Genomic DNA, 57,671 nt, shown 5'->3' on the forward strand with positions numbered 1-57,671 from the left:
ACCATTTCGGCCGGCAAACTAAGACCTAGCCCATATCGATGCCGCCGGTCAGCGCCTGTATCTCGGCAAACAGGGCCTTGACCGATCCGGGATCGGAAATGTCGGCGGCGATCGCCTTCGTCTTGCCGCCGATCGTGGCGGCCGCCGCCTTGGCGCCGTCTGCGTTGATGTCGCTGACGATGACGGTCGCGCCGTCGGCTGCCAGCCGCGCCGCGATCGCCTTGCCGATGCCTTGCGCGGCGCCCGTCACCAGGGCCGTCTTTCCCGCAAGCCGTTCAGTCATGAAATGTCTCCCTCAATCTGCAATCTGATTTGTGCTCAGGCGTCGGCGTCGATCACGGCCAGCGCCGCGTCGATGCCCTTGCCGACCGCAAGCTTCTGGCCGGCCGCGTTCATGGCGCCGCCCAGCGCCGTCAACGCCGCGATTGCATAGATCGGCTGCGCGGTCGGGCCCATATGGCCGATGCGCGTCAGCTTCCTCAGCGTTTCGCCGCGACCTGACGAAAACACCACGCCGTAGCGAGCGCGCGCGGCCTGGCGAAGCGCCTTCTCGTCGACGCCATCCGGTATCCGGACAGCGGTCGTGGTCGGCGACGCAATCTTGTCGTTGATCGCCCAGATCGACAGGCCCATGGCGGCGACGCCCGCGCGCATGGCCCTTGCCGTCAGCGTGTGGCGCGCCCACACGGCCTCCGGCCCCTCGTTGAGATAGAGGTCGAGCGCCACATCGAGCCCGTTGATTTGGGAGACCGATGGCGTGAACGGGAACGGCTTCTCGCGCGACCAGGCATTCTCCCAGTCGACGATGCTCAACATCGACGCGCGTGGTGCCAGGGGATTGGCCTTCATCTTGACCCAGGCGCGCTCGCTGATGCCCATCATCGTCAGGCCGGGAGGTGCTCCCAGGCATTTGTTCGGGCCGGTGACATAGATGTCGGCCTTGCAGTCCTCCGGATGCGTCTTCATGCCACCGAAGGACGAGACGGCGTCGACGATGAGATAACCACCATGCGCCGAAACCAGCGCGCCGATGGCGTCGATCGGATTGATGGTGCCCGATGGCGTGTCGTGATGGCAGACGGCAACGATCGTGATTTCCGGATGCGCCTTCAGCATGTCGGCGACCGCCTGCGGGTCGATCGCCTCGTTGTAGGGCACCTCGATCTCAAGCAGATGCGGCGAGTAGCGTTTTGCCCAATAGCCGAACCCCTTGCCGTAGACACCCGAGGCAAGGTTGAGCACGACGTCGTCGGGCGTGATCAGCGACGCTGCCGCCGCTTCCAGGCCCAGCACCGGCTCGCCATGCAGGATGACGGGCTTGTTCGACAGCCGCATCGCCTCTTGCGCCTTGTCGACCACCTTCTCGTAGAAGAGCTGGAATGCCGGGTCGTAATCGTAGAGCACCGTGCGGCTGAGGCCGCGCAGCACTTCCGCGTAGGCGTTCACCGGCCCCGTGGTCAGGGTGATGACCGGATCGGCGTGTTCGAGATAGCGCATGGTCTTGTCTCCGATTGACGGCGGTCAGCCGTAGAACTGCGTGCCGGTTTTGTAGATCTTGAAGTTGTCCATGTCGTGCGAATACATCAGCTCGGCGCCGTGATCCTCGGCCGGCTTCTTGACCTTGCGCATCGAATTGACGCCGGCGACCGGTCGATGTGGAAAGCCGCCTGGCACAGCGTCTCGAGGCATTTCTAGGTATAGGCGGCGTCGATGGTGAACATGATCGGCTTGCGCTGGGAAACTCGACCAGCAGGCTGTAATGGCCGATCGAATGGCCGGGCGTCGAGATCAGCTTGACGCCCTTAGCGAGTTCGACGTCGCCTTCGATCCCCTCGAAGGTGGCGCGCGTGTGCCCTCCAGCAGTTGCGCGGTCGCGCCACGCGCCTCCGCAGCTCCGCCGAGAAGCTCAGGTCGGAATAGCCGAGATGCTCGAAAGGCTGCGGATTGCAGGCCTGCGGCACCTCCGTGCGATGGCAGATCTTCTTGGCATGCGGAAAATACTTGTGGCCGCCGCAATGGTCGAAATGGAAATGCGAGTTGACGACGACGTCGATGTCCTTCGGCTCGAGCCCGAGCAGCGCCAGTGCGCCGGGGATGGCCCGGTGCTTTTCCTGGATTCCGGTCGAGGGCGCGGCGCACGAATTCACCATGCTCGTCGGACGCGAGGGCGGATTATGCGGTATAGACGGCGATCGAACTGCGCTCCACCAGACGGGCCGTCAAGATACGGTGCTCGAAAGGTATCATGGTCTCGGTCAGCCTCTTCAAGAGGAGTTCCGCGGCTGCCGCTCCAATCAGATGCGCCGGCTGCGCTATGGCGGTGATGCCTTGGGCCACGAACTGCATCCAGTCGAGATCGTCGAAGCAAAGCAACGATACGTCTCCCGGAATCGCAAGTTTCAGTGCGGAAGTCGCCTCCAAAACCCCAGTCGACATGACACCATCGGCGGTAAACAGGGCAGACGGGGCATTGCGCATCGTCAATAGGTCGAGCGCCTCCTTGCGGGCTGCCTCGCTCGAATAAACCGCCACGCGGCGGATCAATCGCAGATCCGGCTTGATGCCTGCGGCACGATGGGCTTCCAAATAACCCAATAGCCTTTGCCAGCTTGGATGATGATAGCGAACATCAGAGCTGGAGAGATCGGTGTTTGCCACAAAGGAGCCGACATCATCGCGCTGGCCGGGCCCGAGTTCCGCCAGTATGGCGATGCGGCCGTGGCCGGCCGCGAGCATCGTCGCGATGCCGCTGCGCGTTGCAGAAACGTTGTCGACCACGACTGAATCGGTTTCCAGACCCGCCGCGATGCGATCGAACTGCACGACGGGACAGCGGGCCGCGACGGCCTCCCGCAGATGATCCGGCTCGTCCACAAAGGTCGATGAGACGATTAGTCCGTCGACCTGCTTTTCCAACAGGAGCTGAACCGCCTCTCGTTCGAGTTCGGGATTTTCGTCACTGTTCGTAACGATGACACCGAAGCCGCCGCTACGCGCGACATCCCCTATTCCGCGCAGCACGCTGGCATAGAATGGGCTTTCGATGTCGCCGACCACAACCCCGATGGTCTGCGTCTTGCCGGTGATTAAACCTTTGGCCAGGCGGTTGGGGCGATAGCCCAGCGCGGCGGCGGCGGCGCGCACTTTCTCCTGAACTTCGGGGCTGCTGTAGCCGTAATCACCAAGTACGCGCCCTGCCGTGGCGGAACTCACCCCGGCCCGGCGAGCGACCTCGATGATGGTTGGGTTTTTTGATGATCTTGAAGTCACTCACCAAGCCTTGCCGCCCATGGGTGCATCGTGAAGAGACGAGCTAGCGGCAGCAGACCCTGTCCCGCAAGGTTGAAAACCACCTCACCCGAAGTTGCGCACATCATTGCAATCACAACACCTCAGACAGAAAGCGCCGAAGGCGTGGGCTCTGCGGATTGTCGAAAAGATCCTGCGGCCGCCCTGCTTCGACGATCCGGCCCTCATCCATGAACACAACCTGGTTCGCGACCTTGCGAGCGAAATTCATCTCGTGCGTGACCACGACCATGGTCATTCCCCTTTGCCCAAGGTCTGCCATCAAATTCAGAACGCCTTTCACCAGTTCCGGATCAAGGGCGCTGGTGACCTCATCGAAAAGCATGACTTCAGGTTCGAGCGCCAACGCCCGCGCAATAGCCACCCGCTGCTGTTGTCCGCCCGAAAGATTGGCCGGCCGGTGATCCTTGCGTTCCAGCAGCCCGACCTCCTGGAGTCGTTCCTGGGCCAAGCGGTCGGCCTTTTCGCGCGACACGCCTTTGACCTTGCGCAGTGCCAAAGTGATATTGGCGAGCGCGCTGCGGTCGGGAAACAGATTGAACTGCTGGAAAACCATGCCGACGCGCCGGCGAAGCTGGTCAGGCGTCGACCTATGAATGCTTTCGCCATCGAGCAGAATGTCGCCCGCGCGACATTCGACGAGCCGGTTCAGGCATCGCAGCAACGTTGATTTGCCCGACCCGGATGGCCCGATGAGGCAGGTGACAGTCCCTGGCTCTACTTTCAGACTGACGTCATGCAGGACCTGAAGGTTGCCATAGGCCATATCTATGTTTTTGACTTCAATGCCGCCGCCCTTGAAACGCGTCGTCGCCGCCGCGGACGACTTCGCAACGTCCGGCCTGCCCGCTTCGGCAAGCTCGGCGACTTCCTTGAGCCCGCTCTGCACAGCGACGATGCGCTTGCCGACGCGCATGCGCGCATCGATATAGTTGACAAGGTGGGTCAAAGGCACCGTGATCACCAGGTAGAATATGCCCGCCAGCAACAGCGGGGAGAGGTTGCCGGTTAGGACGGCCTGATCTTGCCCCACCCGGAACAGTTCGCGTTCCGAAGCGAGAAGCCCGAGGAAGTAGACAAGGCTGGAATCCTTGACGTTGCCGATGAACTGGTTGACCAGTGCCGGCAGCACGCGGCGGATGCCTTGCGGAATAACCACCAGCCTCATGCCTTGGCCATACGTCATGCCAAGAGTACGCGTGGCGTCGAGTTGCCCGCGTTCGACGCTCTGAATCCCTGAGCGAAAGATTTCTCCGATATAGGCCCCGGCAATCAGGCTGAGCGCCAGAATGCCCAAAGGATAAGGTGACGGACCGAACAAGTCGCGGCCCAGCCGGGCAAACCCTTGGCCAATGATCAGGATCGTAACGATGGCGGGCAGCCCGCGAAAGATGTCGGTATAAAATCGTGCAATGAGCTTCAGCGGCCAGCTTTCGGAGATCCCCATCACGGCGAGCACCATTCCGATCAGCGTGCCGAACAGGGTCGACGCGATCGCCAGGATCAAGGTGTTTTTCAGACCCACCATGATCATGTTGGGCAGGACGTCCACCATCGCCTGGAAGTCCAGGAAGCTGCGCGTGAATGTATCGAGCCAGCTCATATTCAATCCCACCAGAAATGCGGCCGGGCACATCGCTCACGAGCCCGGCCGAAAAGCATCGATGAAAGACGCCCTGCGGACTACTTCTTGGGCAGATACTGGTCCGGCATCGGGGTGCCTGGGAACCACTTTTCGTGCAGCCGTTTCCAGGTGCCGTCGTCCATGGCCGCATGCAGCGCCTTATTCAGCGCCTCGCGAAAGGTGTCATTGCCCTTTTTTACGACGAAGCCCGCCGGCGCATCGAAGGATGGCACGTTCATCGTTATCTTGAGGTTTTTATAGCGCTCGACATACTGCTTGGCCGACTCGTAGTCGGTGAAATGGCCATCGATCGTTCCGTTGTTGAGTGCAGCTACCGCGGTGTTGTTGTCGGGAAATTTGACGATGTCACCCTTCAGGTTCTTCTCGGCATAGATTTCCTGCAGTGTACCCTGGATCACGCCGATGCGCTTTCCGGCGGTGCTCTCATTGCTGGTCAGTGCCGGATCGGCCGAGATGATCGACAGGTAGCCAGCGAGGTAGCCGTCGCTGAAATCCACGGTCTTCTTGCGCTCCGCGGTCGTGCCGATGGCGGCAACGGCCACGTCGAAACGGCCGTTGGCAACGGAGGGCAGCAGCGCCGAGAATTCCTGGCCGGTGAAAACGACCTGCTCGTCCTTGAAACCGAGCCGGTGGGCCACGTCACGGAACAGTTCCGCGTCGAACCCCGTGAAATTGCCATTGGCGTCGGTGAAGACATAAGGTTTTGCATCGCCCATCGTCCCGACACTGATCGCCGAAGGATCAATGAGGTTGTAGGGATTGTCGGCCGCCTTTGACTGCGTTGACGCGACCAAAGTTCCAAATCCGGTCACCAGCGCAATGGTCGCGGCCAGACCACATTTGATCAGCCGACGCCTGCTCGAATTCGTTTGCATGTCTTCTCCTCTCATTGATAGCCGTACTCGGCCTGCGATCCCACTTGAGCTCTCATCCACGGACCGACGCTCTCAGGCGACGCCTGGTTTCATGATGAGAACGTTCTCACGTTAGCATCGGAAATTCTTTACGTCAATTGTCATGGAGAACCCGGCAACTACACCGTTCCGTCTTGTAGGCGCTGCGCTCGGAGCAGGATTTCGGACGTGACCACGCCTATATCGATCGCCGCCGCATGGCCGACCGCCCCGTAGTACTGGCATGTAGCCGCCGCTGCCTCGGCGGCTTGGCCGAGAATGTCCCGAGGTGCCTCTTGCTTAAGAAGGCCGAATAGCGTTCGGGCGATGAAGGTGTCGCCCGCGCCCAGCGTGTCGACCGGTTCGACCAGTCGCGCCGGGACGCGGCAGGAGACGGAGTGGCTGCGAAGCAGCGCACCGGCCCGACCACGCGTGACAAGGACCCATTTGGAACCACATGCAAGCAATTCGGATGCAATTGCGTCCGATTCCTTGTCATCGAGACCGTCACCCGACACCGAGGCCAGATAGCAGTAGCGTCCGATCGAATGGCGATGCTCCGGTTCCCGACGTGTCGAAAAATCATAAGAAACCAGCGATTTATTGGCAATCTCCGGTATCCATGCATCGAGCCCGCTAGACTGACCGATGTGGGTGGCCTGAAAGCCCGAGAGAAAATCGAGATCTTCTCGGTTCGGCGTGAACATCGACACGCCGAGATCGAAGGTCAGGAAAATCCGATCGGCATTGTGGTGACCTATGAGGCAGTAGGCGGTGGGCCCGTCGAGGCGGCGCAGCCGACTGACGTCGACGCGCTCCGATGACAGCGCGGTGTGGATCAGGTCCCCGGCGCGGTCTCCGCCGATCGCTCCGACATATGCCGTCTGCCCGCCGAAGCGGCTGATATTGACCGACACATTGAGGCAGTTGCCGCCAGGATACATCTCGCCCCGGGCAATATAGCAATCGACAACGTTATCGCCCATCGCGGCAATCTTGACCATGGCGGAACTTTCGGTTTATGAATATGAGAACGTTCACACAATGACTGCTGTTTGTCAATTGTGCGCCGGCCTCAAGCTTTCCGAACGAGACGAGGATGCTCATGATTTCCGCACTGCCCGCCGATGTAGAACGCGCCCTGGCCGCCACGGCGGGCAGGCGGTTTTCGCATCTATTTCTCGTGGCGTGCGGCGGCTCGCTCTCCATCATGATGGCAGGAAAATACTTCGTCGACCGTCACAGCGGCACGATGGCCTGCGACATCTACAATGCGGATGAGTTCGTCTGCCGTGATCCACGGCGCTTGGGACCCGATACGCTCGTTGTCCTTTGCTCGCAGACCGGAACCACTAGGGAAACGGTGCGTGCTGCCAATCATGCGCGGGATCGAGGCGCCACGACGATCGGCATGACACTCGACCAAACATCGCCGCTTGCTGGGGCGGTCGACCACCCGGTCGCCTACCAGGCTTCCTACACGACCGGCAAAACAATCGATTCAGCCTACAGCAACTACGGAGTGCTCTACATGGTGCTCGCTGGCCTGATCGACGATCGAGAGAATGCCGGACTGACCGCCGACCTGCTGATCAGCCTCGGCCATCTCCAGCCGGCGATCGATCGTGCGCACCGGATCTATGCCGACCGGTTTCAGGCCTTTGCACCCCGTTTCGCGCCGCGCAAGGCAATCTATACTCTCGCCAGCGGTGCCAGCTATGGCGCGGCCTATTCGTACGCAATCTGCGTCCTGATGGAGATGCAGTGGTACGATTCGCAGGCCATACATGCCAACGAGTTCTTCCACGGGCCTTTCGAGGTGGTGGACGAGGATGCAGGCTTCATTGTGATGTTGGGGCTGGACGAGACGCGGCGCCTCACCGAGCGCGCGCGCGACTTTCTTTTCCAATATGGCAGCCGTGAGAACATCCTGCTTGTGGACGCAACGGAACTCGACCTCATGGGCATGGCAGATCGGATCAAGCCCTATCTCGTGCCCCTGGTCTTCTTCGACACTCTATGGCGGTTTGCCTACAAGCTGGCCGATCTGCGCGACCGGCCGATGCTTGAGGGCCGGCGCTACATGAAGAAGCTGAAGGATTACTAGACCTACCGTTCTTCGCCCAATGTCGGCATTCCCATTCCTCTTCCGCGTAGAAGGAACTCTCCATGACCGCATCCTCAAAGCCGCGCCAGGTGATCGTCGTCGGCGCAGGCATCTTTGGTGTCTCCTCCGCTCTGCATCTTGCTCGTCTTGGCCTCGACGTGACGATCGTGAACGATGGTGCGCCGGCCAATGGGGCCTCGGGCCGTTCACTTTCCTGGCTGAACTCGGCGCGGCGCGCCGACACCGCCTATCATCGCTTGAGGCTCGCTGGCATCGACCGCTATCGCACGCTGGCTGCCACAAAGCCGGAAACGGCATCGTGGCTCCGCTTCGACGGCGGCCTGACTTGGGATGCGGACGAGAACACAAACCAGATCGTCTCGATCTGCCAACTGGAGCAGGATATCGGCTATGACGCCCTGTTGCTCAGCCCGGCGGAAGTTGCCGCCGTGACGCCCGGTGTGAATACCGGTGCGATCAGTCCACAGGGCGCGATCTTCAATCCTGGCGAGGGATGGGTCGACTTGCCCGCTCTGATCGATCGGCTGCTCAAGGAATTCCGCGCCAAGGGCGGCAAGCTTGTCGAGGATGCCGGACGCGTGCGGATTGATATTATGGGGGGCCGCGCTCGCGGCGTCGTCACCGCTGGTGGCGAGCCGCTAAAGGCAGATTCAGTGCTGCTTGCCGTTGGACCAGCCACTCCAGCCGCGCTCGCCGAGATTGGCGTTCATGTCCCCGACGCCACGCCGATTTCGCTGCTCCTGAAAACCCAACCGATCAAGACCGACCTTCGTGCCGTTCTGAACACGCCGCGGGTGGCGGTGCGGCCAACGCCCGATGGTGCGCTTGTTTTGGATTCGGCATGGTCGGAGGAAGAGGTCGTCGCCAACTCGGACGGCACCTACACCGTGCACGACAGGACCGTCCAGGGACTGCTCGACGAAGCCAGTGCAGTGCTCGACGGCAATCCGCGTCTCCAGCTCGCCGCCTACGCCGTCGGCCCGAAGCCTATCCCCGGCGACGGCGAGCCGGTGCTTGGAGAACTCGAGACCGTCCCTGGTCTCCACGTTGCCTTCAGCCACAGCGGCGCCACGCTCGGACTGATTGTCGGCGAGTTGCTCGCCCGCGAGATCGTCTCGGGCAATCCACACCCAATGCTCGCAACCTTCCGCGCCAGCCGTTTCAGCTAAACAGGTGACAAGGGAGCCGCAGCTCCGATGCGGCCGACAGCAGCGACCGATAAAGGAAATGATGCGAGCGGCGTAAACCTTTTTGTCTGACGGGAGTTGTTCGTTCTCCAGATCAGGAGACAGCCATGCGGATGAAATCGGAAATCGCCGGCGAGGCGGCCAAGCAGCGCCACATCCAGCGCAGCATCGATGCAAAGGACAAATCGAGACCCAAAGCCAAACAGCAAGGCGCCATGCAGGCAGGCGCGCGAAATTACCCCGAACCGCCCTTCCCCGAGCAGCACCAGCCAAAGCCTGGGCATGAGTGGGCGATCGAGCCCGCTCCGCTTTACGACGCGCCCTACTACCTCGGATCGAAAAAACTCGACGGCAAAGTCGCCTTGATCACAGGTGGCGATTCCGGCATCGGCCGTTCCGTAGCGGTTTTGTTTGCCCGAGAAGGCGCCGACATTGCGATCGTCTACCTGGCGGAGGACAAGGACGCCCAAGAGACAAAGGAGGCTGTCGAGAAGGAGGGCGCAAGCTGCATCCTGGTGAAGGCCGATGTCAGCAAGCGCGAACATTGCCAGAGGGCGGTGGCGGAGACGGTTGAAAAATTCGGGCGGATCGACGTGTTGGTCAATAATGCGGCTTTCCAGATTCACTCCCAGGATTTCAGCGAACTGACCGAAGAGCATTTCGACACCACGCTGAAGACCAATCTCTACGGCTATTTTCATATGGCTCAGGAGGCCGTGCCGCACATGAAACCCGGCTCGGCCATCATCAACACCGGCTCGGTCACGGGTATCGAGGGCTCGAAGGCGCTGGTCGACTATTCCATGACCAAGGGCGGCATCCATGCCTTTACGCGAGCGCTCTCCGGCAGCCTGATCGGCAAGGGTATACGAGTGAACGCCGTGGCGCCGGGTCCGGTATGGACGCCGCTCAATCCAGCGGACAAGGAAGCAGATGATGTGGCGAAGTTTGGCGCCGACACGCCGATGAAACGACCGGCGCAACCGGAAGAACTCGCGCCCGCCTATGTGTTCCTCGCCTCGCCGCACTGCTCGAGCTACATCACCGGCGAGATATTGCCGGTCGTCGGCGGATATTGACAGAGCGGCTGGTGTGGCGAAGACCAGATGATCCTCACCCGAGCGGTGAAGAAAGCGCGGGCGGAAATGCACGGGCGCATCGATCTCAGCTCTACGCCGTCGGACATGAGTGCTTGCCATTCCAGCCTGTCTTCAAGTCTTTCTTGCCTGCCTCCAATTCGCCCCGATCTTGACAGGGCTGTGCTGCCGTCCGATGCCGTCATCCGTTTTTAACATTCGCCGACTCTTGCCGAAAAAACGAAAGCTCGATGATCCAGGGCAATGCTACCGTAGGCGGTGTGGTACCGATGTTCCTGGCGGACGATGGGTCGACGAAGGAAATCGCCGGCTATGTGTCGGGACTCCTGTTCTACCTCCGAACCAGGCGCGGGTAAGACGGCGTGGCGCATCATCCCTTGGTTTCGATCGTGGTGGCTGCGCGCCAATGGCTTTCACGCGATCATGTCCGAGCAACTGGAATAGTTCATCGCCAACCGTCACCCTTTCGTTGGCCGTCCGGTGCTGATCACGTTCGATGACGGCTTCCAGAACTTTGCCGACCATGCCTGGCCGATCTTGCGCGGGAACGACCTGACCGCGGAAGTGTTCCTGGTGACGGATTTGGTGGGGGAAGTGCCAAGTGGGATGCCGACTGCGGTCCACCGACGCCGCTCATGGACGCCGGGACGGTGCGGCGCCTCGCCGGCGAAGGTGCGTTCTTCGGAGGCCATATGGCGACGCATCGCGCCATCGACGGTCTGTCGAGCTCCGACCTGGCCGCCGAACTTTTGCGCTCACGCATGTTCGTCGAGCGATGGACCGGCCGGCCAACGACGACGTTCGCGGCGCCTTTCTCTGTCACCGACCGGCGGCTTGGCCGGCTGGCCAGGGCGTGCGGCTATCGAACCGGCTTCGGCGGCAGGCACGGGCCGGCGGACCTCGATTGCGATCCAATCGACCTTCCCCGCATCGAGATTCGCGGCGACCGCTCGCTCGATGACTTTGTCGCCATTCTGGAGGCCGCACTCGAATGAGCCGTACAGTCCGGCTTGTCGAGGCCAACGTCTGAATTGCTTCAGCTTTGTTCAGGTCCCGCCGTTTACCGCGTTCACAAGTCTATTGGGCGACTTGGGACACCGCTGACATCAGCTCCCGCGGGCTTGGCGCCCCGAACATGTATCGCCCACCCTCTGGAACCTCCGTGAAGCTCCAGCGAACGATGCCCTGCCGGTCCAGCAGGAACTGACCGATCAGTTGTCCGTGTCCCGTTGCCATCATCTGCTCGTCGGCTTCGGTCACTTCGTAATGGTCCTTCTTGTCGAGGAATGAGCTGGCTGCAAAAGGATCCATTGGACCGGGCATCTCGCCTGGCATATCGACCCGCATAGCCATCGCCGTTGCCATCGAAACCTTGTAGGGCCAGCTCGTTTCGTCTTGGGTGAATTCGAGATTGGGCAGTCCAAAGGCACGATGTGAAGCGCGCTCAGGGTCGGAGGCCGCGAGCAGGTTCGGCATCGGGTGGTAGCGGAAATAGAGACGTGCCCGCTCGATGGGCGTGTTGACCACCGTCAGGCTCCCGACGCCCTTTTCACGCAGCTCCGGATCGAGCCGCGCCTGGGCGGCGATATGGCGCCGGCAAAACGCACAATGCAGACCTCGAAACAGGCCGACCAGCACGGGTTTTTGTCCGCGAAAGTCGTCCAGCGCGATCTTGCCTTCCTGGGTAATGGCGTCGAGTACAACATTCGGCGCACGGTCGCCCGGTTGAAGCGGCACCAAGTCACTCTGCGCGGACATTTGCAACCTCCAACCCCGGCTAGTCGAGAAAAGGCAGCACCACAAGCGCTTCCGGGTCGAGCCCGTGCTGGGCGCATATACCCTGCGCCAGGGAAAAGTAGCGTTCGGCCTCGATCAGATTGTCGAGGTCGAGATTAAGCGTTGCGAGGCCATCATAGCACGGAAACAGCAGTTGGGGGTCGCCCGTTTCGCGGGCTACGTCCAGTGCTTCGTGGAACAACCCAACCGCCAGCTCCGGGCGGCTGTTGCACTGGTGGATCTGCCCAAGCACGATCAACGGCACCGGCAGGTGCTCACGCTGGTCGAGCGCCCGGTCGATCTCGATGGCCTTCTCGGCAGCGGGCACGCCCTCCGTCGGACAGCGATCCGTGAAAGTACAACAAGCGACCGCCAGATTGGCGAGGAGGCGCGCCTGGAAACCCAAATCACCAATACGACGCGCCACTTCAAGACCGCGCCGACAGACCTCCATCGCCTGTGCCGGATCGATGGTCGTATAAAGCACGCCGAGATTGGTATAGCCGCGGCAGGCCGCGCCCGGCAGGCCGGCGGCTTCGGCCAATTCAATGCTACGCTCAACCTGACGCACGGCTTCATGGTTTCGCCCAAGGCGAGCCAACGCAACAGCCTTGGTATTGAGTGCCTCGGCGGTCACAAGAGTGGCATCGCGCCCTGCCTCGGAGACATGCTCCGTTGTCAGATCGCGTACGCAATCCAGCGCCGCGTCTGCCCATTTTGCCGCGAGAGCGTTATCTCCGCCACGGAACGCCTGTCGGCCACGTTCTTGCCAGAGATGCGCCTGCTCGACCGGGGCATCCGCCCCATCGAGGAGCGCTGCCGCTTCAGCATAGCGGGATTCTGCGTTGTCCCGCTTGCCGACGTCCCAGAGCAGCCGACCGATCTTACGCAAAACTCGTGCCGAAGCGATATGGTTGGCCGACTCGCGATATGCCTGCAACACCGTCTCGTAGTGGTGGTGCGCGATCTCGCGGCGGCCTAGCGGGCCGCTCAAATCGGCAATGCACTCTGCAATAGCCAGTTTGAGCGGTGCCTGCCCGGTCGTGCCCAGCGCAGTCAGCGCTCGCTCGTAGAAACGAAGGGCGTCGTCGTTGGCATATATCATGCGGGCGCGATCGCCCGCTGCCTGCAGGTAGTGCGCGCCCTTCTCCCGCTCGGCGCTCTGTGCGAAATGATGACCGAGCACGGTCAAATCCTCGAGCCGTTCCGGCTTGTCGCCGCAAAGTTGCTCCAAGGCAGCACCGACTCGCCCGTGGATGTCGGTCCGGCGTTGCAGGAGCAGATTCTGGTAAATCACGTCCTGCAGCAACGTTTGCGTAAAGCGGTAGCTTTGCGACGAGACCGAGCCTGATCCGGCAACTTCCTCAATGATTTCCGCATCGCAAAGCAGTTCGCAGCCGGTTTCCAGCTTGCCGGGGTCGGCGGTCACGGATCTCAGAAGTGTGGCATCGAAGCGCGGGCCGATTACCGCGGCTTCCTGGGCCAACCGGCGCACCTCTTGAGGCAGCCGGTCGACGCGAGCAAGCAACATTGCCTGGATAGTGGCGGGAATGTCGGTTGCGACTTCGCCTGCCACAGTCCGCCATTGCTGACCATCGCGCATCAGTACACCGCGATCGACAAGGCCGCGAACGATCTCCTCTACGAAAAGGGGGTTGCCGCCCGCGCGATCGAGGATCTGGTCGAGAAGCCCGCCTGCGGAGTTTACCCAGCTCTCGCCGAAAAGCGCCGCCAGCAGGGTGCGTCCGTCATTGTTGTTGAGCGGCGAAAGCCTGAGCGCTGTGTGACTGACCCGACTTGAGTCGAGCTGGCCGTGGTCCGATGCCGGACGATGCGTGACCAGCAACATCAAGCGCGTACGTTCCAACCTGTCCATTACGAAACGTAGCGCCTCGAGCGACACGGCGTCGGCCCAGTGCAGGTCTTCGACGACAATCAACAGCGGCGACAACGCAAGCCGCCGTTCGATGATTGTGCGGACTGCGTAGAGAATTTGCCGCCGCAACTGCTCTGGCTCGACATGCTGCAAGGTGGCATCGGGGTCGCCAAGGCCAAGCACATGGTAGAGCAAAGGCATCAGCCGCTTCGCCTCCTCGCCCTGCAGGCCGAGATCGCCAAGCAAGCCTGCGAGCTTGCCGCGCATTTCGTCCCCACTGTCGTTTTGCATCATCCCGGCAGCGCTGCGCACCACTGCGCCCAAAGCGCCAAATGATTGTTCGCCCAGCGGTGAGCATGTGACCCGCCGTACGGCGACGCTGCGAAAACGATCCTCGTCGCCGACGCGGGCCACGAACTCCTGCACCAGCCGCGATTTCCCGATACCGGCTTCTCCGACGAGGCGGACAAGTTGGGCCGAGCCGCCACACGCCTGGTCGAGGCTCGCCAGCATTCTATCGAGCTCCGCACCACGACCTATCATCGGCGCACTGAGGCCGAGCGCCTCGAGCCCACGTGCTGCACGCGGCGCCGCAAGCGGTGCATCCAGTCGATGGACGAGCACGCTGCCAGCCTTGCCGCGAAACACGACATCACCCAGCGACTCGTAAGAGAAAGCATGCCGGGTCAACCTGTGAGTGAGCTCGCCTACCAGCACCTCACCCGGTGCGGCCAGCGATTGCAGTCGTTGCGCCGTATTCACGGTGTCGCCGGTCACCGAGTAGGATTTGGCGGTGCCGATGCCCAATCCGCCGGTGACGACCGGACCCGTGTTTATGCCGATGTGGAGCAACAGAGGCGAGCCGGAGTGAGGGGCGCTTTCGCCGAGCCGCGCCGTCCGGGCGATCATGTCGAGAGCGGCGCGAAGCGCACGTTCGGGATCGTCCTCATGCGCGACCGGTGCACCGAACAAAGCGAGCAGTGCATCGCCGATGAATTTGTCGACGAAACCACCAAAGTTTCGCACGGCCGCCGTCAATTCCTTGAACAATTCGTTCTGCAGCGTTTGCATGACCTCGGGGTCGAGCTGCTCACTGAGTGTCGTGAAGCCGCAAAGGTCGGCGAACAGCACCGTCACCGTCCGGCGATCGGCGTCGGAGACAGGATGCAGCCCTTCTTCGCTTTCGATGTTCGAAAGCAGCGACGGGGTTCGAGAAGGCGGCACAATGGTCCGGCTTGGTGTCGGGCCAGGCCGTTCGACGGCTTTTGCGTGCGCACCAACGCTTGCCCCACATTTCGGACAGAACTCGAAATCAGGCGCACAGGGATAGCCGCAACTGGCGCATGGCACGGGCTGGCGCCTGCCACACCTCGGACAGAAGGCGTAACCGCCCTCAATCTCGAAACCGCAGCCCGAACAGTCCATGGAACAGACCTCGCTAGGGGCCGTGACGGCATGATCTCGCTGCGTACACACCGCCACGGTCTCACAAGGATGAACCGATCGCCGTCGGCCGGCAAGCGGCAGCGCAAATGGGCATCGAACGATCCGTGTGGATCCGGCAACGGAGCGCTGCGCATCGGGCGGCTGCGTGGCCGCCGTTTTTGCGAAAGTTCCCTCCTGCCTCCGTGTTCCTGCTATCGTGGAGATGAGGAAACGGACCCATGAGCGAGAATCGTAGGCTAGTCGCAATCCTGGCTGCGGATGTGGTCGGATACAGCAGACTCGCAAGCGCGGACGAAGATCGTACGTTGGCGAGGCTGCGGACACAGCGTAGCGACCTGATCGATCCGACTATCGCCGTGCACAACGGGCGCGTCATCAAGCGCACAGGCGATGGGGCGCTGGTCGAGTTTCGCAGCGTGGTAGACGCCGTGCGCTGTGCCGTCGAGGTGCAGAACGGCATGGTCGAGCGCAATGCCGGCGTGTCGCAGGACCGCCGTATCGAGTTCCGGATCGGCATCCATCTGGGTGACGTCGTCGAGGAAAGCGACGGCGATCTGATGGGCGACGGCGTCAACATCGCCTCGCGCCTGGAGGGCGTCGCGGCGCCGGGCGCCATTTGCCTGTCAGAAGATGCCTATCGCCAGGTCAAGGCGAGGCTCGATCTCTCCGTCAACGATCTCGGCGACACCAAGCTCAAGAACATCGCCGAGCCCATCCGGGTCTATTCGCTGCAGGGGCCAAGGTGCCCGCGACTTCGGATACCGCGGCGGTCCGGCCTGCGGCGGCAGCGCCGCCGAAGCTGTCGATCGCCGTCCTGCCGTTCGCCAACATGAGCGGCGACGCCGAGCAGGATTACTTCGCCGACGGTATCTCGGAAGATATCATTACGGCGCTGTCGAAGCTGTCGCAGCTGTTCGTCGTAGCCCGCAATTCGTCGTTCACCTTCAAGGGCCAGAACGTCCATGTGCAGGAGGTGGGCACGAAGCTCGGCGTCCGGCACGTGCTGGAGGGCAGCGTACGCAAGTCGGGCAACAGGGTGCGCATCACCGCGCAGCTCATCGATGCAACCTCGGGCGGCCATCTTTGGGCGGAGCGGTTCGATCGCGACCTGACCGGTATCTTCGCAGTGCAGGATGACGTGACGCAGCACATCGTCGGCGCGCTCGCGGTCAATTTGGCGGATGGCGACCGGCAGCGGCTGGCGCCCGAGCACACCCACAATGTGGAGGCTTATGATTGTTTCCTGCGAGGCCGGGAGCTGTGGCACCGGCTGACGAAGGAAACGAATATTGCCGCCCGTGACGTTCTGAAACGTGCCGTGGAACTGGACCCGAATTTCGCTTCGGCGCACGCCTTTCTGGCTCTCACTCATGGGCTCGACTATTTGAACAGGTGGAGTGCCTCGCCGCCGAGATCGATGGAGCAAGCTGCCGAGATTGCGACGCGGGCCGTAGCAGTGGATGATGGCGACCCCTTGGCACATTGGGCGCTCGGTCTGGTCTACCTTTACACACGTCGGCACGACGGAGCCATCAGCGAGGCTGAGCGCGCGATAGTCCTCAATCCGAACTTCGCCGAAGCGCACGTAAGCCTGGGCGAGGCGCTCCACTATTCGGGTAGATCCGAGGAGGCGCTACAGTGGTTCGAGCGCGGCGCGGCCTTGAACCCCTATTTTCCGGACGTGCTCCTGCATTTCCAGGTGTTGGCATGGTTTCAGCTGGAAAAGTACGAAACGGCTGTCGACTTGTTGCAGCAGCGGTTGAGCCGCAATCCCATCAGCGACGTCTCGCGCGCGCTTCTAGCCGCCAGCTACGGCCATCTGGGCCGTTTCGACGAGGCCCGTGCGGCATGGCAGGAGGTACTCCGCGTCAATCCCGACTATTCGCTGGAATACCGCCGCAAGATCTTGCCCTACAAGAACCCTGCCGATTTCGAGCTCGTGGTGGACGGGCTGCGCAAGGCCGGAATCGTGCAGTGACCGGCGAGGTCATGTCCGGATGAGGCCTTGAGGCTCAGGTATCACTGCCCGGCCGACCTTGCGCCATCGGGGGTTTTCGCGAACCAGTTTAAGGTCGTCGGTCGTCTCGGCGAATGTCCGCAAACGGTATTGCCGGAGCAGGTCCGGGAAGAGCGCCCCTTCCGGCAGGCCGGCAAGCTGCTCGCGGACCGAGATCTTTTCATCGATGACCCCCATGCCCCAGGCATTTTCCCGAACCTGCAGTTCCGCAGCCAGATCGCGCTCTTCCGGCGCGTTTTCATCCAGCACGGCCAGCAGGATCGAGTGGAAAAGCGCTACATAACCAATCTGTCTCAGGCCGCCCACAACCCGCACGCGCGGCAATATGGCAAGAACGAGGAACATCAGGAACAAGTTCGGCAGCAGCACGCCGTCCAGCAGCGCCTGCCTGAGATGCGGCCGCTCGAACGGGATGCAAAGGCCATTCGGCCTGTCAGGCTCGACCAGTCTCCCGTTGTCGAGGACGAGCTTGCGCACGCGCTCCTCGCGGATGCCCCAGAAATAGTCCGTCGCATTGGGCAGGAATCTGCCAAACGGGCTCGATGCGGCCTCTTGCAAGGCATGGTCGAGACGCTGGCGTCTTGCGGGCTCGATGAGCAGCCTGGAAAGAAGGTTGCCGTCGGATTCCAGATGCCGCGCCATGGCAGCGCCGGCGAGCCGATCGTTGATGAAAACCGGCAGGGCCATGCCAGAACGGTCCCAATTGGCGAACAGATCCTCGTTGAGGGCTGTCAGTGCATCGGCGGCGGTTCCAAACACCTTGTCCTGACTGGCAAGCAGTGTGCCCAGCCAGCGGCTGGCATCCGTTTCATCGCCCACCGCTTCGAGCCCGCGCTTGTTGAGGGAGACGGGACCGGCCACGCAGGCGCTTTTGCGGCACAGTTTGTGGCGCCCCATGCCAAACAGGTTGACCTTGGCGTCGCCGACATCGAGCCATCCCGGCCCCTCCCGGCCAATCGTCTCCATGGTCATCGTCGTTCCCATGAAGCCGACAAACGCGGACAGTCCGTTTTCGACCGCGCCGAGCCAGGCAAGCAGCAGGGCATCGAAGGTGATCCGGTCCATCAGAAGCAGGCAATGCAGGCCGGACTGAATCACCGGTCTGTGCTCGAACTCTTCGAGGACCTTGCCGGCCTCCTCAGGTTGCATGACCGCACCGAGGCGCTGATGCAGGACTTCACGCAGGATCGAGCGGGCAGCGATCGCCGGGCCGGATGCAGGCCTTGTCACCGGCCGCCACAGATGGCGGGCATAGTCGGAAACCGGTGCATTCCAGTTCTGCTCGATGTCACGCACGACTTCCGGGCAGAGCAGCGACAGCACAGCCAGAATTTCCGCCGGAGGCGTAGGGGTTCGGTCAAAGGCGGCGGTCATTGGTCCCGTCTAGCCGCTTGTGGTGCAAACGCCAAGGGAAACAGCGAGGCCTAGAACCGCAGCCGGGCCATGCTCAGGAGGTCGTGGTACTGCCCGTCGGTAAAACCGGCCTTCACATGCCGACCTTCGACCTCGAAGCCGTGGCTTGTGTAGAGGCGGATGGCCGGTTCGTTGTCGGCATAAACCGCCAATTCGACCCGCTTCAGGGCCCTCCAGTTGTCGGCCACGTCAAGCAGCGCGCCAAGTATGGCGGAGCCGATGCCCTTGCCGACAAAGGCATCGTCGAGGCCGATATTGATCTCGCCGATATGCGAACGGCGCGGCGAACCCTGCACGACCAAGCTGCCATGGCCGACGACCTTGCCGTCCAACTCCGCAACGATCCAGGTGGTTTCCTGGCCGGACTTGGCGATGCGCCGCTCTACCTGCTCCACCCTCTCGAAGGGCATCCTGAACGTGCCCCAGCGGAAGCCCGGCATGCTGAAGATGGCGCAAAGCGCCTCCGCATCGCTTGGCCGGACGGATCGGAGCAGCGGCTCGATTTTCTCGGAGGATGGCGAGGTCGTGCTGGTCATGGCGTTCCGGCAAAGGCAATCGGCCCGCCACGATGTACCGGACTTCACCTGAAAATCCAGCCGTCTCTGCAATCCATGATGCCGATTGCGCCAAGATACCGTTAGATGGCGTAGAGTTTGAAGACGCCGCTGATGCAGCGTGGTGCCGCTTGTGGCCAGTGAAATCCGCCGCACGGAATTGAACTGTCACCAGGCTTATCTATTCGAATGGCGGTACGGTCCATTTCGAAGTAAAATGGAACACTCGGACCAAAGGGCGGTCTGGTCAACACGCCTTGGGGCGCATTTTCCGGAGCCTGCACCATGAACGAAGCTCAGGATCTGTTTTCGCTTCTGCGGCAATCGACCGATGTCGATCCGAGGGCAATCGACGCGATTGAGCGAACCATCGCCGAGGCAGGAGACCGCGAACTTTGCCGCATCAATGCGCCAGCCTTCGCCAGCAAGCATGGCCTCGACGAGGAGCGCGCCATAAGTGCCTTCCTGCATGCGGCGCGGGTGGGCATCTTCGACATTTCCTGGAACGTCCTGTGCCCCGGCTGCGGCGGCGTGCTCGACACCAACGCCACGCTGAAGACCCTGCAGAAGGACGAATACACCTGCACGCTGTGCTCCGAGGGATATTCGCCGACGCTCGACGAGATGGTCGAGGTGACATTCACCGTCAGTCCCCGCATACGCAGGATTGCCGCCCACAATCCACACGAGCTGCCGTTGATGGAATATTTCCGCCAGATCTACTGGGCGTCCGGCGTCGATCTGCCGGATGAGGATTTCGCGAAAAAGATGGAAGAGATCTCACTGGAGGATATCGAGCTTGCGCCCGGTGAAAAGGCGGTTTTGCCGGTACAGCTGCCGCCCGAATTCGTCATCGTCTTCGAGCCGGTCACCCATTCAGTGCAGTTCATCGACGGGAAGGGGGAACCAACAAAGGAACGCCGCAGCCTTTCTTTGGTCTTCGACCGCGATCATGTCCAGAGCCAGACGCTGGAGATGCAACCCGGCCCGTTGCGCATTTCGCTGGAAAACAGGACCGACACCCGCGTGCTGCCGACGGTCTTCATCGCCGGCAAGGCGTTGCATGATTTGCTCGGCAAACGCCGGCCCTTCCTCACCGCCAAGCGCCTGCTCACCAACCAGACGTTCCGCGATCTCTACCGCGCGGACACGCTCGACATCGACCAGCGCCTGAAGATCACCAGCCTGACCTTCCTGTTCACCGACCTGCGCGGATCGACCGCGCTTTACGAGCGGGTGGGCGATCTTTCGGCCTTCGATCTCGTGCGCGAGCATTTCCAGGTTCTGCACGAGATCGTCGCGGCCGAGGCAGGCGCGGTGGTGAAGACGATCGGTGATGCGGTGATGGCGACCTTCGCGACGCCTGATCGTGCGATTGCCGCGGCCCTCAGGATTCGCGAAGCCATGCGTGGGCTCAACGAAAAGAGCGGGCGCGAGGACCTGCTGCTCAAGATCGGAGTCCATGCCGGTCCCTGCATCGCCGTGTCCATGAACGAGCGACAGGACTATTTCGGCCAGACGGTCAACATAGCCTCGCGGGTGCAGAACCTTGCCAATGCACAGGCGATCTTCGCCACTCGTGCGGTGGTCGACGACACTCTCACCGCCGATCTGTTGCACAGAAACGCGCTGACGCCCGTGCCCCACGAGGTCTCGCTGCGCGGTATTGAGCGAGAAATAGCGATATACACGATCCCCTGAGGGCTTGGGTCGCCTCGGTCCTTACACGCGCCTGCAGATAAAATACCGATCGGCCGGCACCGAAGGCGGCGGCACGAGGCGTTGCAACAGCGGGTGATCGAGCGGCGTGCCGCTGACCGCGATGCCGCCGACGCGAAGCAGGCGCGCGGCCAGCTCGGGAAGCCAGGTAGCGGTCACCGCATCGCGATCTTGATAGCCGGTGCCGATGTCGGCATGGACAAGAGCGGCGTCGATGCCAATGAACCTGCCCGCCGTCTCACGTATTTCGCCGAGCACGAGGTTTTCAGCTTCGGGAATTGAACTGGAGTGCGCGGCTAGCGCGCGGTCGAACGCCACGATCCGGCGTCCGGGCAGGCGCTCGCGCAGGTGGTGGTACGTCCGGCCATTGCCCAAGCCGAGTTCGAGCACGGGACCCTCGATCTTCGCCACCTCCGCGCAGACTTGATCGAGAATGTCGCGCTGTGCGGTCATCCTGCGGATGAAACTCTCGAGGCGACTCATATGCGTTCGTGTGTCCTGAACCAGCTCAAAAAATCGGCAATGCCCGCGACCGGAACGGTTCGCGGGTAAAACCCGGGCGCGACGTAATAAACCCGGATCGAGCCTCGCCGCATATAGAGCCGAACGATGAACACTGCAATGAACCGAACAGGCTACCTACAAGGATCATACCGGTGGGTGGCGGCGCGGCGCGCGGCGGAATAGCGATGTCACTTGTAGGGGTCCGCGGCGTCACGCAAGCCGTCGCCGAGGAAGTTGAACGCCAGGATGACGAGAATGACGGGGAGCATTGGCAAAAGCAGCCATGGATAGAACGCGATCACATTGACGCTGCGCGCCTCGGTTAGCAGGATGCCCCAGCTGGTTGTCGGCGCCCTCAGGCCGAGCCCGAGGAAGCTCAGCGCCGTCTCGCCCAGGATCATTCCGGGGATGGAGATCGTCGCCGTCGCGATCAGATGCGACATGAAGCCGGGAATGAGGTGCCGCCGGATAATGCGGCTGCTGCTGGCGCCCATCAACTGCGCGGCCAGAACGTAATCCTCCTCACGCAAGGCTAGAAGCTTTGAACGCACGGCCCGCGCCAGTCCGGTCCAGTGGAGCAGCCCGAGGATGACGGTGATGCCGAAATAGATCAGGATCGGACTCCAGGTTATCGGCATGATCGCCGCCAGAGCCAGCCATAGCGGAATGCTGGGGATCGATTGCAGAACTTCGATTATCCGTTGCACGATCAGGTCGAAGATGCCGCCGTGATAACCGGCCAGTCCTCCGATGACTATGCCGAGCAGGAAGCTGAAACTGATGCCGACGAGGCCAATTGTCAGTGAAATGCGCGCGCCATAGATGATGCGCGAGAACACATCGCGGCCCAGCCTGTCAGTGCCGGCCAGAAAGAGTTGGCCGTTTTCGGCAGGGCAAACAAAATGCCTGTCACCTTCGATCATGCCCCAGAACCGGTAACTGTCGCCCTTGCAGAAGAAACGGATCCGCTGAACATCATCCTGTTTGTCGACGTAGTTCCGCTTGAGCGTGTCCATGTCCAGCATCATCTGGCGGCCGTAGACGAACGGCCCGATGAACTGGCCGTTGTGGAACAGGTGCACCCGCTGCGGCGGCGAATAGATATAGTCCATGTTGCGAGTGTGCAGATTGTAGGGCGCCAGGAACTCGCAGATCAGTATGCTGAGATAAAGCGCCGCCAGGAATATGCCTGACATAAGGGCAAGCCGGTGCCGTCGGAATTTCCACCACATCAGCCGCAACTGCGACGCCTGAAAGACCTTCGACTGCTCCGGAGTCATCGCCTCGACCGACTGCAGGTCAAAGGGCTCTATGGAAACGTAGTGTTGCAGAGGGGCACCCGGAGCAGGCAGCGGGGATTGCGTGTTCATTTGGTGCTGCCGCCCTGCAAACGAATTCGTGGATCGAGCAGCGCCAGCGCCAGGTCGGAAATCAAAACGCCGATGACCGTCAGGAAGGCGAGGAACATCAGGAACGATCCTGCCAGATACATGTCCTGGCTTTGCAGCGCCTTGATCAGCATCGGCCCGGTCGTTTCCAAAGACAGCACGATCGCCGTGATTTCGGCACCGGAGATGATGGCCGGCAGGATTGAGCCGATGTCTGAAATGAAGAAATTGAGCGCCATGCGCAGCGGATATTTGACCAGCGCCTTGAAGGGATGAAGGCCTTTGGCGCGCGCGGTCACGACATATTGCTTGTGTAGTTCATCGAGCAGATTGGCGCGTAGCCGCCGGATCATGCTGGCCGTGCCCCCGGTGCCGATGACCAAGACCGGAATCCAGAGATGGGCGAGGATCGACTTCGCCTTGGCCCAGCTCATGGGCTCGCCGAGATATTGCTGGTCCATGAGATGGCCGATGGACGTGCCGAACCAGATGTTGGCGAAATACATCAGGATCAGCGCCAACATGAAGTTCGGAATGGCAAGGCCGAGAAGGCCGAAGAACGTCAGGCCGTAGTCGCCCCAGCTGTATTGATGGGTGGCGGAGTACATGCCGATCGGAAAGGCGATGAGCCAGGTGAAGATGATCGTGACGAACGAGACCAGCACGGTGAGCCACATTCTGTCCCCGACGACGTCGCGAACCGGCAGCTCATATTCGAAGGAATAACCGAAATCGCCATGCAGCATCCCGCCTACCCAGTAGAAGTAGCGAACGATCGGCGGCTTGTCGAAACCATATTCCTTCCGCATCATATCGATGCGGTCGGAATCCACCGCTTCGCCTTGAGCCTTAAGCTCGGCAACGTAGCTGTCGAAATAGTCGCCCGGGGGGAGTTCGATGATCGTGAACACCAGCGCCGATATGACAAGCAGCGTTGGAACCATTACGGCGATGCGCCAGACAATATATCGAAGCACGCTCAGGACTCTCCAAGCCAGAATGCATCCGGCATGTAGACACCGAAATATGCTGTCGGGTCGTAGCCGTAGAGCGCCTTGTCAGGCAGATTGCGCAGCCGCGAGGACGCCAGAATCGGCTGAGACGTTCCGTTCACCGTGCCGATCGAAAACACCTGGTCAGTGTAGATCGACAGCATCGAATTCCAGATTTCGGCGCGTTCCGTGGCTTCGGTCGATGCGTTCCAGCGCTTCAGCAGAGCCATCAAGTCGACCACAGCTGGAAGATCGGGCGCTTCACCGAGCGTGCCGTGAGACAAGTAGTGGGCCCCCCAGAGCGGCCATTGCAACTGGTCGTCGGTGGTGGGGGCCAACTGGTAAGGGTTCATGTCGGCGGTCGGCACGCCATTGTCGATGCCCGACCATATCGACATCATGATCTGGCCGCCAAGCGCGCGGCTGCGGAATATGTCGCGCTGCGAAGTCCGGATGAACAGGGCGATGCCGATCTTGCGCCAGTGATCGGTGATGAGCTCGAGCGCGTCGGTTTCCAGCGTACTTTCGCCGGCTGTTTCCACTATGATCTGCGCCGGGCGTCCATCGGGAAGTATCCGCAGGCCGTCATCGTCATGCGTCTGAAGCCCGACCTCGTCGAGCAGGGCGTTGGCCAGGTCAGGATCATGGGCGACCCAGGCCTTCGCGAATTCCGGCCGGTAGAGCGGGCTTTCGGGCAAGACCGTATCGGCACTCTCCTGCGCCAATCCGTAGAACACGGCCATATTGATCTCGCGCCTGTCCACGGCGAGCGAAAGTGCGCGGCGCACGCGCACGTCACGAAGAAGGCCGCGCCACACCTGGTCGGAACAATTCAGATTGGGCAGCAGCGCCAGCCGCGAGCCCTGTGTGCGTTTCCAGAGATGCATCTTCACCGGGTAGCGCTTCTCCGCATCCCTCAGGAAGGCATAATCGGTGAAGTCAATTCCCATGCATTGCAGGTCGCTCTCGCCCGCACCAGTCTTGGCTGAAATAATCTCCGACGAACTGACATTCATGACAATCCTGTCAACATAGGGCAGTTGTCGGCCATTCTCATCCATTCGATGGAAGAACGGATTTCGCTCGAAGACGAACTGCTCAGCCGGCGGCTTCGTCCGGTTCTGCCAGGGATCGAGCGTCGGCAGTTCCGGGTTCTCCGGGCGATATTGCCGCGACATCCGGATATGCAGGAGCGTCCATTTCTTGGCCCGGTTCTCCTTCATCAGGCCGGCTAGCCGGAATGGATCCTGGTATTTTCTGTGGAACTGCTTGAGATAGGCGGCCGGCAGGACAAGCGATAGCGGCGAAGCAGCGGCGAGCTTGGGCAGGAAATCGGGATTGGGAGCGTCCCAACTATAGCGGACCGTTAACGGATCGACGATCTCGAAGCGTGGCGGCTTGCCGTCGGCCATCAGGGCCGGGGGGAGCCCGCCTTGCGAAAGCTCTTTGTTCAGCCAGACATCTTCCCAGCAATAGCGAAAATCCTCCGGCGTCAGCAGGCTGCCGTCAGACCATTTATGTCCTTCCCGTATCTTGAAAGTGAAAACGCGACCATTCGATACGTTGAAACTTTCGAGAATGTCGGCTTGCAGTTCAAGCTTTTCGTCATAGCCGACCAAGCGAGCATATCCATAGATCGTCATCAGCCGGATGTCTTTCTGGCTACCGATGATCGTGCGCAGTGTGCCGCCATACTGGCCGGGCTGCCGGCCCATCGCGGCGAGATTCAGCGCGCGCGGGCTCTTGGGCAAGCGTTCGGCAAGTGCCGGCAGCGCCTTGGCCTTCAGCTGGGGCTGAAGAAATTCCGGCTCCAGATCGCCGGCGCGCGACGTGCTCGGCAGAAGCGCCGAAGCCATGAGTCCAAGGACGGTGCGCCGGCTGATCAATGGCGCAGCTCGCTGACATCAGCCGAACGACGGGCCAGCACGAGATGGCCGCCGCCAAGATCGAGCGGCGACAGCGTATTCTCCTCGCCCTCGTCGCGGAATTGCGGTCCCCAAGCGCTGGTGTCGGACGCGCCGCCGAGCTTCAGCGTCTTGAAATCCATCGGCCTGTCGAGATCGGGGAAAGGCACCGCGGCGACCAGTGAGCGCGTGTAGGGGTGGACCGGTTTCCTGAGCAGGATTTCGCGCGGCGCAAGCTCGACGATACGCCCGCCGCACATCACCGCGATGCGGTCCGCCATGTAGTCCACCACCGCCAGGTTGTGGGATATGAACAGATAGGTCAGGCCCAGTTCCTTCTGCAGGTCCTTCAGAAGGTTCAGGATCTGCGCCTGGACAGAGACATCGAGCGCCGAAACCGGCTCGTCGCAGATCAGGAGTTCAGGCCCCAGCGCCAACGCGCGCGCGATGCCGATACGCTGCCGCTGCCCGCCGGAGAAACTGTGCGGATAGCGCTTGATGAAGCGCGGATCGAGCCCGATTGCCTGCATCAGGCTCTTGACCGTGGCGAGTCGGGACGCGGCATTGCCACGTTGATGGATTTCCAGCGGCTCGCTCAAAATGTTCTCCACCGTCATGCGGGGTGAAAGCGACGAAACCGGGTCCTGGAAGATCATCTGGATTTTCGCGCGCAGTGTGCGCAACGCGTCCTCCTCTGCCTTTAAGACGTCGATCGGCCCATCGCGGCCGTTGAAGGTCACAGAGCCGCCGCTGGGGGTGACGGCCCGCATGAGAATCTTGCTGACGGTGGTTTTGCCGGAGCCGCTTTCGCCGACCAGACCCAAGCACTCTCCCCGCCTGATATCGAAGCTCACACCGTCCACGGCGCGAACAGAGGTTTGATGATCCCCGCCGAACCATCCGGACTTGCGGATGGTGAAGACCTTTTTCAGGTCCCTCACCGACAATAGGATGTCGTCCGGCCCTTTCGATGCCGGCGCCGGCTGCTTGCCGAGCAGGTTCCCGACATTCACCGGCACCTCGCGAAGCGCCTTCAGTCTTTCGCCGGGCTTCAGGTCAAAATGCGGAACGGCTGCCATCAGACCCTTCAGGTAAGGGTGACCCGGGCGGCGGAATATCGCCTCGACAGGTCCCGCTTCCATGATCTCGCCATGGTACATGACCACCACCTCGTCGGCGACATTGGCGACCACGCCGAGGTCGTGCGTGATCAGCAGCATCGCCATGTTCAGCTTGGTCTGAAGCCCGCGCAGCAATTGCAGGATTTGCGCCTGGATGGTGACGTCCAGCGCGGTCGTCGGCTCATCGGCGATCAACAGGGCGGGCCTGCAGATAAGAGCCATGGCGATCATGGCGCGTTGACGCAATCCTCCTGAAAGTTCAAAGGGATACATGTCGTAGGCGCGCTTGGGATTGGGAAAGCCGACAAGGCTGAGCATTTCCTCGGTCCGCGCCTTGCGCTCCGCCCGAGCTAGAGGCGTATGAATTTGCAGGGATTCGCTGACCTGGTTGCCGATCGTGTGCAGCGGCGACAGCGATGTCATCGGCTCCTGAAAGATCTTGCCGATACGGCTGCCTCTCAACGCCCGGATTTCGGGTCCATCACGCGACATCTGCAGGATATCCTGCGTCGTGCCCGGCTTTTCAGGATCGGAAAACAGGATACGGCCGCGAACATGGGCAGTGTTCGGCAAAATGCCCATCACTGCCTGGCTGAGAACCGATTTTCCGGAACCTGACTCGCCCACAAGCGCGGTAACCCTGCCGGGCAGGACACGAAGATTCGCGCGCCTGACGGCACGCAACGGCCCACCGATAATGGCAAAAGAGATGCCAACATCTTCGATCCGCAGCAGATCAACACCCGAATTCATGCGCACCAGGCCCACTCTGGCGGCCTGCCGGGCGGCAGGGCCAGTAAACGAGACTATCGCATTGCCAGCCTAGAGCAACTTGGATTCGAAACGATCGCCAGTTCCCTGGCGGAACCGTGACCGGACTGCATGCCAAAGGCGTTCGGATCAGAGTGCGGCTACTGGATCTTCCTGGTGTCACCCGTCGACACCCGCGCGGCATCGCGATGAAGCAGCATGACCTGCTCGGCGTCCGACATTCGGTCGTAAATCGTCTCCAGCGCACCGTCCTCATCGAGCGCAAGAGCACCCGACAGATCGGGGGCAAGCACCGTCAGCTTATGCTTGATGCCCGGCAACTGCTCCTTGCCGAGCGTCAACCAACTGTTGGCGCCGCAGTAGCCGGCGAAGTCTTCGCTGGCGAGAACGCTGTGCGGATATTTCTTGGTCAGGGTCTGGAGGCGCTGGACCTCGTTTACAGCCGAGCCGAAGACAGAGAATGTGAGCCGGTCGGTAAGCCCGACATTGCCGAACATCACATTACCGATATGCAGGCCGATACCAAACTGTATGTCGCTCAACCCTCGCTCCTTTCTGCGCAGATTGAGATCCATCATGCGCGCGGAGGCCTTGTGCGCGGCCGCAAGAGCGGCTTGGCAGGCGACCTCGGACTGCGAGCGGTGTCTTTCGCAAGGGTAGACGGCAATGAAGCCGTCACCTATGAAACTCATGATCTGCCCACCTCTGCGATTGAAAGGTGCAGCAACGGCGTCGAAAAATTGGTTCAGCGTATCAATATAGATTTCGCGGCCCGAGGTTTCGGCAAGCCTAGACGACCCACGCATATCGGCCATCACCAGTGCGGCCCGGATTGTATCGCCCTCGCCTCGCCTGATCTGACCGTCAAGCACGCGCCTGCCGGCGTCGCCGCCGAGATAAGTGGTCATCATGTTGTCGGCGAGCTTGGTGAGCACCGCCATCTTGGTTGCGATCGCGAGATGGCTCTGGATGCGCAGCAGCGCCGAAATCATGCTGTCGCTGAAGCCCGCGGCACTGTCGGTGGACCAAGACCCCAGCATGCCCTGACTGGCGTTGCCGCTGAAGGGATGGACGAAAGCCATGTAATCGGTGATGCCCATAAGCCTGAGTTCATCGAAAACAGGAAACTCCGACGGCACCGAAGGGTCGAGCCGACGTCGCAGATGCTCGAGCTTATTGCTGAGCAAATAATAGTATGGGCTGGTCAGAAATCTGTCGGACGGCGCGCCGGCCTTGTTGCGAAAGCCTTCCACTTCCATGCCCTGGCCGCGAAGCCAGGTGAAGCCAAGCGCGTCATAAAGCGGATGAAGCATCGAAAAGCTCAAATGCACCCGCTTCAACGGCAGGCCGGCAGCAGCCAGCCGTTCGCAAAAGCCTTTTATCAACGTTTCCAGGTCGTTGCCCGCCAGCGCCGACTGGGTCAGCCAATCGGCAACCTTATCCATGAGAATAGTGGAGATTTCTGCTTGTGCTGTGCTCATGCTATCTCGAAACCTGTCGAAAACGAACCCATTATGCTTTGATCCGCCATATCACAGTCCGCCAACGACCCAAAGATAAGACCCTCGAAGTCAACAGGGCCGACTACGGCGGCAAAAGCGGCGAAGAATTTCCCGGATGACTGTCCTTGCGGCCAGGAGCAGGCGTACTGCACCTATCCCGTGGCATATGTGGCGAAGCTGCCGGCGGAGTGCAATCACTATCCCGACATCGGGCAAAAAATTCGCCGGCTAAGACGCCCTCAGGCTTTCACCACCGTCTCTCGGGCCAGCGCGAGGCGGCCAAAAACATTGCGTGTGTCGACGATCAGAAGGGCATGATCAGCGATCGTCTGATAGTCGATCGCGTCGTGGTCGGTTGCGATGACGACAGCATCGAAATCCTTCAAGGCCGTCTCTGTCAATTCGACCGAGCGGCGCCCCTTGATCGCCATATGCTCCCGTGTGGTCGGGATCTCGGTAACATGCGGGTCGTGGAATTCCGCTTTGCCGCCCCACTCCTCGATGAGTTCAATAAGCCGCAATGAGGGACTTTCACGGATGTCAGGCACATTCTTCTTATAGGCGAGCCCGATGATGAGAATGCGGGAGCGGCTGAGCGCCTTGCCGCAGCGCCGGTCTAGCGCCTTCGCCAGTTCATCGACCACATGACGCGGCATGGCCGTGTTGATCTCTGCCGCCAGCTCGATGAAGCGGGTCGGCAGTTCGTACTCGCGCGCCTTCCACGTCAGGTAGAACGGATCGATCGGAACGCAGTGCCCGCCAAGTCCGGGGCCAGGATAGAAAGGCATGTAGCCGAAGGGCTTGCTCTTTGCCGCCTCGATCACCTCCCAAATGTCGATGCCCATCGCGCCGAGCACGACTTTCAGCTCGTTGACGAGAGCTATGTTGACCGAGCGGAAGATGTTTTCCGTCAGCTTGACCGCCTCGGCGGTCGCCGTGGTGGAAACCGGAACGACGGTCTTGACCACGCTTTGGTAGAAAGCCTGCACGAGCGTCGCCGCTTCCATGCCGTCGCCCGCCACGACCTTGGGGATCGTCGCGACTTCAAAGCTGCGATTGCCGGGATCCTCGCGTTCGGGCGAGAAGCCGAGGAAGAAGTCTGTCTTCGACTGCAAGCCGGTTTCTTCCAGTATCGGCTTGATCACATCGTCGGTGGTGCCGGGATAGGTGGTCGATTCCAGCACGATCATCTGGCCGAGACGCAGATGTTTCGCGATCGTGCCTGCCGTGTTCCTGACAAAAGAGAGATCCGGCTCACGGTGTTTCGTCAGCGGTGTCGGAACGCAGATGATGATGACATCGCAGACGGCCAGCTCGGCAAAATCCGCAGTGGCGCGGAACCGTCCGCTCGCCACCTGGCTGGCAAGGGCTGTCGACGTTACCGCCTCGATGTAGGATCGGCCGTTGTTCAGGCTCTCGACCTTCCGGGCTTCGATGTCGAAACCGGAAACCGGGAAGCCGGCGCGTGCGACCGCAACCGCCAGCGGCAAGCCGACATAGCCCAGTCCGATTACGCCGACTTGCGCGGCGCGCGTCGAAATCCGGTTCAGAAGTCGGTCATATATCGATTGTGAGGCGTCCAAAAATCTGCTTTCCCGTCAATTCGGACTGGCTGTCCGTTCCTATGGGGAGGCTCACTTGGTCCCGAGAACCTCACTTCGTCCTAAGAACAATGGCCGAGGCATATTGCGGAAGATCGATTTCCGCAAGCCGTCATCAAACCAGCACCTTCGCCTTCAGGCTTGCGGCAGCCATCGCATAGCCGCCGGCCGCGCCATCGATGAAATGAAGGTGATCGCGCTGCAGCGGCGAGGCGACGAGGCATGTCATCAAGGCCGATTTCTGGCGGTGCAGGCCATAGTTGCAGATGCCCGCCTCTTCCGCCTGTTTCAGCCGGTTCTCGATCCGTTGCGACACATCCGCGTCAACGTCGACCGTCATCTTCAAGCCGTCGTCGAACTTCCGGAAATCCGAATTGCTGGCCACGTCGCGTTTATAGATCTTCGGATCGAAACTGCCGATCGTCCAGCCATATCGATCGCTGACCGCCGTGAGCGTCATCAAGAACAATATCCACAGCTTCGGTAGCCACCGCCATCCTGCCGGCGCCATCGCCCGCGCCTCGATATCGAGACCGGCGGGCGGAAAACTGTAGCTCGGCCCGTTCGGCGGCACCGGGTGGCCATCGCGTTCCTGCCTGCCGGTAAGGGCGATGATATCGGAGGCCAGAAGCTGAAAACCGCGCAAGTCGCGCGACGGCCCCGGTACAGCTATGATCGAGACGATTTCGCCATGCCGGGCTTCGATCGGGTTCCAGCGGCAGGAGAGGCCGGTCAGATCGGGCCGAGCGCCGGCCGGCGCGGGATCGATGCGGTAGCGCCCTGCTTTCATCTCGGTTTCCGCCCTGCCGCCACCGCCGGCGAACATGGCATAGAAGACCGCTTCGGAGGCCTGGAACCTCGCCACGCGAACGTCAAGGCCTTGCGCTCTTATATCCTTTATCGGCACGATTGCGGCACGCAAGGTGAGGTCCAGTTCGTCCGCCACCCATCTCTGAACAGCCGCCAGCGCGTTGCGGGTGATCTCCAGCGCCGAGCCGGGAAACGCCACGAGCGCGCCGTCGCCGCCGAAGACAAAGGGAAGGTCTTGCCGACCCAGCGCATTGAGCAGCGCCGAAATGACGCTGGCGCCGGCCATATTGACGGTTTTATAGCGCCCAGCCTCGATCGCCTTGGTCGAGCCGACGATGTCGGCGGTGGCCAGAGCCCAGCCATCGGGGAGAGGCCGATAATTGTCGGTATAGGCAGCGCTTTCGAACTTCGCGAAGACCGGCAGAGAAGCGACAAACGGGTCGGACGCGGCAGCTGTTTCCATGAGCATCAGATAGCACATTCCACTGCTTGAAGGTGAAGTGGATCGTGCTTCGAAATTGACTTGCGCCGGCTTTCCGATGATAGGGTCCGGCGATGCGAATTGCCTTCCACGCGCCGCTGAAGTCACCCAATCATCCCGTTGCATCCGGCGACCGCCAGATGGCACGGGCGCTGGTCAAGGCGCTGGAGCATGGAGGGCATACCGTCGAACTGGCATCCGAATTACGCTTCTATCTACGCGAACCGGAGCCGAAAAGTTTCGATGCGTTCAAGATCGAGGCCCGAGAGGAAGCCGTGCGGCTGACAAAGCTTTGGGATCGTGACGGCAGGCCCGATCTCTGGTTCTCCTATCATCCCTATTACAAGGCGCCCGACCTGATCGGGCCCGAGCTGGCGTCGACCCTTGCTGTCCCTTATGTGACAGCGGAAGCTTCCTATTCGAGGCGGCGCAACGCCGGTTTGTGGGCCGATACGCAAGCGTTGGTGGCGCGAGCCGTCGAACAGGCGGCGCTGAACATCTGCTTCACGCAAAGGGACCGTCAGGGACTGGCAGACGCGATACCCGGCGCCGCGCTCGGCATGCTTTCACCCTTCATCGACACATCGGTATTCCGGGAAACGCCGGCACCGGGTTGTCCGACGCGCCTCGTCACCGTCGCCATGATGCGCCCGGGCGACAAAGTCGAAAGCTATCGCATGCTGGCGCAAGCGCTCGGTTCGATCGGCCAACTGCCCTGGACCCTGTCGGTCGTCGGGGACGGGCCTGCCCGTGAAGAGGTCAAAGCGCAATTCGCCGGCTTGCCCGTCGACCGTATCGAATGGCTTGGCGCGATTGAGCCCGCCGCCGTGCCGGATGTCCTCTACAGTGGCGGAATTTACGTCTGGCCGGGTTTCGGCGAGGCCTATGGCGTTGCCTATCTTGAAGCACAGGCCGCCGGCCTTCCGGTGGTGGCTCAGGACATCGCCGGCGTGCCGGAGGTCGTGCGGCATGGCAAGGCCGGGTTTCTGACCCCGCCGGGCGACGTGGCGGCGTTCGCTTCCGCCATTGAAAGGCTTCTGGCGCGTAAGGACGAGAGAACCGTCATGGCCACGGAAGCCAGGCGTTTCATCCTCGAAGAGCGCTCCCTCGGTGCCGCGGCGGCGCGTCTGGCCGAACTTCTTGCGGGGATCCCGGTTTCATGATGTCCGATTCGATCTGGGACCCCTTGGTGGAAGAACTGGCGTGCCGGCGACGGGCGAACCGTAAGGTAGAGTTCTGGCTGCGCGACGATGACGCCGTGGATCCGACGCCTGCGCTTGATCGGCTGCTCGACCTCACCGGTGAATTCGCGGTTCCGGTCACCCTGGCCGTCATTCCGGCCCTGACCGACGGGAAGCTTGTCGGCCGGCTTGACGAGGCGCCGCATGCCACGGTCGCCATCCACGGCTGGGCGCACCGAAATCATGCGCCCGAGAATCAGAAAAAGCAGGAGCTCGGCCCACATCGGCCACGCGGGGTGGTGCTCGATGATCTGGCTCGCGGGCTGTCGCGCCTAACCGGCCTGCATGGCGCACGTGCCGTTCCGATGCTGGTGCCACCCTGGAACAGGATCGACGCCGGCTTGATATCCGACCTTGGATCGATAGGATTTGCGGCACTGTCGGTCTATGGGCCGCCGAAGCCGGCTTCGCTGGCGGTCATCAACAGCAATGTCGACATCATGGACTGGCATGGCACGCGCGGTTGCCGCCTTCATAGCCTATTGGTTCAGGCTATCATCGCGCAATTGCAGCATGCATTCGACGGCGGCGAACCGGTCGGCCTGCTTACCCACCATCTCGTGCATGATGAATCGGCCTGGCTTTTCCTCGAAAGGCTGTTCACGGTCACCGCACAGGCTGAAGCCTGCGCATGGCTTCCGATCGGGACATTGATCGGACGCAGCGCCGGCAAAGGAAAATAGCTCAGCCCTCGTTGTGCAGTGAGACTGGAAATTTGAGCGTCTGGCCGTCCCGCGCGGCAAAAGCGCCGGCAAACCTGTCCTTGGCCAGTTTCTCCATCTCGTCCAGTTCCTCGTCGGTGCGTGACGGATCGTGATGAAACAACGCAAGCCCCCGCGCACCGGCCGCCTCGCAGAGCTTGACGCCCTGTTGCCATGTCGAGTGCCCGTTGCCGCGGCGGCGTTCCATTTCCTCCTCGGTGTAGGTGCAATCATAGATGACAAGGTCGGCATCTTCGATGAGGTCGAGTACCGCCTGGTCGAGTTTGTCCGGCTGATGCTCGGTGTCCGTGATCATCGCCACGACGCGGCCGCCCCATTCGACCCGGTAGCCTATGCAGCCGCCCGGGTGGGTGAGACTGCCGGTCCGCACCACCACCCCTTCGCGCGGCCGAAGCACGTCTCCGGACACGAAATCGCGGCAGTCGAGGCTTGCCTTGCAGATATCGAGCTTCACCGGAAACCACGGCGGCCGTATGAACGCATCGACCATCTGCCGGGTCGTCATGCGTCCTGCGAGATGTCCGGACCAAAGCGTAATCTTGACGCTCGGGTCGTATATCGGCTTGAAAGCCGGCAGCCCGATGATGTGATCGTAGTGGCAATGGGTGAAGAACAGGTCGAAATCGATCACGCCCGACGCCCGAAGTACCCCGCCGGCAGGCCGCAGGCCGGAGCCCGCGTCGAACAGAAGCGTATGCTTGCCGCATCGCATCTCAACGCAGATCGTATTGCCGCCATAGCGAGAGAATTCTGGCCCCGATACCGCAATGCTGCCGCGCACACCCCAAAACCTGACCAGGAAAACGTCGTCGTCCATGCTAGCCCTTCGCAGTCCAGTCGCAGATGGCAGCCAGTACCGTCTCGATTGCGAGGATTAAGCGCACGTCACTCGTTACTTGGCGCTTCGTGCGTCGATCAGATCCGCGGTCGTATGGCTTAGGCGATCGGCAAGAACCCGCAATATCTCGATGGTCATTTCCGGGTACTCCTTCATAAGCCTCAGGAAATGATCCTTGCGGATTCTTAGGACCTCCAGCGGACTCGCGGCTCTGACGGTGGCAGTGCGAGAACTGTTGCACAATATGGCGATCTCGCCAACAATCGAATTTGGCACCATTTCGGCAACCTTTATCGGCCCGCTGTCGGAATCGACCAGAATATCCGCCCGGCCTGAAAGGATGACATAGGCGGCGTCCCCTTCATCGCCCTGCCGGAAAAGGATCTGGCCGGCGCCGTAGCTGACGCGGTCGGATGTGAACGCAAGCAGCTTGAGCTTTGTCGGCTCTATGCCGGAGAACAAGGGGACGCGTTGCAGCATCCCAACCTCATCCTTGAGCAGCATCGTCGCAACCTTCCCAAATTCACGTCTGCGAGACTAGATCAACCGGCACCCAGATGGAATCAATTCTGTTTCCGCATTGCGAAACCAACCCTGCGGAGGTGGCGTGCCCGACAGGCCAGAACCTAAATCCCTTGACCTTGCGGCAAGTTCCCACCGGCGGAACGATATGAAGTGCAAATGCTCTATGACAGCAGCTCCTTGAAAATACCGTTCCCTGCCAAAAGTGTCTCGTGAGTTCCGTCTTCCACCAAACGACCCGAGTCGAACACGACGACGCGATCGAACATCGTTGCCATTGCCGGATTCGTCACGACGCACACGATTGCCGGCGAACGGCCGTCGCGTCTGGCTTCCTCGATCACGTTTCGCAGCACCTTGTCCTGCACACGCTGGTCGAGCGCCGACAGCGGCCGGTTGAGAATAAGAAAATCGGGACGCTTGAGCAGGGCCCGGGCAACGTCGAGCTTTTGTCGCTGGCCACTGGTCAGACGCCTGCCGCCGGAGCCGACGTTGAAGTCCAGGCCGACATTCAAAAGTTCGGCATAAAGTCCCAGTTCGTCAAGAATGTCATAGACGATGGAGCGTATGCGGTCCGGCGCGTCGGGATGATTGTTGCCCACACGGCCGAACAGGACATTGTCCATGACGGTAGCCGCGGCAATGTATTTGGCAGGATCGTACCGTTCGACCGCATTTTGCAACTCGGGCGGCAGGTTTTCATAGAACAGGTTGCGCGCGGCGACGATCTTGCTCATCATCTCGTCGCTCAGCAGGCCGAAGCGGTGCCGGGGCTCGATATAGGCAAAGCTCAGGGTGACGATCATGGCGCGGTCGGCCTCCGAAACCGTCTCATAGGGACGGTTCTTGAGCCGTTGCAGCAAGGTTTCGTAGGCGGGTATCTCTTCGGCGCTCATGAAGGCGAGCTGCTGGAAGAACTGGTGATCGGGCGGCAGGTCGGCAAACAGTTCGATCGCCTGCTCGGCGATCTCCATGCCCATTTCGTAGAGTGTGCGGTCGAGGCCGGCTTGCCTCAGCACGGAAGCGAAATACGGATTGGCCGCAAGAGCCCGGTCGGCCAGTTCGGGGCCGGCGGCGGCGCCGAAGAGCAGGTTTTGACCGATCGTTGCTTCCTTGTTGTAGGCGCCCGGTTCGAAAGGAACCACCAGGCCGCTCAGGCCTTCACGTTCCAGCCGGGTTCGCAACGTCGCACGCAGTTCCACGATCCGCCCGGCAAACCCCTTGTGACGCGTGAGGTCGGCCGAAGAGCGCAAGCCAAGATCCAGAATGTCGCGCGACAGAACAACCGCGTCGAGCACCCGGCGCACGGATTCAAAGAGGTCGTGCGGGCCGGTGGCGCCGGCGGAAGCATAGTCGATCCAGTCGCTGTGGATATCGATATCCGGATTGCCCGACCGGCGCGCCTCCTCGATATCCCAGCGGCGCTGGTCGGCCGCGGTACCCTCATAGGTCACCGATGTCAGCGGCGCATGCTTCAACCCGTAGAGCAGGTTGTCGCGGAGGCTTGCCTGGAACAGAAAAACATCCGACGAGGCATAGGACATGCGCCGGCCGGTCACCGCTTCGGGGAGTTCAAGCAGGTCGTCGGCGCCCGAGGCGACCCTTCCGCCGTCCGGCCAGTCCAGCCGCGCGAAGGCTTCTGCCAGCGCCTCCGCCCCACCCGTTGCGGTACTGACCAGCGCCACCGTCTCATCCGGGTTGATCTGGAGCGAGATACGGTCGAGGAGCATTGCACCGCCATCGTCCGCCATGGACAGACTGACCGCCGACAGCGGGCTGGTCATCGGAGGTGGATCTTCGATCGTCAATGCCTCGATTCTCGGCGCAATGACACCCTCGACGGTGAACTGTTCAACGACCTGCTGATACTTGACCTGGACATCCTGCCGGTCCTGATCCCAGTCGATCAGTTCCTTCATCGGTCCGGGCAGGTCCTTGTAGGCGCTGATCACCGCCACGAGCTGGCCGACATCCAGCCGCCCCTCGATCACCAGATATCCGCCGATCATGTAGAACAGAAAGGGCGTGAACTGCGCGAGAATATTGTTGAGGAACTTCACCATGAATTTCCATTGGTAAAGATCGAAGCGTATCTTGAAGATAAGCCCAAGCCGGGCAGCGATGTCGGCGCGCTCGTAGTTTGATGTGTCGTGGATATGAACCGCGCCGATGCCGTCGACGATTTCGCCTACCCGGCCCGAAAGCGCACGCGCCGTCAGCTGTCGCCGGCGCCCGAGCACGATCAGCCGCCGCCGCATTCGCGGGATGAGCACGATCTGGATCACCACGATCACGACCGCTATCATTCCGAGCCAGGCGTTCTGGACCATGATGAACAGCATGGCCGTCAGTGCCTGGCCGCCCAGCAGTACCGGCTGCAGGAAGGCGTCGCCGATGAAGCCGCCCAGCGGCTCCACCTCGTCCTTCACCATGGTCGCCACTTCGGCGGATTTCACCCGCTTGAAGTAACGCGGCGGAAACCGCAGCACGAGATCGACCAGATCGAAGCGGATACGCCGCAGCATGCGTTCGCCGAGGCGGCCCTTGTAGGTGTTGATGTAAAGTTTGAACAGGCCGTTGATGATGACCAGAAGGAGGAACACGAGGCTCAGGGCAAACAGCGTCTCCTTGCGGTCGAGCTGAAAACCGGAGAAGAACTGAACGTCGCCAATGAACGGCAGGTTATAATGTAGCCTCATGAATGACCGTGTCGCGCCCGGTTGCTCGAAGCCGCGACCTTGGATCGGGCCGTTGACGATCAGCTTCGGCAAGTCAAAGGACATGAAATACGGGATCATCGAAAGCAGGACGATGATCAATATCCAGACCTGCTGCTTCTTGGTGTGCGTCCAGATATAGCGGGCTAGGCTGGGTTCCATATGCGACTGTGGGCCTTCAGTTGGACGGACGGATGTAAAAGCACCTGTTGGCGAGCGGCGTTATCGGCGATGTCTTCGCCGCCAAGCGAGGCCCGGGGATTGTCCTGCCGCCGGCGGACGCCGATGGTCCGAACAGATGCAACAGGCTCTCTCCGGCACCGGCCAAGGGCGAAGCGGCTTGCGGCACAGTCACGTCCGCGAACCAAACAGCATTACTGGAGGCAAGATTGCGTTGTGTCGCCCCAAATCCCAACATAGAAGACAACTATGATGGATGTCACGCAACCACGCAATGCCGGCATGGACGGGCACGAGCAGGCCCTGGACCTCACGCGGGGGATTGCCGCCTATGTCAACCACCCTCTCGTGGCAGGGCTGGCGCGCGTCATCACCAAGCATCCGAACGCCGATATCGCCAACGCCTTCAACCACAAGCAGGTCGCCTGCAAGATGTGGGCGCTCGACAGGCTATTCGAAAGCTGCGGTGGCCGGTTTGGGCGCGTATGGGTCGTGGGTGGATGGTACGGCATACTGCCGGCAATGCTTTTCAACGACGCCCGTTTCGACATCGCGGCGGTCGATAGCATCGACATCGATTCCGAAGTCGCTTCAGTCGCCCGGACCCTCAACCGGGATGCCGGCGACCGTTTCCAGGCGTTGACGGCGGATATGTACGCCCTCGACTATGCGGCCGGGGAGGCCGACCTGATAGTCAACACCAGCTGCGAACACATAGCCGATCTGCGCGCATGGCTTACCCTGCTTCCGCGGGGTACGAATGTGCTGCTGCAATCCAACGATTATTTCAGCGAGCCTACGCACATCAACTGCGTGGCTTCACTTGCAGCCTTCGCAGCAATGGCGGCGCTGCGGGAGGTGCGGTTCGCCGGCGAACTACCGACAAAAAATTATACGCGCTTCATGCTGATTGGAACGGTTTAAAATGTAATGCATTTCGCCCAAGAGTGCGTGGCGGTTTTGGGACGACCCGCATAAAAACAAGGGCTTGAGGCGCGTCGCACGAATCTCACGCGACGCGCGTCAGGACCAATCGCCTGTTTCATCGTGTACTTTTCCGAAACCAGGCTCCATTTTCAGGGACCATGTTCGATACCGCTCGCGCAGGATTTGCGCCGAGTGACGCGCCCCTTCGAGATCGAGACGATGCGCGGTTGGCGTCGGTGCCAAGAGCGCCTGTTCGATCGCTTGCGCCAAACCTTCAGGCGTTAGGTCCTTTTCCATCAGCACCGTCGCAAGGCCGAGTTCTTCGAGCATCAGGGCGCGAACCGTCTGCTCGGTTTCACCGCCGGCTGCAAACGGAACGAGCAGGGAGCGACAACCCGCGCGCAGGACATCGCAGACCGTGTTGTAACCCGCCTGCGAGACTGACAGGCGGGCGCCGGTTAGCAGGCTGGCGAAATCCTCGCGGAACCGGAAGATGGACAAGTCCGGCGTGACATCGCGTGCGATCGCGTCGAATTCGTCTTTCGGCAGGTTTGGGCCGGTGATCAGGCACCATTTCCAACCGTCCTCGGCATTCCGCGCCGCTGCGACGGTGGATCTGACAAGGCTCTTTCCGGCAGCCCCGCCGCCAACCGACACCACAATATCGAAGCGCTCGGAGGCCGCGGGCGACGGCGGCGCGGCGACGAGCCCTGTGTAAGCCACTTCGGCCCTGATCGCCCCAGCCAGCGGAAATGTCTTGTCGAGGGTTGCGAAAGCCGGATCGCCGTGGATCATGACAAGGTCGAAATGGCTGTTGACGAGATCGACTGTCTCCTCGTTTCGGCCAGGCTTGACGCGCTCCTGAAGGATGTCACGGACGGACGTCGCCAGCAACGGTCTGGGCGACGTCGCGACGATGGCCTCGATCAGCGGCAAGAGTTCGAAACGCATCTGACGGCGTCCAAAGGGAAACGCCTCGACAATGACGATATCAGGCCTGCAATCCCGGAATGCCTGCAGCAGCATCTCTGAACGCCGCTTCTTGAGATCATCGTCGATGGGTTTGCCCTGCAGGTCGACCAGTCCGGAAAATCCTTTATCACCGGAGGTGACAGGTGGCAGGGTTACAGATTTTATCCCCGGTCCCGGAAACCCCGCGATCGGCGCTCCGCCAGTCACGACGGTTACGTCGAACCCATCATCGACCAGAGCCGCCGCGATGCGGCTGGAGCGCGCGAGATGGCCGATACCGAGCAGGTGCTGGACATAAAGGAAGACGCGCTTCAATCGGCGGCCCGCCACTCACGCTCGAACAGTTCCTTGAGCTGTCCAATGCTTGCCATATGATCGAAATTGCCGCGCACGCGCCGCTCCGCGGCGTCGCCGAGGCGGGCGCGCAGCACGGGATCACGGATCAGGCGCTCCAGCGCCTTTGCCAGGGCAATTGGATCTTCCGTCGGAACCAGCAGCCCGGTTTCGTCAGGCGATAAAAGCTCCGGCACGCCGGAAATATCGGTCGACACGCAGGCAAGCCCCTGGCTGGCCGCCTCCACCAGAACGTTCGGCAGACCGTCCCGGTCGCCGTTTGCGGTGATCCTGCAAGCCAGGGCGAAGATGTCGGCACGGCGGTAGTGCTCGAGCACCTCCTCCTGCGCAAGCGCGCCTTTCCAGGAGATCCGACCATCCAGTCCGAGCTTCTGCGACAGCGCCCTGAGCCGTTCCAGTTCCTCGCCGTTGCCGATATGCTCGAAACGCCACGACAAATCGCCAGGCAAGAGAGCAAGAGCCTCCAGCAAGGTGTCGTAACCTTTCTTTTCAACGGCGCGCCCGACACTCAGAATGATGACGGGTTCGTCCGGCGCCGAGCCGTCATACTGTTTTCGCGCTTCGCCGAAACTGCCGAAGCGATCAAGGTCGAGCCCATGGTAGCTCAGATGCACGGACGATTTGCCGTTAGCGAGTTCTTTCAGACGGTCAAAACCGGTTTTCGTGCAGGTGACCGTCCAGCGCGCCGAGGAAAGCTTGCCAGCCAGATCCCAGTCCGCCGAAGTCCAGATGTCCTTGGCATGGGCTGAGCAGCTCCATGGCAGGCTGCGAAGCTGGCTGGCATAGCGCGTCACCGATGCCGGCGTGTGCGCGAAATGCGCATGCAACCATTCCGCGTCTTCCGGCCATTCGGCCGCTAGAACGAGCGCTTGCCCGAAGCGGCGCGCGCGGTTGCGCGTAAAGTCGTGGCGGATATCGGTGGCTAGCGATCCGAGCGCGCGCCAGAAGCCCGGCCGCAGCAGATGGGCGAACAGCGAGCGGGCCACACGCAGTGGCTCTTCATGCAGATATTCCGGCAGATAATGGACGGGCGCTTTGATCTCGTCATGCACGGGGTGGCGTTTTGCGTCGGTCGGTCGCCTGAGCGCGACGAGTGTCAGGTCGAACCCCGCACGCTCCAGACCGAGCAGTTCCTGCGCGATGAAGGTTTCAGACAGCCGCGGATAGCCCTTCAGAACCACGACGATCTTGCGATATCGCAACTCAGTTCATTCCTTCAATGACCGAAAGGTGATGGCCGGCCCGCCGGTCGAGCAGTTCCGCGACGATTGCGGAAATATGAGGCAGCCCTTCCAGCGTCAGATGCGGATTGCTCTGTGATGGGCGGGGCCGCTCCGGCAGCACCATCAGTGCATCGGCAAATCGCTGGGAATCCTTGGCTTCTTCCGGCAAGAGCATCTCGATCAGGCCGAGTTCGGCCGCGCGCCGAGCGCGGATCAGTTGTTCTTCACGGGGCTCGACGCGCGGCACGATCAGCGCCGGCTTGTCGAAAGACAGGATCTCGCAATAGGTGTTGTAACCGCCCATCGCCACCACCGCCTTGGCACCGGCAATCAAGTCTTCCATGCGGTTGTCGAACTCGATGATCTTGATGTAGGGGATCCTGGCCCCCTTCTTGAGCAGTTTGTTGCGCTTGCGCGCCGGCATGTAGGGGCCAAGCACGATCAGCGCCCTGTGCTGCAATTGCGGATCCTGCTGGTAGGCATCGATGACGTCGTGGATCAGTTCGGCGCCGTCACCACCGCCACCGGTGGTCACGAGGATATAGTCGCCCTCGGGCCGGTGGCCGGGCAACTCGTTCCGCGGCAGGCTCCGCTGCAGGAAACCGACGAAGCTCATCTTTGCCCTGACAGCCGGGGGCACATCCAGGCCGGTCAGCGGATCATAGAAATCCGGCGGACCATAGGCCCAGACCTTGTCGTAGAACAGGCCTATCTTGCGCATCACATCCCTGCGCGCCCACTCCGCCTCGAGCAGATGCGGCGCATCCATCACCTCGCGCAGGCCAAGCACGAGCGTGGTGCCCCGCGTCTTGAGGTAGGACAGCGTGTCCTCGATCTCGCCGCGCAGGCCGAGCGGTTCCTTGTCGACGATGAAGATGTCCGGCCGGAAGGTCTCGGCTGTGTGGCGGATGATCGACTGGCGCATCCTTAGCGTCTCATGCAGATCGATATCCTTTTCCAGCGAGGTGTATTCGCCGTTGCGGAGTTTGATGACGCTGGGGATCTTCACGAAGTCGACACGGGCGCGGTAGTCGAAGGCGCCGGCGATGGTCGCACCCGAAATGATAAGCACCTGAAGTCCGCGGAAATCCTCGACCAGCGAATGCGCGATCGTTCGGCAGCGCTGCAAGTGGCCGAGCCCGAACGTATCGTGGCTGTACATGAGAATTCGAGCGTTTTGTGCGTGCTGGGTCATTGTTGAACGTCTCTAGAATTCTCGCCTCGAGGACCGTGAGCGACCCGCGGGCTGCAAAACCATCCCCGGTCTACCGGCCTGTTGTGAAACATGAGGGCGAAATTTTCAATTTGTATTACCCAAAAAATGCAGATCGCCTCGCATCCGCGAACTCATCGCCTCCTATGCGCACTGCGCCGACTGGCGCCCGTGAGAGTAGATCAATGTCTTATCGGCTCGTCCGTCACGTCACTTGCGGCGGGCTCGATGTCCTGAACAAGCGGCTCGAGGGCGTCCACCAAAACGGCGCCTCCGCCCGTCGTTATGAGAAGCGACTGATAATGGCTGTTGGTCAACATGAAGATGCCCCGGCTTACCTCACCTGTGAGAATCCCCGAGACAGGTCTGTCATGCCCTCCGGCTCAACCGAGAGACAGTGTTTGCAGACATCTAGGCGCATCATCCAGTCTCCACATTTGGTGTACTTCTCGGAGGAGCAAAGTTTCGAGATTAGAACTCGAATCCACCGATGGTCATGCCTCCATCAACGATCAACATTTGCCCGAATACGTAGCTTGACGCACTTGAGCATAACCAAACGGCGGCTTGTGCGATTTCGCTTGGCTTACCGCCTCGCTTGGCGGGAATCGCGTTGGTCGTCTGCGCAGCGAAGGATGGATTCTGAGCACTTGCGGTGATGACCATCGGCGTCTCGGTCCAACCCGGCGCGAGGGCATTCACGCGAATTCCATGTGCGGCGTTCTCCATCGCCGCGACTCGTGTCAGCCCATGAATGCCGTGTTTTGATGCTGCGTAGGCGCACATTCCGCCGGGGCCGGTAAGCGCGGCGACCGAAGCCGTATTGCAGATGACACCGCCTCCGCTCCGCTTCAGCAGCGGTAGCTCATGCTTCATGCAGAGAAAGACGCTTCGGAGGTTGATCCGTAGAACGCGGTCGAAGTCATCCGTGGGATAATCCTCGATCCGGTGCGCGCCACCGGTAATTCCTGCATTGTTGAAAGCGGCGTCCAGACGGCCCGCTTCAGCATCGATGCGCGCGACAAAGGCCGAAACATCATCCTCCGAGGATACATCGACGCGGCCGACTTCCGCTCTGCCGCCTGCCCCCAAAATAAGGCGCCGGGTCTCTGCAAGGCCTTGCTCGTTCAGGTCCGCGCCAAAAACAAAGCCGCCACGAGCAGCAAACTCCAACGCCGCTTCGCGTCCGATGCCTGAGCCTGCACCGGTCACCAAGACCACTTTGCCATCGAAATCATCCATCATGGTCAAATCCCTCGACTGCGATCTGGAACGGTCAGCAAAGGTCACACGAAACCGCCGTTACCTATCCTCTGATCTTACCTTTCGGCTGCCGGATCTTGATCGACACTGACTTGGATGAGGCCTCCCATGCCAGCCAGATTCCGTCGATGACGACGTTCTATCCGGTAGGCATGTAGCGAAGCGGCGAATCCCGTCCCATCTGCGGTTCAAAGGTGGTCGGTCGCTCGATTTCGCCGTTGCGGACGCAGGAATTCGAAGGCGAAGCAACTCACATGCCGGAAGCATGGAACACGGCGTTCGATGCTATCGGGCTGGCTGAAGCGATTGGCGACGTTACCATTGCGCCTCTTAGTGAGAGGTTTTTTGAACATGAACGGAGAGAGTCTGGTTGACCCTGAACTGCGTCCGTTTCTCGCAAATGGGCCCAGCGTCGGTCTTAGCGCCGCCAGTCTCGCAGACGCGCGAGCAACCGCGCAACAGTACTTCGAGCAACAGGGCATGGCGCTCGAGCAGCCTCGGCTCGCTGTCACCGCGGGCATGAACGGAGCGCCTCCTGTTCAACTGCGCATTTATGCGCCGCCTGGTGCGGGACAAAAGCCAGCAATCCTGAACATTCATGGCGGCGGTTATGTCTTAGGTTCCGCAGCCTCGATCGACGGTCTGAATTGGCAAATGGCGATAGAGAATACGGTGGTTGTGGTGTCGGTGGAGTACAGGCTGGCACCAGAGACGCCATTCCCCGGCCCGATCGAGGATTGCTATGCCGGGCTTCACTGGCTCTTCGAAAATTCAGCTTCGCTCGGCGTGGACCCGCGACGGATCACTATCATGGGAGACAGCGCTGGCGGGGGACTGGCCGCAGCGACGACGCTTCTGGCACGCGATCGAAAGGAGTTTCTACCGGCAGGCGCCATGCTGATCTATCCGATGCTTGATTGCCGGACGGGGTCCGACCAAGACGTTCAGCCCAATCCGACGACCGGCGGATTTGTCTGGACAGCGCAAGACAATCGCTTCGGGTGGTCGGCTATGAAAGGAGCCTATTCGGCAGATGACGATCGGGTGGGCTATTTTTCTCCGAGCCTGACCAGAAGTCTTGACCGCTTCCCGCCTCTGTTCCTGGCCATCGGCGCCCTGGATCTCTTCCTTGAAGAGGGTGTGAACTTCGTCATGCGCGCTTCGCGAGCGGGAGTATCCGTAGAATGCCATGTCTATCCCGGGGCCGTTCACGGGTTTGACTTAATGGGCGATACGGCACTCGGACGCCAATTCCGTCTTGATCGGCGCGCGGCCCTGAACCGATGGAATTCCCGTTTCGGGTAAGTCCATATTGCCTTTGCATATTCTCCCAGCTGGCTGGGAGACGAGGACCAACTCCCAGACGGTCACAGCCCGCTCGTTACTGGGACCGCCTGGGGGAGGTGCCGCCCTACAACCAGGATGTCGAGGACAGAGGCGTCCCCGAGTTAGGTCAGCGGGCTTGAACGCTGGCATCTCGACCGCGTTGCTGGCCTCCACTCCAGTCGACGCCGTTCGCAGTCCCGCCCTGCGTGACAAGCGGAATTGGCCCAAACGGAATGGCCAAGATTACGACGTCCGCGGAAATCGCCTCGCTCGCTGCAACTGGCCTGACGCTCGTGCCCAATTTACGGCCAAATCCGTCAGGGTGGAGGGGCGGCGGCTGTTGGCCAGCATGACCTCGATTCGGTGCTTGGCGAACTGAATTGCGAGGGCGCGCGGCCAATCGCGCCGGACCCGACATTGCATGCGTCATTTCCTTATCGCGCCTTGTTATGGACCCTATACCAGGCCCGGTTGACTCTGTACGCCAAAATGCGAGTATTTGCCCGATTGATTAGCAAATGCTCATTCGTGCGTTGGGAGGAAATCGATATGTCTGATCCGGGGACGCCTACTTTCGACCAATTGCGGGTGTTTCTCGCGGTTGTCGACGTGGGCAGTTTCGCCGGAGCAGCGCGGCAGCTAAACCGGGCGACGTCCGTCATCAGTTACACAATCACCAATCTGGAGGCGCAACTGGGCGTCATGCTCTTCGAGCGAGATTCCACCCGCCGCCCCCAGCTCACCAGCGATGGCCGCGCGTTGCTGACGGCGGCCCGCGACGTGGCATTGGGCTTCAATCGATTACGCGCGAAGGCCAAGGGCCTTCATCAAGGCATCGAATCAGAAGTTCACGTCGCCCTCGACGTGATGCTACCCGCCGCCCGCGTGGTTGAAGCCCTGAGGAATTTCCACGATGAGTTCCCCACGGTCCCGCTCCGGCTGAGAGCCGAGGCTCTTGGCGCCGTGACCCAACTCGTCCTCGATCGGACTTCGATGATCGGCGTTCGCGGCCCTCCCGACGTCGAAATCGACGGCCTGGAGCGCATCGGTGTCGGCTGTGTTCACCTTGTTCCGGTCGCCGCGCCCTCTCATCCGCTGGCACTGGGCGTCAACGCAGTCGGCGCCGGGCGCCATCATGTTCAGTTGGTCCTTACCGATCGCTCGCCGCTGACCGCAGGTTCGGATCTCGGTGTCATAGCCACCCAAACTTGGCGTGTAGCGGATCTTGCCACCAAACACATGCTGCTTCGCGAAGGCATTGGCTGGGGTACGATGCCAGAACCGATGATCGTTGAGGACCTCGCCTCCGGCAGGCTCGTGCTGCTGGACATGCCGGATTTCAAAGGCGGCCATTATCGCTTCTTTGCGATTCACCGAACGGACATGCCTCCTGGTCCCGCCGCGTCGTTCCTGATCAATCAGTTCGTGCGCCAATCGCATGGCATGAATGGTGGCACTTTGCCGGCCTTTGCATCGACTGACGCCGCCGCTCCCATCGTTTTACGACACGAGCATACTCGCGACGACATGGGGTGCAGTGACTAAACAACTAGCCTCCTCAAAGGTGGCTCGCCTCGATTGAGTTCGGCGAACCGGTCGCGCCGCCAAACTTCTAGGTGCGAAATGCATCGAGGCTATAGCGACCCGCGCCGAAGGCTATGACCTGCATCAAACCGCCGGCCATGGTCATGTTTTTCCAAAAATGCATCAACTGATTCACATCAGACCAGGCGTTATGGAAGAAGATGGCGGTGGCGAAGCAATAGACTACAATAATCGCGGCCATCATACGCGTGCGGTAGCCGACCAAAAATGCCACCGTCACGACTGTCTCGACCAAGATCCCTATCGTTAGCCCCAACTGCGGAAACGGCAGACCGACGGAACTGATGAAGGCCATGGTTGCAGTCGGCGCGCCAATCTTGCCGATGCCCGAGATGATGAAAACGCCGCTGATAAAAATCCGGCCAATCAGCGCTGCGATGTCGGTCATCCCATTTCGTTCGGATTTGCCGACGCGCATTGGTATCGCGGGCGTTGCCAAGTCGACCATGAGCCATCCTCCTCCTGACGGTCGCAGCCACGATGGCGCGCCGGATGGAGAGTGAATGTCAGCAGCCGGCGCTCTGGAACAGCCGCATAGTTTTGACATGCGAGTTCGATCAACTCGAATAGTTCGCGTAGCGGACGCCGCATCGTGGTGGCGGGCGGAAGCATCGATCGCCTGAGCGGATGGCTTGTCGATTACGTCGAACGTCGCTCGCGACCTTATCTGGCTGTTCGCGAGCGATGACTGCGGCAAATCCTAGAGATGCAACCAACACCGGAGCAAGGTCATGATCCGATCCCCCTGTGGAGCGCATCGATGAACAAAAATGACGTCATGTCCAAGTCGACGAGCAGGCGAGAAATCCTCCGCGGCGCCGGGGCCATGGCTGGAGCATCGCTGGTCACAGTTGGAGCATCACTCAGTTCCGCCTCCTTTGCTCAGGCACAGGAACCTCCTTCAAAAGGAGTATGGAAGTTTGCTGAATGTGCCCTGTTGCTGGTTGACTACCAACCCGAAATGCTCAGAGCTGTCCGATCTGAAACGAGTTCGGCGCTTATCGAACTGAATGTCAGATTCCTGATCAGGGCCGCGAAGGCATTTGGCGTACCGGTAATTCTAAGTACCGTGGGAGTTGGCGGCAAAGTAAACAGCCCCACGGTTCAGGCCATCGCGGACGAGTTACCCGGAACAACTGCTATCGATCGTTCGACTATGGACGCGTGGGACGACGTCAATATTCGCTCCGCCGTCGAAAAAACAGGCCGGAAGCGCTTGGTCTTCGCAGCGCTCTGGACGGAAATCTGTCTCGCATATCAAATCATCGATGCCCTCCGCGAGGGTTTTGAGGCGATGTTCATCGTCGACGCCGTGGGCGGCCTTTCCCAGGTAGCTCATGAGACTGCCATAAGACGTCTAATTCAGGCCGGCGCTATACCTAACACCTCGCGGGCAATGATTGATGAGTGGTTTCGCGATTGGAAGACCCCTCAGGGAACTGAGTACCGCGCCATCTCTGCGTGGTATGGGTCCGAGCTGCAGAAATTGGCGGGAGCATCTGGGTCGATGGGTGGGTGAACTTCGGATTTGTGCCTTGCGATGAATCCACACCCACCGCGACATGAGCGCCACGCTCGGCAAGCAGCCATGCGGCGTCGAACGTCGCTCGCGACCTGATCTGGCTGTTCGCGAGCGACGACTGTGACAATCCTGGAGACATCCGAGCGTCATCCTCGGTATCTGAGCCGACAATCGTCTGGAAGTTCATCGGGCGGCGGTGATGAACTGGGTCAGCGGCACTCAAGTGAACGATTTCGGCGAGTATAAAGCGACGGGTAACCGCTTCGATTTCGCGGCGTTTCAATTCTACCAAATCGCAGACGGCAAGCTCGCCGAGCACTGGGAAGTTGCGGATTTGCGAAATTCCAGGAGCAGCTCACCGCCAATCCGAAAGCCAATGCCTTCAAGGCATTCCAAGGCAAGTCAACGGCTATCAAGCAAGGAACCCAGGAGAATTGTATGAGCGACATATTGAAGGGCAAGGTGGTTGTCGTCACCGGCGCCTCAAGCGGCATTGGCCGAGCAATTGCCCTCAAGGCGGCAGAACACGGCGCGAAGGCCGTGATTGTCTCCGACATAACCGAGACACCACGCGAGGGCGGCGCGCCAACCGCGGTCGAGATCGAAAAGCTGGGCGTGTCCAGTCTTTTCGTGAAAGCGGACGTCAGCAAGCGGGCAGACAATGATGCCTTGATTGATGCGGCGGATGCCTTCGGGGGCGTTGATGTCATGGTCGCCAACGCGGGAATTACGCTCAAGGCTGACGGTCCCGACGTGGCCGAAGATGACTATCGACGGCTGATGTCGGTGAATCTCGACGGCGTGTTGTTTGGATCGCAAGCAGCAGCGCGTCAGATGAAGGCCAAGGGCAAGCGCGGTAGCATCGTGCTGATGGCCAGCATGGGCGGAATCAACGGGGCCGGGATCACCGTCGCGTATTCCACCAGCAAGGGTGGTGTCGTCCTGATGGCGAAATCCCTGGCGGATGCGCTTGGCGCCGATGGTATCCGCGTGAACGCTGTGGCGCCGGGGACCATCGACACGGTGTTGCTGCGAACGAGCCCTGGCATTGCAGAAGCGGCCGAGGGCTTTCGCAAACGCACCCCGCTGCGCCGCCTTGGTCAACCCTCCGAGATCGGTGATGCTGTCGCCTTCCTGGGCTCGGATTTGTCGAGCTACATCACCGGCATTGCGCTTTTCGTGGACGGAGGGCTTCTTTCGGCACTCTGAGGCCGTCCTCTCATTTCCACTCCATGCCGCCTCGACCCGAGTGGAGAGGCATTTCCCCGGGGTCAACAGACGTGCTTGCCTTCGTCCGCAATGGCTGGGGCAATCACGTGCCGGCGGTCACTGCCGCGCAAGTCGCCAAACTGCACGAGAAGACCGACTCGATCAATGATCAGTTCATCATCCTGAAAATATAGTGATGGTCCACTTGCCAGTGTCTGCCAGCAGCAAAACTCTGCCCCTTCGCATTGCCGTCCTCTTGCTGGCCGCTGGCGTGGTGTTCCTTTTCACCATGAATTGGAACGCCTGGACCGGCTCCGCCAGGACACAGAGCACCGACGACGCGTATCTTGAATCGGACATAACGCCGCTCGCGGCCAGGGTGAGCGGCTATGTGCGCTCGGTTGCGGTCAAGGATTTCCAGCGCGTGAAGGCGGGCGACCTTCTCGTCCAGATCGAAGACGATGACTACAGCGCGCTGGTGGATCAGTCCGAAGCGAATGTCGAGGCCGGCAAGGCGGCAATCGCCAACGTCGAAAATCAGAAAATCCTGCAGCAGGCGTTGATACGTCAGGCAGAGGCCACCATTGCGGCGACAGAGTCGGATGTGTGGCGCTACGAGCGGGATTCGAAGCGCTATCAGTCTCTTCTCACCACGGACGCCGTCTCGCATCAAGCCGCGGAGCAGGCGCTGAACAGCTACAGCCGGGCCACGGCGACGCTTGCTCTCAACCACGCGCAGTTCGATCAGCAGCGCCAGCAGTTGAAGGTGCTCGATACGCAGCAACAGCAGGCCGAAGCGACCCTGAAGGCCCAGAAGGCCGCTTTGACGCTGGCGCGCTTCAATCTTGGCCATACCAGGATTCTCGCACCCGCCGACGGAATGGTGGGCCTGCGCCAGGTGAGGCCTGGGCAGTATGTGGGTATCGGCACCCAGGTGATCTCGATAGTGCCGCTGCCAGACATCTGGGTGGTGGCAAACTACAAGGAGACGCAGTTGACGCGCGTCCGCGTTGGTCAGGCGGCGGCGGTGACCGTCGACAGCGTGCCCGGCGTCGTTCTAAAGGGCCGTGTCGACAGCTGGTCACCCGCCACCGGATCGAGATTCAGCCTGCTGCCACCCGACAACGCGACAGGCAATTTCACCAAGGTGGTGCAGCGCATTCCAGTGAAAATTGTCCTCGATCACGACAGTTCGCAGCTCGAACTCCTGCGTCCGGGGATGTCGGTGACCGCGACTGTCGACACGGGCGGCACAAGCGAAGGCGGCCGGGCAGCGGCGGACGGCCTGCCATGACGGACGTCAGCTTCGGCTTGTCACGATCGGTCTCGACCTCACCGTCTCTCGCACCCCACGGGAATGCATCGTCCACTCCGGCTGTTTGCACCCGGCCTTATATCGGTATCCTCGCTGTGCTGATCGGCTCGATTATTTCCACGCTTGCCGGGCGTATCACAACCTTCGGGCTTGCCGACATTCGCGGTGCCCTCCACGCCGGTGTTGACGAAGGCGCGTGGATCAGCACCGCGCTGACCGTCGGCCAGATGATGATGGGACCGGTCGCGGTATGGCTCGGCGGCACTTTCGGGGTGCGGCGCGTCCTTCTCGGGGCCACCGCGGTCTTTACCCTCCTGTCGGTGTTCATTCCTTACGCCACGAACCTGCCCATCTTCCTCACGTTCTATTTTCTGGGTGGACTGGCTTCGGGAACATTCATTCCACTGACGCTCAGCTTCGTTCTGCGCAATCTGCCGGCGCACCTGGCGGTCTACGGCATTGCCGCCTATGCGATGAACACCGAATTATCGCTGAACATTTCAGCCTCGATCGAGGGCTGGTTTATCGAGAATCTGTCATGGCGGTGGATATTCTGGCAGAACGCCATAGCCACGCCGCTGATGATGCTATGCGTCTGGTTTGGCATTCCACGGGAGCCGATCAATCGCGACTACCTGCGCGGAGCCGACTGGTTCGGCCTTGGCTATTGCAGTGTCGGATTCAGCTTGCTCTATGCCGCGCTCGATCAAGGCAACCGGCTCGATTGGCTGAACTCGGGACTGATTTGCGGGCTCCTCCTGGCCGGATTTCTGCTGGTCATCGCCTTCGTCATCCATGAGCTTCGCCATGATCAGCCGCTGATCAATCTGCGCTTCGTCATATCCGGGAACATTCCGATCCTGGCCGCGCTTTTGATCGCGTTCAGGTTTGTCCTGCTTTCGACGGCGCTGATCATTCCGCAATATCTGGCGACGGTGCAGGGCTTCAAATCGCTTCAGACGGGCGACGTGCTGTTATGGATCGCGGCCCCTCAGCTTGTGCTTGCCCCCTTGATCGGCAAACTGCTTAAGCATGTCGACGCCCGGCTTCCCCTCGCGGCGGGTTTCGTGCTGATCGGCGTGGCGTGTTTCATGGCCACTGGCCTCACGCAGGATTGGGCAAGCGACGACTTCCTCCCGTCCCAGATCGTGCAGGCAATTGGCCAGTCGCTTGGTTTCATATCCCTGATCTGGTTCGCCACCAGACACATTTATCGCGGCGACGCCTTTACTTTCGGCGCTTTCCTGCAAACGTTCCGGCTCTTCGGTGGGGAGCTCGGCGTTGCCTTCATTGGAACGTTCCTCAGGGTGCGCGAGCAGATCCATTCGAACCTGATTGGCCTCCACGTAGCCGCTGGCTCCTACCTCACCGACCAACGGCTCGACCAATACAGGGCCGCGGTCACCGCCCGGTCGGTGGGGCCGGCTGAAGCCAATTCGCGGGCCGCGGCTCTTCTTGCACGCGTCGTGCAAACGCAATCCAACCTGCTGTCTTATATCGACGGCTTTGTCGTGATCGGATTTTCCGCGGTCGGCTGCCTCGCTCTGGTCGCTTTGCTTCGATCCCCGCCCGCGGAATAGCGCCTATAGGCTGAAAGCTGTTTGGTGATTGACGCCGCCGGCATGTGACGTGCTTCGGGCTCGAATCTCACGTCCACAGGGAGACCTCAGCGTCTTATTTTGGCGCCGTGGCAGAGCGGCCTGAGCCCCTGAAGCGGCAGGCGGCGTGACCGCTTCGTAGCGCTCAGCTTATCGAGCGGATCGAAGTCATCGCTCGATATTATTCGAATTACGGAAAATCGGCGGACCCGGCATGTTGCATGCAGCAGCGCAAACGTCGTGGCCCGTGACAGCTCTGAACTAAAAGGAGATTCCAGTGACCGATAATCTCAACCACAGTGCCAAGGACATCGTTCGCCGTAACACCGAAGAGGTGCAAGGCGGAGGGAATTGGGCTCTGTTCAATAAACTTTTTTCGGACGACTTCTTCGATCATACACCTCAGCCCGGCGGCACCCGCGACAAGGCCGGCGTCCTCGTCCTCTACAAGCGCTTGCGCGAGGCGTTCCCGGATTTCACGCCAGAAATCCATTGGCAGCGCATCGACGGTGACGTGGTCACCACCTTCAAGACATATCATGGCACGCATCGGGGAAACTTCCTCGGCGTCGCCGGCACCGGCAAGAAGGTCAGCTTCGAGACCGTCGATGCGATGCGCGTCGTCAATGGCAAGATTACCGAGCACTGGGGCGTCGCCAACCTCTACTCCGCCATGCAGCAGTTGGGCGCGATCGCTCCGCTCCCGCGAGCCTGAGGGGGAAGGCATGAAGTCTCTTGTCGCATTGATCGCAGGGTCGTTGCTCACTGCTCAGGCGAGCGCGGCGCCCCTGTCCAACGACCCGAAACACATCGCATCACAATGGTACCAAGCGTTTGCACGTCATGATGCAAAACTGCTTGAGAGCATATTGGCGTCGAGCTGGGTCGACATCCCCTCGCCACCGGGCACTCCACACGGTCCCGAAGCCGCGAAAGCGGCTATGACGATGCTTGTGGGAGCATTCCCCGATTTCGACATCAAGATCGATGACGTTATTCAAGAAGGAAACAAAGTCGTCGTGCGATCGACCATCACTGGAACGCAGCGCCAGACTTTTGCCGGTCTGCCCGCAACCGGCCGATCGATGAAGATCCAGGCTGTCGACATCCACGAAATCGAGAACGGCAAGATCGTTCGCACCTGGCACACCGAGGACTGGATGACCGGTCTGCGGCAACTGGGCCACCTGCCTCGATAGGAAATCGAGATCACAAGGACAAACGCCATGTCTGCTGTCATCCGTATACGCCGCACTGGAGACCCGTCGGTTCTCGTTCTTGAGGAGGATGCGGTCGGTGCCCCCGGTCGAGGTCAGGTCAAGCTTCACCAGGACGCGATCGGCGTGAATTTCATCGACACGATGTTCCGTTCGGGAGCCTTTCGAACGGAGTTACCCTTCGTACCCGGAGTCGAGGCCGCCGGCGTTGTCGCGCAGACGGGCCCAGAGACGGAGGGCTTCAAGGTCGGCGATCGAATTGCCTATTTCTTTGCTCCCGGTGCCTATGCCAGCGAGCGGCTTATCGACGTCGCGCCTCTTGTGCATCTGCCGGACGACGTGCCTGCCGAAATCGCGGCGGGATTACTGACGAAAGGCATAACGGCCTGGCTGGCCGTCAAAAGGCTGCATGAAGTGCGGCCGGGCGACACGATCCTGGTTCAGGGCGCAACGGGTGGCGTCGGCTCGTTGGTTGCGCGCTGGGCCAAAGCGTTGGGCGCGACCGTCATCGCCGTTGGCTCAAGCGCCAAACTTGGGCGCATTTCGGCCGACGCGGATCATGCCCTCGCGTCCGATCAAGCCAACCTTCCTGACCGCATTCGCGCCATCGCACCCAAAGGCGTCGACATCGTCTACGAATTCGTGGGCAGGGCAACGTTTGCGGCCTCGGCTGGCGCGGTTCGGAATGGCGGAGCGATTTTCACCATCGGCGCTTCTTCAGGCCCTCCGGACATCGATCAGCAGGCACTCGCCGTGCGCGACGTCAAACTCGGCCAGGCGAGCGCCGCCGCCATCGTGAAAGGCTCAATGCTGGCCCAGGCGGCCACCGAAGTCTTTGATCAGTGGAGGGACGGCATCTTCGGGGAAATCGAGCTTCATCGCTACCGGCTGGCGGAGGCGGCGCAGGCGCACGCGGACTACAGCACTCGCCGGATTGGTCCAAATCCGATTCTCTTACCTTGAGGGGCGCCCCCGGCCGGGAAGCAACATTGCCTGCGCCGGGGAACGTGTGACCGCATCAGTCAGTAGGCCTTCCAGCACAGCAAGCGGTGGAGCACTCATATTCAGAACGTCAATCAAACCCAACACGGAGAAGTCTCATGACCATCCTCGTCATCGGCGCCACCGGCAATGTCGGCAGCCAAGTCGTCGCACAACTCGTCGGGCGCGGTGCCGACGTGCGAGCACTTGTCCGCGATCCCGCAAAGGCCAAGGTCCCAGCGGGCGTCACCGTCGTGCGGGGCGATCTGCTCGACGTCGATTCGCTGCGCAGTGCGATATCCGGCGTCTCGACGCTGTTCCTGGTCAACGGCGTGGTTGCCGACGAGTTCACACAGGCGCTGGTTGCCCTCAACGTGGCTCGTGAAGCCGGCATCGAGCGGATCGTCTACCTCTCGGTGATCCATAGTGACCTCTATGCGAACGTGCCCCACTTCGCGGGTAAGTTCGGCGTTGAGCGGATGATCGAGCAGATGGGCCTCAACGCCACGATCCTGCGCCCGGCCTACTTCATCAACAACGACGTCGCCATCAAGGACGTGATCACCGGCCACGGCATTTACCCAATGCCGATCGGCAGCAAGGGCCTGGCGATGGTCGATATACGTGACGTCGGCGAGATTGCGGCGATCGAGCTGGTCCGCCGGGAAAAGGCCTCCATGCCGCTCCCACTCGATCGTATCAACGTCGTCGGTCCCGACACGCTGACCGGCGAAGACGTCGCTGCCATCTGGACCGAAGTGCTAGGCCGCACGATCGCCTTCCCCGGCAACGATACCGCCGGCTTCGAGCAGAACTTTCGCCAGTTCATGCCGAGTTGGATGGCGCTGGATATGCGCCTGATGGCCGAGCGCTTCATCACCGAAGGCATGGTGCCCAATGCGGGCGACGTCGAACGCCTCACCAAGCTCTTGGGACGCTCTCTGCGGTCTTACCGCGACTTCGCCTCCGAGATCGCGGCGTCGGCCTGACAGGCGACGTCACCGTGGAATTCAAAAATGGGGAATATCAACTCGGCATCGCCTTGATCGATCTGGACGCGTCGGCATAGGCCCTGGAGTTTCAACTCCAACTCGACAAGACCGTTTCCATCTCAACGGTTTCAACCTGCTGTGCGAACCTCTGGTGATAGACTGTCATGAGCGCATCGTGCGTCGCATCGGAAGAGCTGCACAGCGCATCTGTTACCAGCACGACGCGATAGCCGATGTCGATCGCGCCAAGGACTGTGGCCAGGACGCAGACATCCGTCTCGCCGCCGGTTATGACGAGCGTATCGATCCGGCGCTTTGAAAGCAGCGCTTGAAGATTGCCCTCCGGCCATGGCGAATAGACGTGCTTGTCGACGACGACCGCTGGCGGGCAATGGATCGCCAGTTCGGGCAGGAGCTTGATCATTTCGGGGCCAATCTGGTCGATCGTCATCGACCCCCACCGTTCATAGTAGCGTTTCCATGAACCGACGCCATGCCCCGGTTTTTGGGCCGGCAGGAAACGGGTGAAAACCGTCTCGGCAGCTCGTCTTTCAACAAGCTCGACGATGCGAGGAAGGACGCGGGAAATCCACGGCGTTGCCCATTGCGAGGGTTCCGCGAACAGCCGCTGCATGTCGACACAGAGATGGACACACCGGTCGCCCAAGGGGCCGTATGCCAAGCCCGGCGCCGACATCAAGGCACACTGATTTCGAAAAAATCCGCAATCCACCTGCGCAATGCGAAATTGGCGGCAGGTCGGTCTGCGAGCGATAGCAAAACCCTGTTCAAATCCGGCGCTCCAGCTTGGGTTGGTGCCGGACAACGCTATGCGTTCGAACTCGTTCCTCTCGTCGAAACCACATCCTGCGTCGGACGTTCAGCTGCAGTGACGCTCGGAACGGCAGGATCCAAATGACAGGTGCGGAACGAAGTGGGGGATGTCTATGCGGCAACATTCGTTACCGCGTCACATCCCAGCCGCGTGTCCATTACTGCCATTGCGATATGTGCCGCCGCGCGACCGGCAGCGCCTTCGCGGTGCTGGGCTGGGTACCCTCGGCCAGCCTTTGGTGGCTCAAGGACAAGCCATTCCACCGCCGGTCATCGCCGATCGCGCAAAGAGGTTTTTGCCGCGATTGCGGGTCTCCCATCACATTGGCTTATGACGCGTCGCCGAGTGAAATTGCCCTGCATGTCGGAACGTTCGATGATCCCTCGGATCTCACACCACATTACAATTACGGATCGGGCCAACGGCTAGGATGGATCTGCTGCGGGATCGATCTGCCGCACCACGACACGGAAGAGCGATGGTAGTAGCCGTCAAAAACCTGTTTGCCCTGCCTCAGGATACGCCTCCAATGGAGGCCAAGGCTGCCGATACGCTTCCACGCGATAACGGCGCTTGGCAATACGAGCCGAAATGGGATGGCTTTCGCTGCCTTGCTTTTAAAAACGCGGAGACCGTCGATCTGCGCGCGAAATCGGGAAAGCCGCTTGGCCGGTATTTTCCGGAGCTGGTGGCGATGCTCGGCGAGATCGAAGCCCACGATTTCGTTGTCGATGGTGAAATCACGATCGAAATCGACGGACGTCC

General features: G+C 60.9%; 48 protein-coding genes and 3 pseudogenes (2 of these 51 only partly in view). 23 read left to right on the forward strand and 28 right to left on the reverse strand.

Annotated elements, in window-relative coordinates:
* Positions 1-22, forward strand: partial view of an ABC transporter permease gene (locus tag FJ548_RS01215; RefSeq protein ID WP_140610415.1) — the final stretch only. It extends 899 nt beyond the left edge of the window; 22 of the gene's 921 nt are visible here — the last part of the coding sequence; its start codon lies off the left edge, out of view; the stop codon is at positions 20-22.
* 3 nt (positions 23-25) lie between these two features.
* On the opposite strand, the gene FJ548_RS01220 is transcribed toward FJ548_RS01215, so the two are convergent.
* From FJ548_RS01220 to FJ548_RS01250, 7 genes and pseudogenes are all read right to left on the reverse strand, one after another.
* Positions 26-283, reverse strand: coding sequence for an SDR family NAD(P)-dependent oxidoreductase (locus FJ548_RS01220; RefSeq protein WP_281407040.1), 258 nt, complete (start codon positions 281-283; stop codon positions 26-28).
* 35 nt (positions 284-318) lie between these two features.
* Entirely contained in the window at positions 319-1,497 is a 1,179-nt protein-coding gene (locus FJ548_RS01225) for an alanine--glyoxylate aminotransferase family protein (protein ID WP_140693759.1), read from the reverse strand.
* Positions 1,498-1,521: 24 nt separating this feature from the next.
* Positions 1,522-2,117 (reverse strand): annotated as a pseudogene (locus FJ548_RS01230) (N-acyl homoserine lactonase family protein); the annotation flags it as partial.
* Positions 2,118-2,172: 55 nt separating this feature from the next.
* Entirely contained in the window at positions 2,173-3,270 is a 1,098-nt protein-coding gene (locus FJ548_RS01235) for a LacI family DNA-binding transcriptional regulator (RefSeq protein WP_140610413.1), read from the reverse strand.
* A gap of 112 nt (positions 3,271-3,382) precedes the next feature.
* Positions 3,383-4,912, reverse strand: a complete 1,530-nt coding sequence (locus tag FJ548_RS30670; protein ID WP_140610412.1) for an amino acid ABC transporter permease/ATP-binding protein — start codon at positions 4,910-4,912, stop codon at positions 3,383-3,385.
* A gap of 80 nt (positions 4,913-4,992) precedes the next feature.
* Positions 4,993-5,829, reverse strand: a complete 837-nt coding sequence (locus tag FJ548_RS01245; protein WP_140610411.1) for an ABC transporter substrate-binding protein — start codon at positions 5,827-5,829, stop codon at positions 4,993-4,995.
* Positions 5,830-5,987: 158 nt separating this feature from the next.
* Positions 5,988-6,851 carry a PfkB family carbohydrate kinase gene (locus FJ548_RS01250; RefSeq protein ID WP_140610410.1) on the reverse strand — a complete coding sequence of 288 codons (864 nt, stop codon included), beginning with the start codon at positions 6,849-6,851 and terminating at the stop codon, positions 5,988-5,990.
* 95 nt (positions 6,852-6,946) lie between these two features.
* On the opposite strand from FJ548_RS01250, the gene FJ548_RS01255 reads away from it, so the two are divergent.
* From FJ548_RS01255 to FJ548_RS01270, 5 genes and pseudogenes are all read left to right on the forward strand, one after another.
* On the forward strand, positions 6,947-7,954 hold the full coding sequence (locus tag FJ548_RS01255; protein ID WP_246671520.1) for an SIS domain-containing protein: 1,008 nt from the start codon (positions 6,947-6,949) through the stop codon (positions 7,952-7,954).
* A 62-nt stretch (positions 7,955-8,016) separates the two neighbouring features.
* Positions 8,017-9,144: an FAD-binding oxidoreductase gene (locus FJ548_RS01260; RefSeq protein ID WP_140693756.1), complete on the forward strand. Its 1,128-nt coding sequence runs from the start codon at positions 8,017-8,019 to the stop codon at positions 9,142-9,144.
* Positions 9,145-9,269: 125 nt separating this feature from the next.
* Positions 9,270-10,241: an SDR family oxidoreductase gene (locus FJ548_RS01265; protein WP_140610408.1), complete on the forward strand. Its 972-nt coding sequence runs from the start codon at positions 9,270-9,272 to the stop codon at positions 10,239-10,241.
* A gap of 498 nt (positions 10,242-10,739) precedes the next feature.
* Positions 10,740-10,802 (forward strand): annotated as a pseudogene (locus tag FJ548_RS30675) (hypothetical protein); the annotation flags it as partial.
* A gap of 92 nt (positions 10,803-10,894) precedes the next feature.
* Positions 10,895-11,254 carry a polysaccharide deacetylase family protein gene (locus tag FJ548_RS01270; protein ID WP_246671519.1) on the forward strand — a complete coding sequence of 120 codons (360 nt, stop codon included), beginning with the start codon at positions 10,895-10,897 and terminating at the stop codon, positions 11,252-11,254.
* An 82-nt stretch (positions 11,255-11,336) separates the two neighbouring features.
* Here FJ548_RS01270 and FJ548_RS01275 read toward each other — a convergent pair whose 3' ends face one another.
* Entirely contained in the window at positions 11,337-12,017 is a 681-nt protein-coding gene (locus FJ548_RS01275; RefSeq protein WP_140610407.1) for a redoxin domain-containing protein, read from the reverse strand.
* Between the two features lie 19 nt (positions 12,018-12,036).
* Complete coding sequence (locus FJ548_RS01280; RefSeq protein ID WP_140776368.1) at positions 12,037-15,336, reverse strand: adenylate/guanylate cyclase domain-containing protein; 3,300 nt, start codon at positions 15,334-15,336, stop codon at positions 12,037-12,039.
* Positions 15,337-15,575: 239 nt separating this feature from the next.
* On the opposite strand from FJ548_RS01280, the pseudogene FJ548_RS01285 reads away from it, so the two are divergent.
* Positions 15,576-17,335, forward strand: a pseudogene (locus tag FJ548_RS01285) (adenylate/guanylate cyclase domain-containing protein).
* 9 nt (positions 17,336-17,344) lie between these two features.
* Here the strand turns inward: FJ548_RS01285 and FJ548_RS01290 are convergent.
* Both FJ548_RS01290 and FJ548_RS01295 read right to left on the reverse strand, forming a co-directional pair.
* On the reverse strand, positions 17,345-18,748 hold the full coding sequence (locus tag FJ548_RS01290; protein WP_140776370.1) for a hypothetical protein: 1,404 nt from the start codon (positions 18,746-18,748) through the stop codon (positions 17,345-17,347).
* Positions 18,749-18,798: 50 nt separating this feature from the next.
* The gene (locus FJ548_RS01295) at positions 18,799-19,323 is read right to left on the reverse strand and encodes a GNAT family N-acetyltransferase (protein ID WP_140764063.1); all 525 of its coding nucleotides are present in this window, start codon (positions 19,321-19,323) and stop codon (positions 18,799-18,801) included.
* Positions 19,324-19,626: 303 nt separating this feature from the next.
* Here FJ548_RS01295 and FJ548_RS01300 point away from each other — a divergent pair, with 303 nt between their 5' ends.
* Positions 19,627-21,042 (forward strand): adenylate/guanylate cyclase domain-containing protein, encoded by a 1,416-nt coding sequence (locus FJ548_RS01300; RefSeq protein WP_140610402.1) that lies wholly within the window; start codon positions 19,627-19,629, stop codon positions 21,040-21,042.
* A 21-nt stretch (positions 21,043-21,063) separates the two neighbouring features.
* Here FJ548_RS01300 and FJ548_RS01305 read toward each other — a convergent pair whose 3' ends face one another.
* The 8 genes from FJ548_RS01305 to FJ548_RS01340 form a co-directional block, all read right to left on the reverse strand.
* Positions 21,064-21,543 (reverse strand): class I SAM-dependent methyltransferase, encoded by a 480-nt coding sequence (locus tag FJ548_RS01305; RefSeq protein ID WP_140776372.1) that lies wholly within the window; start codon positions 21,541-21,543, stop codon positions 21,064-21,066.
* 209 nt (positions 21,544-21,752) lie between these two features.
* Positions 21,753-22,934: an ABC transporter permease gene (locus FJ548_RS01310; protein ID WP_140693745.1), complete on the reverse strand. Its 1,182-nt coding sequence runs from the start codon at positions 22,932-22,934 to the stop codon at positions 21,753-21,755.
* On the reverse strand, positions 22,931-23,929 hold the full coding sequence (locus FJ548_RS01315; protein WP_140776374.1) for an ABC transporter permease: 999 nt from the start codon (positions 23,927-23,929) through the stop codon (positions 22,931-22,933). Before FJ548_RS01315 ends, FJ548_RS01310 begins: the two co-directional genes overlap by 4 nt.
* 2 nt (positions 23,930-23,931) lie before the next feature.
* On the reverse strand, positions 23,932-25,830 hold the full coding sequence (locus FJ548_RS01320) for an ABC transporter substrate-binding protein (RefSeq protein WP_140776376.1): 1,899 nt from the start codon (positions 25,828-25,830) through the stop codon (positions 23,932-23,934).
* Positions 25,827-27,722, reverse strand: coding sequence for an ABC transporter ATP-binding protein (locus FJ548_RS01325; RefSeq protein ID WP_140693738.1), 1,896 nt, complete (start codon positions 27,720-27,722; stop codon positions 25,827-25,829). Before FJ548_RS01325 ends, FJ548_RS01320 begins: the two co-directional genes overlap by 4 nt.
* Before the next feature lie 158 nt (positions 27,723-27,880).
* Positions 27,881-29,221 (reverse strand): adenylate/guanylate cyclase domain-containing protein, encoded by a 1,341-nt coding sequence (locus FJ548_RS01330; protein ID WP_140610396.1) that lies wholly within the window; start codon positions 29,219-29,221, stop codon positions 27,881-27,883.
* A gap of 260 nt (positions 29,222-29,481) precedes the next feature.
* Positions 29,482-30,825, reverse strand: a complete 1,344-nt coding sequence (locus FJ548_RS01335; protein WP_140610395.1) for a nucleotide sugar dehydrogenase — start codon at positions 30,823-30,825, stop codon at positions 29,482-29,484.
* 133 nt (positions 30,826-30,958) lie between these two features.
* Positions 30,959-32,116 carry a DUF3095 domain-containing protein gene (locus FJ548_RS01340; RefSeq protein ID WP_140776471.1) on the reverse strand — a complete coding sequence of 386 codons (1,158 nt, stop codon included), beginning with the start codon at positions 32,114-32,116 and terminating at the stop codon, positions 30,959-30,961.
* A gap of 92 nt (positions 32,117-32,208) precedes the next feature.
* Between FJ548_RS01340 and FJ548_RS01345 the strand changes: the two genes are divergently transcribed.
* Together FJ548_RS01345 and FJ548_RS01350 are read left to right on the forward strand one after the other, a co-directional pair.
* Complete coding sequence (locus FJ548_RS01345; protein WP_140776377.1) at positions 32,209-33,297, forward strand: glycosyltransferase family 4 protein; 1,089 nt, start codon at positions 32,209-32,211, stop codon at positions 33,295-33,297.
* A complete protein-coding gene (locus FJ548_RS01350; RefSeq protein WP_140776379.1) occupies positions 33,294-34,058 on the forward strand; it encodes a polysaccharide deacetylase family protein in 765 nt (254 codons plus the stop codon). The genes FJ548_RS01345 and FJ548_RS01350 overlap by 4 nt, the downstream gene beginning before the upstream one ends.
* Position 34,059: 1 nt before the next feature.
* On the opposite strand, the gene FJ548_RS01355 is transcribed toward FJ548_RS01350, so the two are convergent.
* The 3 genes from FJ548_RS01355 to FJ548_RS01365 form a co-directional block, all read right to left on the reverse strand.
* Entirely contained in the window at positions 34,060-34,914 is an 855-nt protein-coding gene (locus FJ548_RS01355) for an MBL fold metallo-hydrolase (protein WP_140776381.1), read from the reverse strand.
* Between the two features lie 75 nt (positions 34,915-34,989).
* Positions 34,990-35,439, reverse strand: coding sequence for a cyclic nucleotide-binding domain-containing protein (locus tag FJ548_RS01360; RefSeq protein WP_140610391.1), 450 nt, complete (start codon positions 35,437-35,439; stop codon positions 34,990-34,992).
* 182 nt (positions 35,440-35,621) lie between these two features.
* The gene (locus tag FJ548_RS01365) at positions 35,622-38,336 is read right to left on the reverse strand and encodes an ABC transporter ATP-binding protein (RefSeq protein WP_140610390.1); all 2,715 of its coding nucleotides are present in this window, start codon (positions 38,334-38,336) and stop codon (positions 35,622-35,624) included.
* Between the two features lie 270 nt (positions 38,337-38,606).
* Here FJ548_RS01365 and FJ548_RS01370 point away from each other — a divergent pair, with 270 nt between their 5' ends.
* Entirely contained in the window at positions 38,607-39,278 is a 672-nt protein-coding gene (locus tag FJ548_RS01370; RefSeq protein ID WP_140610436.1) for a class I SAM-dependent methyltransferase, read from the forward strand.
* Between the two features lie 99 nt (positions 39,279-39,377).
* On the opposite strand, the gene FJ548_RS01375 is transcribed toward FJ548_RS01370, so the two are convergent.
* From FJ548_RS01375 to FJ548_RS01390, 4 genes are all read right to left on the reverse strand, one after another.
* The gene (locus FJ548_RS01375) at positions 39,378-40,568 is read right to left on the reverse strand and encodes a glycosyltransferase family protein (RefSeq protein WP_246671518.1); all 1,191 of its coding nucleotides are present in this window, start codon (positions 40,566-40,568) and stop codon (positions 39,378-39,380) included.
* Positions 40,565-41,809, reverse strand: coding sequence for a glycosyltransferase (locus FJ548_RS01380; RefSeq protein WP_140776383.1), 1,245 nt, complete (start codon positions 41,807-41,809; stop codon positions 40,565-40,567). Before FJ548_RS01380 ends, FJ548_RS01375 begins: the two co-directional genes overlap by 4 nt.
* A 1-nt stretch (position 41,810) precedes the next feature.
* Positions 41,811-43,025, reverse strand: a complete 1,215-nt coding sequence (locus tag FJ548_RS01385) for a glycosyltransferase family protein (RefSeq protein ID WP_140693720.1) — start codon at positions 43,023-43,025, stop codon at positions 41,811-41,813.
* Positions 43,026-43,514: 489 nt separating this feature from the next.
* The gene (locus FJ548_RS01390) at positions 43,515-44,288 is read right to left on the reverse strand and encodes an SDR family oxidoreductase (protein ID WP_140764106.1); all 774 of its coding nucleotides are present in this window, start codon (positions 44,286-44,288) and stop codon (positions 43,515-43,517) included.
* A gap of 300 nt (positions 44,289-44,588) precedes the next feature.
* On the opposite strand from FJ548_RS01390, the gene FJ548_RS01395 reads away from it, so the two are divergent.
* Positions 44,589-45,611, forward strand: coding sequence for an alpha/beta hydrolase (locus FJ548_RS01395; protein WP_210242632.1), 1,023 nt, complete (start codon positions 44,589-44,591; stop codon positions 45,609-45,611).
* Positions 45,612-46,181: 570 nt separating this feature from the next.
* Positions 46,182-47,177 carry a LysR family transcriptional regulator gene (locus tag FJ548_RS01400; RefSeq protein WP_140610433.1) on the forward strand — a complete coding sequence of 332 codons (996 nt, stop codon included), beginning with the start codon at positions 46,182-46,184 and terminating at the stop codon, positions 47,175-47,177.
* A gap of 67 nt (positions 47,178-47,244) precedes the next feature.
* Here the strand turns inward: FJ548_RS01400 and FJ548_RS01405 are convergent, their stop codons facing one another.
* Positions 47,245-47,685, reverse strand: a complete 441-nt coding sequence (locus FJ548_RS01405) for a DoxX family protein (protein ID WP_210242633.1) — start codon at positions 47,683-47,685, stop codon at positions 47,245-47,247.
* Positions 47,686-47,997: 312 nt separating this feature from the next.
* Here FJ548_RS01405 and FJ548_RS01410 point away from each other — a divergent pair, with 312 nt between their 5' ends.
* The 9 genes from FJ548_RS01410 (at position 47,998) to FJ548_RS01450 (ending at position 56,068) form a co-directional block, all read left to right on the forward strand.
* Positions 47,998-48,756: an isochorismatase family protein gene (locus FJ548_RS01410; RefSeq protein WP_181168676.1), complete on the forward strand. Its 759-nt coding sequence runs from the start codon at positions 47,998-48,000 to the stop codon at positions 48,754-48,756.
* 441 nt (positions 48,757-49,197) lie between these two features.
* Positions 49,198-49,968: an SDR family oxidoreductase gene (locus FJ548_RS01420; RefSeq protein ID WP_140776387.1), complete on the forward strand. Its 771-nt coding sequence runs from the start codon at positions 49,198-49,200 to the stop codon at positions 49,966-49,968.
* Positions 49,969-50,039: 71 nt separating this feature from the next.
* On the forward strand, positions 50,040-50,162 hold the full coding sequence (locus tag FJ548_RS30680; RefSeq protein WP_281407042.1) for a hypothetical protein: 123 nt from the start codon (positions 50,040-50,042) through the stop codon (positions 50,160-50,162).
* A gap of 17 nt (positions 50,163-50,179) precedes the next feature.
* Positions 50,180-51,262, forward strand: a complete 1,083-nt coding sequence (locus tag FJ548_RS01425) for an HlyD family secretion protein (RefSeq protein WP_246678527.1) — start codon at positions 50,180-50,182, stop codon at positions 51,260-51,262.
* Entirely contained in the window at positions 51,259-52,863 is a 1,605-nt protein-coding gene (locus tag FJ548_RS01430; RefSeq protein ID WP_140776391.1) for an MFS transporter, read from the forward strand. Before FJ548_RS01425 ends, FJ548_RS01430 begins: the two co-directional genes overlap by 4 nt.
* Positions 52,864-53,158: 295 nt before the next feature.
* The gene (locus FJ548_RS01435) at positions 53,159-53,596 is read left to right on the forward strand and encodes an ester cyclase (protein WP_140764119.1); all 438 of its coding nucleotides are present in this window, start codon (positions 53,159-53,161) and stop codon (positions 53,594-53,596) included.
* Between the two features lie 10 nt (positions 53,597-53,606).
* A complete protein-coding gene (locus FJ548_RS01440; protein ID WP_140776393.1) occupies positions 53,607-54,080 on the forward strand; it encodes an ester cyclase in 474 nt (157 codons plus the stop codon).
* A gap of 27 nt (positions 54,081-54,107) precedes the next feature.
* A complete protein-coding gene (locus FJ548_RS01445; protein ID WP_140776395.1) occupies positions 54,108-55,061 on the forward strand; it encodes a zinc-binding dehydrogenase in 954 nt (317 codons plus the stop codon).
* A gap of 137 nt (positions 55,062-55,198) precedes the next feature.
* Positions 55,199-56,068: an NmrA/HSCARG family protein gene (locus tag FJ548_RS01450; protein ID WP_140776397.1), complete on the forward strand. Its 870-nt coding sequence runs from the start codon at positions 55,199-55,201 to the stop codon at positions 56,066-56,068.
* Between the two features lie 91 nt (positions 56,069-56,159).
* Here FJ548_RS01450 and FJ548_RS01455 read toward each other — a convergent pair whose 3' ends face one another.
* Complete coding sequence (locus FJ548_RS01455) at positions 56,160-56,768, reverse strand: isochorismatase family cysteine hydrolase (protein ID WP_140776475.1); 609 nt, start codon at positions 56,766-56,768, stop codon at positions 56,160-56,162.
* A 616-nt stretch (positions 56,769-57,384) separates the two neighbouring features.
* Between FJ548_RS01455 and FJ548_RS01465 the strand changes: the two genes are divergently transcribed.
* On the forward strand, positions 57,385-57,671 hold the start of the coding sequence (locus FJ548_RS01465; RefSeq protein ID WP_140776477.1) for an ATP-dependent DNA ligase. Its footprint extends 727 nt past the window's final position; 287 of the gene's 1,014 nt are visible here — the first part of the coding sequence; it begins with the start codon at positions 57,385-57,387; its stop codon lies off the right edge, out of view.

The organism is Mesorhizobium sp. B2-4-17, from assembly GCF_006441275.1.
GTDB lineage: Bacteria > Pseudomonadota > Alphaproteobacteria > Rhizobiales > Rhizobiaceae > Mesorhizobium.

Bases quoted from the DNA above. Each gene is read 5' to 3' on its own strand.
- FJ548_RS01220 (WP_281407040.1), bottom strand. From the start codon at position 283: ATGACTGAACGGCTTGCGGGAAAGACGGCCCTGGTGACGGGCGCCGCG.
- FJ548_RS01225 (WP_140693759.1), bottom strand. From the start codon at position 1,497: ATGCGCTATCTCGAACACGCCGATCCGGTCATCACCCTGACCACGGGG.
- FJ548_RS30670 (WP_140610412.1), bottom strand. From the start codon at position 4,912: ATGAGCTGGCTCGATACATTCACGCGCAGCTTCCTGGACTTCCAGGCG.
- FJ548_RS01245 (WP_140610411.1), bottom strand. From the start codon at position 5,829: ATGCAAACGAATTCGAGCAGGCGTCGGCTGATCAAATGTGGTCTGGCC.
- FJ548_RS01250 (WP_140610410.1), bottom strand. From the start codon at position 6,851: ATGGTCAAGATTGCCGCGATGGGCGATAACGTTGTCGATTGCTATATT.
- FJ548_RS01255 (WP_246671520.1), top strand. From the start codon at position 6,947: ATGCTCATGATTTCCGCACTGCCCGCCGATGTAGAACGCGCCCTGGCC.
- FJ548_RS01260 (WP_140693756.1), top strand. From the start codon at position 8,017: ATGACCGCATCCTCAAAGCCGCGCCAGGTGATCGTCGTCGGCGCAGGC.
- FJ548_RS01265 (WP_140610408.1), top strand. From the start codon at position 9,270: ATGCGGATGAAATCGGAAATCGCCGGCGAGGCGGCCAAGCAGCGCCAC.
- FJ548_RS01270 (WP_246671519.1), top strand. From the start codon at position 10,895: ATGGACGCCGGGACGGTGCGGCGCCTCGCCGGCGAAGGTGCGTTCTTC.
- FJ548_RS01275 (WP_140610407.1), bottom strand. From the start codon at position 12,017: ATGTCCGCGCAGAGTGACTTGGTGCCGCTTCAACCGGGCGACCGTGCG.
- FJ548_RS01280 (WP_140776368.1), bottom strand. From the start codon at position 15,336: ATGGACTGTTCGGGCTGCGGTTTCGAGATTGAGGGCGGTTACGCCTTC.
- FJ548_RS01290 (WP_140776370.1), bottom strand. From the start codon at position 18,748: ATGACCGCCGCCTTTGACCGAACCCCTACGCCTCCGGCGGAAATTCTG.
- FJ548_RS01295 (WP_140764063.1), bottom strand. From the start codon at position 19,323: ATGACCAGCACGACCTCGCCATCCTCCGAGAAAATCGAGCCGCTGCTC.
- FJ548_RS01300 (WP_140610402.1), top strand. From the start codon at position 19,627: ATGAACGAAGCTCAGGATCTGTTTTCGCTTCTGCGGCAATCGACCGAT.
- FJ548_RS01305 (WP_140776372.1), bottom strand. From the start codon at position 21,543: ATGAGTCGCCTCGAGAGTTTCATCCGCAGGATGACCGCACAGCGCGAC.
- FJ548_RS01310 (WP_140693745.1), bottom strand. From the start codon at position 22,934: ATGAACACGCAATCCCCGCTGCCTGCTCCGGGTGCCCCTCTGCAACAC.
- FJ548_RS01325 (WP_140693738.1), bottom strand. From the start codon at position 27,722: ATGAATTCGGGTGTTGATCTGCTGCGGATCGAAGATGTTGGCATCTCT.
- FJ548_RS01330 (WP_140610396.1), bottom strand. From the start codon at position 29,221: ATGAGCACAGCACAAGCAGAAATCTCCACTATTCTCATGGATAAGGTT.
- FJ548_RS01340 (WP_140776471.1), bottom strand. From the start codon at position 32,116: ATGGAAACAGCTGCCGCGTCCGACCCGTTTGTCGCTTCTCTGCCGGTC.
- FJ548_RS01345 (WP_140776377.1), top strand. From the start codon at position 32,209: ATGCGAATTGCCTTCCACGCGCCGCTGAAGTCACCCAATCATCCCGTT.
- FJ548_RS01350 (WP_140776379.1), top strand. From the start codon at position 33,294: ATGATGTCCGATTCGATCTGGGACCCCTTGGTGGAAGAACTGGCGTGC.
- FJ548_RS01355 (WP_140776381.1), bottom strand. From the start codon at position 34,914: ATGGACGACGACGTTTTCCTGGTCAGGTTTTGGGGTGTGCGCGGCAGC.
- FJ548_RS01360 (WP_140610391.1), bottom strand. From the start codon at position 35,439: ATGCTGCTCAAGGATGAGGTTGGGATGCTGCAACGCGTCCCCTTGTTC.
- FJ548_RS01365 (WP_140610390.1), bottom strand. From the start codon at position 38,336: ATGGAACCCAGCCTAGCCCGCTATATCTGGACGCACACCAAGAAGCAG.
- FJ548_RS01370 (WP_140610436.1), top strand. From the start codon at position 38,607: ATGGATGTCACGCAACCACGCAATGCCGGCATGGACGGGCACGAGCAG.
- FJ548_RS01385 (WP_140693720.1), bottom strand. From the start codon at position 43,025: ATGACCCAGCACGCACAAAACGCTCGAATTCTCATGTACAGCCACGAT.
- FJ548_RS01390 (WP_140764106.1), bottom strand. From the start codon at position 44,288: ATGATGGATGATTTCGATGGCAAAGTGGTCTTGGTGACCGGTGCAGGC.
- FJ548_RS01395 (WP_210242632.1), top strand. From the start codon at position 44,589: ATGCTATCGGGCTGGCTGAAGCGATTGGCGACGTTACCATTGCGCCTC.
- FJ548_RS01400 (WP_140610433.1), top strand. From the start codon at position 46,182: ATGTCTGATCCGGGGACGCCTACTTTCGACCAATTGCGGGTGTTTCTC.
- FJ548_RS01405 (WP_210242633.1), bottom strand. From the start codon at position 47,685: ATGGTCGACTTGGCAACGCCCGCGATACCAATGCGCGTCGGCAAATCC.
- FJ548_RS01410 (WP_181168676.1), top strand. From the start codon at position 47,998: ATGAACAAAAATGACGTCATGTCCAAGTCGACGAGCAGGCGAGAAATC.
- FJ548_RS01420 (WP_140776387.1), top strand. From the start codon at position 49,198: ATGAGCGACATATTGAAGGGCAAGGTGGTTGTCGTCACCGGCGCCTCA.
- FJ548_RS01430 (WP_140776391.1), top strand. From the start codon at position 51,259: ATGACGGACGTCAGCTTCGGCTTGTCACGATCGGTCTCGACCTCACCG.
- FJ548_RS01440 (WP_140776393.1), top strand. From the start codon at position 53,607: ATGAAGTCTCTTGTCGCATTGATCGCAGGGTCGTTGCTCACTGCTCAG.
- FJ548_RS01445 (WP_140776395.1), top strand. From the start codon at position 54,108: ATGTCTGCTGTCATCCGTATACGCCGCACTGGAGACCCGTCGGTTCTC.
- FJ548_RS01450 (WP_140776397.1), top strand. From the start codon at position 55,199: ATGACCATCCTCGTCATCGGCGCCACCGGCAATGTCGGCAGCCAAGTC.
- FJ548_RS01455 (WP_140776475.1), bottom strand. From the start codon at position 56,768: ATGTCGGCGCCGGGCTTGGCATACGGCCCCTTGGGCGACCGGTGTGTC.